This window comes from Pedobacter rhodius (genome assembly GCF_027213645.1).
Classification (GTDB): Bacteria; Bacteroidota; Bacteroidia; order Sphingobacteriales; family Sphingobacteriaceae; genus Pedobacter; species Pedobacter rhodius.
This window is the reverse complement of record NZ_JAPWGL010000002.1, coordinates 865,073-922,743: the sequence shown is the minus strand read 5'-3', so window position 1 is coordinate 922,743 and position 57,671 is coordinate 865,073. Positions and strand designations below refer to the sequence as shown.

Annotated in this window: 39 protein-coding genes and 1 pseudogene (2 of these 40 running past the window's edge); 32 read left to right on the top strand and 8 right to left on the bottom strand. The window is 40.1% G+C overall.

The features are described from left to right. From O0931_RS09195 to O0931_RS09145, 11 genes are all read left to right on the top strand, one after another. Positions 1–757, top strand: the 3' portion of a protein-coding gene (locus O0931_RS09195) for a GH39 family glycosyl hydrolase (protein WP_269415267.1). It extends 917 nt beyond the left edge of the window; 757 of the gene's 1,674 nt are visible here — the last part of the coding sequence; its start codon lies beyond the left edge, outside the window; its stop codon occupies positions 755–757. 3 nt (positions 758–760) lie between these two features. Continuing rightward, positions 761–3,595 (top strand): endo-acting ulvan lysase-like protein, encoded by a 2,835-nt coding sequence (locus O0931_RS09190; protein ID WP_269415266.1) that lies wholly within the window; start codon positions 761–763, stop codon positions 3,593–3,595. A 126-nt stretch (positions 3,596–3,721) separates the two neighbouring features. Continuing rightward, entirely contained in the window at positions 3,722–4,747 is a 1,026-nt protein-coding gene (locus O0931_RS09185) for a LacI family DNA-binding transcriptional regulator (protein WP_269415265.1), read from the top strand. A gap of 317 nt (positions 4,748–5,064) precedes the next feature. Beyond that, a complete protein-coding gene (locus O0931_RS09180) occupies positions 5,065–8,226 on the top strand; it encodes a SusC/RagA family TonB-linked outer membrane protein (RefSeq protein WP_269415264.1) in 3,162 nt (1,053 codons plus the stop codon). A 24-nt stretch (positions 8,227–8,250) separates the two neighbouring features. Further along, the gene (locus O0931_RS09175; protein WP_269415263.1) at positions 8,251–10,110 is read left to right on the top strand and encodes a RagB/SusD family nutrient uptake outer membrane protein; all 1,860 of its coding nucleotides are present in this window, start codon (positions 8,251–8,253) and stop codon (positions 10,108–10,110) included. A gap of 71 nt (positions 10,111–10,181) precedes the next feature. Next, positions 10,182–11,804, top strand: a complete 1,623-nt coding sequence (locus O0931_RS09170; RefSeq protein ID WP_269415262.1) for a glycoside hydrolase family 43 protein — start codon at positions 10,182–10,184, stop codon at positions 11,802–11,804. A gap of 729 nt (positions 11,805–12,533) precedes the next feature. Continuing rightward, the gene (locus tag O0931_RS09165) at positions 12,534–15,797 is read left to right on the top strand and encodes a SusC/RagA family TonB-linked outer membrane protein (protein ID WP_269415261.1); all 3,264 of its coding nucleotides are present in this window, start codon (positions 12,534–12,536) and stop codon (positions 15,795–15,797) included. A gap of 12 nt (positions 15,798–15,809) precedes the next feature. Further along, the gene (locus O0931_RS09160; RefSeq protein WP_269415260.1) at positions 15,810–17,822 is read left to right on the top strand and encodes a RagB/SusD family nutrient uptake outer membrane protein; all 2,013 of its coding nucleotides are present in this window, start codon (positions 15,810–15,812) and stop codon (positions 17,820–17,822) included. A gap of 24 nt (positions 17,823–17,846) precedes the next feature. Further along, positions 17,847–18,785 (top strand): DUF5017 domain-containing protein, encoded by a 939-nt coding sequence (locus tag O0931_RS09155; RefSeq protein WP_269415259.1) that lies wholly within the window; start codon positions 17,847–17,849, stop codon positions 18,783–18,785. A gap of 50 nt (positions 18,786–18,835) precedes the next feature. Further along, entirely contained in the window at positions 18,836–19,627 is a 792-nt protein-coding gene (locus O0931_RS09150) for an Ig-like domain-containing protein (RefSeq protein WP_269415258.1), read from the top strand. 79 nt (positions 19,628–19,706) lie between these two features. Then, the gene (locus O0931_RS09145; protein ID WP_269415257.1) at positions 19,707–21,983 is read left to right on the top strand and encodes a hypothetical protein; all 2,277 of its coding nucleotides are present in this window, start codon (positions 19,707–19,709) and stop codon (positions 21,981–21,983) included. A 196-nt stretch (positions 21,984–22,179) separates the two neighbouring features. Here O0931_RS09145 and O0931_RS09140 read toward each other — a convergent pair whose 3' ends face one another. Beyond that, positions 22,180–23,865 carry a glycoside hydrolase family 43 protein gene (locus O0931_RS09140; protein ID WP_269415256.1) on the bottom strand — a complete coding sequence of 562 codons (1,686 nt, stop codon included), beginning with the start codon at positions 23,863–23,865 and terminating at the stop codon, positions 22,180–22,182. 256 nt (positions 23,866–24,121) lie between these two features. Beyond that, on the bottom strand, positions 24,122–25,966 hold the full coding sequence (locus O0931_RS09135; protein ID WP_269415255.1) for a carbohydrate-binding protein: 1,845 nt from the start codon (positions 25,964–25,966) through the stop codon (positions 24,122–24,124). Between the two features lie 532 nt (positions 25,967–26,498). Between O0931_RS09135 and O0931_RS09130 the strand changes: the two are divergent. The 3 genes and pseudogenes from O0931_RS09130 to O0931_RS09120 all read left to right on the top strand — a co-directional run. Beyond that, a pseudogene (locus O0931_RS09130) lies at positions 26,499–26,687 on the top strand (RagB/SusD family nutrient uptake outer membrane protein); the annotation flags it as partial. 960 nt (positions 26,688–27,647) lie between these two features. After that, a complete protein-coding gene (locus O0931_RS09125; RefSeq protein ID WP_269415254.1) occupies positions 27,648–28,856 on the top strand; it encodes an alginate lyase family protein in 1,209 nt (402 codons plus the stop codon). Between the two features lie 67 nt (positions 28,857–28,923). Then, complete coding sequence (locus tag O0931_RS09120) at positions 28,924–29,250, top strand: family 43 glycosylhydrolase (RefSeq protein ID WP_269415253.1); 327 nt, start codon at positions 28,924–28,926, stop codon at positions 29,248–29,250. A 2-nt stretch (positions 29,251–29,252) separates the two neighbouring features. Here O0931_RS09120 and O0931_RS09115 read toward each other — a convergent pair whose 3' ends face one another. After that, a complete protein-coding gene (locus tag O0931_RS09115) occupies positions 29,253–29,489 on the bottom strand; it encodes a hypothetical protein (protein WP_269415252.1) in 237 nt (78 codons plus the stop codon). Between the two features lie 441 nt (positions 29,490–29,930). On the opposite strand from O0931_RS09115, the gene O0931_RS09110 reads away from it, so the two are divergent. The 8 genes from O0931_RS09110 (at position 29,931) to O0931_RS09075 (ending at position 40,558) form a co-directional block, all read left to right on the top strand. Beyond that, the gene (locus O0931_RS09110; RefSeq protein WP_269415251.1) at positions 29,931–30,548 is read left to right on the top strand and encodes a TetR/AcrR family transcriptional regulator; all 618 of its coding nucleotides are present in this window, start codon (positions 29,931–29,933) and stop codon (positions 30,546–30,548) included. 52 nt (positions 30,549–30,600) lie between these two features. Beyond that, a complete protein-coding gene (locus tag O0931_RS09105; protein ID WP_269415250.1) occupies positions 30,601–31,959 on the top strand; it encodes a TolC family protein in 1,359 nt (452 codons plus the stop codon). 24 nt (positions 31,960–31,983) lie between these two features. Continuing rightward, the gene (locus O0931_RS09100; RefSeq protein WP_269415249.1) at positions 31,984–33,036 is read left to right on the top strand and encodes an efflux RND transporter periplasmic adaptor subunit; all 1,053 of its coding nucleotides are present in this window, start codon (positions 31,984–31,986) and stop codon (positions 33,034–33,036) included. Positions 33,037–33,065: 29 nt separating this feature from the next. After that, on the top strand, positions 33,066–36,206 hold the full coding sequence (locus O0931_RS09095) for an efflux RND transporter permease subunit (protein WP_269415248.1): 3,141 nt from the start codon (positions 33,066–33,068) through the stop codon (positions 36,204–36,206). A gap of 215 nt (positions 36,207–36,421) precedes the next feature. After that, positions 36,422–37,423, top strand: coding sequence for a hypothetical protein (locus tag O0931_RS09090; RefSeq protein WP_269415247.1), 1,002 nt, complete (start codon positions 36,422–36,424; stop codon positions 37,421–37,423). Between the two features lie 26 nt (positions 37,424–37,449). Next, complete coding sequence (locus O0931_RS09085) at positions 37,450–37,893, top strand: hypothetical protein (RefSeq protein ID WP_269415246.1); 444 nt, start codon at positions 37,450–37,452, stop codon at positions 37,891–37,893. A 47-nt stretch (positions 37,894–37,940) separates the two neighbouring features. Then, positions 37,941–38,585, top strand: a complete 645-nt coding sequence (locus O0931_RS09080) for a TetR/AcrR family transcriptional regulator (RefSeq protein WP_269415245.1) — start codon at positions 37,941–37,943, stop codon at positions 38,583–38,585. 497 nt (positions 38,586–39,082) lie between these two features. Then, the gene (locus O0931_RS09075) at positions 39,083–40,558 is read left to right on the top strand and encodes an ArnT family glycosyltransferase (RefSeq protein ID WP_269415244.1); all 1,476 of its coding nucleotides are present in this window, start codon (positions 39,083–39,085) and stop codon (positions 40,556–40,558) included. Positions 40,559–40,655: 97 nt separating this feature from the next. Here O0931_RS09075 and O0931_RS09070 read toward each other — a convergent pair whose 3' ends face one another. Then, the gene (locus tag O0931_RS09070; RefSeq protein WP_269415243.1) at positions 40,656–40,928 is read right to left on the bottom strand and encodes a winged helix-turn-helix domain-containing protein; all 273 of its coding nucleotides are present in this window, start codon (positions 40,926–40,928) and stop codon (positions 40,656–40,658) included. Between the two features lie 131 nt (positions 40,929–41,059). Between O0931_RS09070 and O0931_RS09065 the strand changes: the two genes are divergently transcribed. Next, positions 41,060–41,404, top strand: coding sequence for a hypothetical protein (locus O0931_RS09065; protein ID WP_269415242.1), 345 nt, complete (start codon positions 41,060–41,062; stop codon positions 41,402–41,404). A gap of 311 nt (positions 41,405–41,715) precedes the next feature. Here O0931_RS09065 and O0931_RS09060 read toward each other — a convergent pair whose 3' ends face one another. Further along, positions 41,716–42,432, bottom strand: a complete 717-nt coding sequence (locus O0931_RS09060; RefSeq protein WP_269415241.1) for a DUF3891 family protein — start codon at positions 42,430–42,432, stop codon at positions 41,716–41,718. A 457-nt stretch (positions 42,433–42,889) separates the two neighbouring features. Between O0931_RS09060 and O0931_RS09055 the strand changes: the two genes are divergently transcribed. From O0931_RS09055 to O0931_RS09040, 4 genes are read left to right on the top strand one after another with little or no spacing between them, the layout of a single operon-like run. Continuing rightward, positions 42,890–43,267, top strand: coding sequence for a hypothetical protein (locus O0931_RS09055; protein WP_269415240.1), 378 nt, complete (start codon positions 42,890–42,892; stop codon positions 43,265–43,267). Between the two features lie 6 nt (positions 43,268–43,273). Next, a complete protein-coding gene (locus O0931_RS09050) occupies positions 43,274–43,993 on the top strand; it encodes an ImuA family protein (protein WP_269415239.1) in 720 nt (239 codons plus the stop codon). A 3-nt stretch (positions 43,994–43,996) separates the two neighbouring features. Further along, positions 43,997–45,493, top strand: coding sequence for a Y-family DNA polymerase (locus tag O0931_RS09045; protein ID WP_269415238.1), 1,497 nt, complete (start codon positions 43,997–43,999; stop codon positions 45,491–45,493). Between the two features lie 8 nt (positions 45,494–45,501). Next, the gene (locus O0931_RS09040) at positions 45,502–48,705 is read left to right on the top strand and encodes an error-prone DNA polymerase (RefSeq protein ID WP_269415237.1); all 3,204 of its coding nucleotides are present in this window, start codon (positions 45,502–45,504) and stop codon (positions 48,703–48,705) included. Between the two features lie 57 nt (positions 48,706–48,762). On the opposite strand, the gene O0931_RS09035 is transcribed toward O0931_RS09040, so the two are convergent. Then, positions 48,763–49,584: a transporter gene (locus tag O0931_RS09035; RefSeq protein WP_269415236.1), complete on the bottom strand. Its 822-nt coding sequence runs from the start codon at positions 49,582–49,584 to the stop codon at positions 48,763–48,765. A 501-nt stretch (positions 49,585–50,085) separates the two neighbouring features. Here O0931_RS09035 and O0931_RS09030 point away from each other — a divergent pair. The 4 genes from O0931_RS09030 (at position 50,086) to O0931_RS09015 (ending at position 54,733) form a co-directional block, all read left to right on the top strand. After that, positions 50,086–51,642 carry a PAS domain-containing sensor histidine kinase gene (locus O0931_RS09030; RefSeq protein ID WP_269415235.1) on the top strand — a complete coding sequence of 519 codons (1,557 nt, stop codon included), beginning with the start codon at positions 50,086–50,088 and terminating at the stop codon, positions 51,640–51,642. Next, complete coding sequence (locus tag O0931_RS09025) at positions 51,632–52,006, top strand: response regulator (RefSeq protein ID WP_269415234.1); 375 nt, start codon at positions 51,632–51,634, stop codon at positions 52,004–52,006. Before O0931_RS09030 ends, O0931_RS09025 begins: the two co-directional genes overlap by 11 nt. A gap of 317 nt (positions 52,007–52,323) precedes the next feature. Then, entirely contained in the window at positions 52,324–53,514 is a 1,191-nt protein-coding gene (locus tag O0931_RS09020; protein WP_269415233.1) for a GAF domain-containing sensor histidine kinase, read from the top strand. Positions 53,515–53,689: 175 nt separating this feature from the next. After that, positions 53,690–54,733 carry an NAD(P)-dependent alcohol dehydrogenase gene (locus O0931_RS09015; protein ID WP_269415232.1) on the top strand — a complete coding sequence of 348 codons (1,044 nt, stop codon included), beginning with the start codon at positions 53,690–53,692 and terminating at the stop codon, positions 54,731–54,733. A gap of 265 nt (positions 54,734–54,998) precedes the next feature. Here the strand turns inward: O0931_RS09015 and O0931_RS09010 are convergent, their stop codons facing one another. Continuing rightward, positions 54,999–56,198, bottom strand: coding sequence for a sugar transferase (locus tag O0931_RS09010; protein WP_269415231.1), 1,200 nt, complete (start codon positions 56,196–56,198; stop codon positions 54,999–55,001). A gap of 3 nt (positions 56,199–56,201) precedes the next feature. Beyond that, positions 56,202–56,606 (bottom strand): response regulator transcription factor, encoded by a 405-nt coding sequence (locus O0931_RS09005; protein WP_269415230.1) that lies wholly within the window; start codon positions 56,604–56,606, stop codon positions 56,202–56,204. 701 nt (positions 56,607–57,307) lie between these two features. Between O0931_RS09005 and O0931_RS09000 the strand changes: the two genes are divergently transcribed. Further along, positions 57,308–57,671: the 5' portion of a PAS domain S-box protein gene (locus O0931_RS09000; RefSeq protein WP_269415229.1), read on the top strand. 3,086 nt of this gene lie beyond the right edge of the window; only the first 364 of its 3,450 coding nucleotides appear in the window; it begins with the start codon at positions 57,308–57,310; the stop codon falls past the right edge of the window.

The following is a 57,671-nucleotide window of genomic DNA, read 5'->3' as shown; positions in this document are numbered from 1 at the left end:
GGGCGGAGCCGTTCGAAAAGTAAATGCAACCAAAGAAGATCTAACCTGGCTAAAAAAAACAATTAAAGAAAGTGCATATCCAAATGCAGAGATTCATTGTACAGAATGGAGCAGCAGTCCTTCATCAAGGGATACGACACATGATTCGTTACAGGCTGCAACTTTTATTATAAAAGCCAATGTAGAAAGTATTGGACTGGCAGATTCGCTTTCCTATTGGACATTTAGCGATATCTTCGAAGAAAAAGGCGGGGGAGCAAGTATTTTTCATGGTGGTTTTGGGTTGATTAATTTTCAAGGTATTGTTAAGCCAAGTTTTCATGCCTATCGAATGCTGAACCGTCTGGGTGATGAAGTGATACATCAGCAAGAGGGCATCATCATCACGCGAAATAGCAAAACCAAAAAAATCACTACCTTACTTTATCATTATCCGGCTGAACGTAAAAATGTTGTTGATGGAAATGTTGAAGCGGTATTGAATTCTGGCAGCGACCGTAAATTTGATGTGTTACTTTCTGGTTTAAAAGCTAAGTCTGAATTTGAAATCGAAATACTGGATAAAAATAATGGCTTTGCTTATCCAAAATGGAAACAAATGGGAGGTCCGGAGCCACCAACGCGGGAACAAACTAAAGCCCTTAAAAAAATAGCTATGGAAGTTAAAATTGAAAAAACCAGTGCAGATGCAAGCGGCAAACTCAATTGGGGTCGCAACCTTCATCCCTGGGATTGTGTACTACTTTCAGAAAGATAAGCCGTGAAACACATCGCAATACTTTTTTTCGTTTTTTTTAGTCTCGCTTTTTTAAAAAGCTTTGCCCAGGAGATTTCCATCCCCGAAAATATTGGTTCGGCCCATCCACGCTTGCTCACTCAAGCCAAAACAGGAAAAACGGAATTAAATATATTGATCAGCAAAGAAGAATGGGCAAAAAACAGTATCGAAACCATTAAGAAAAATATCGACGGATATGTAACCCGGCATCAATCAGATAGCAGCTGGATGGTTTCCAGACTACAAATGTATTGGAAAACACACTACACAGATGTACAGATTAAAAATGGAGCTTATGTATCCGGTAGTGGTTATGCACCCATTCCAACGGTGCGCTTTACAGGCACTCGCGATGCCGCTTCTGCCTATATGCGGCCCAAATTGGAAGATGTAAAGCCTTATATGGATGAAAAAGGGAAGATTTACCTGCAAAATAAAGGTGCAGGAAACAATTGGGAGTGGATAGATCCAAGTAAAAGCGGTCGGATTGTAGAGGCAATAAATATCGAAATCGTGACTAAAGCCAGAGATGCCGCCATGCTATACTGGTTTACCGGCGATGAAAAATATGGTAAGTTTGCTTACGATATTTTCAATACCTACTTATCCGGAATGTATTACCGTAAAGAACCTGTTGATTTGAATAAGGGACATGATCAAACCCTGGTTGGTTTTTCTTCTTTTGAAGTGATTCATGAAGATGTACTGGAGCCTTTAACCGCCTGTTACGATTTCCTTTATGGTTACATACAAAAATACCATAAACCGAAGTTGGATACTTACGCGACTGCTTTTAAAAACTGGGCCGATATTATTATAAAAAACGGTGTCCCCTTTAATAACTGGAATTTAATAGAAGCCCGCTTCGTTCTTAACATTGCAATTATCCTTGAAAATAATAAACAATATCTGGATGGAAAAGGCTGTCAATATTACCTGGATCAGGTGCTGAATAAAACCCACACCAGGCAATGGGCATTAAAAGATATTTTACAAAGGGGCTATGACGCTAAAACCGGAATATGGTTTGAATCACCGGGTTATTCAACGGGCGTATTAACTGACTTCACAGGCTTTATTAATTTTTTTGACCGCACCTTACACACCGATTTTTTGCCACAAATGCCCGTAATTCCGCTGGCTGTTTTGGCACAGGCGCAATATTTATACCCTAATGGTTCTATTGTTGGTTTTGGAGATACACATTACGGGTCAATCAGAATGGAACCCATGGAACATTTAATTCGTAATGCAAGGCTATATAAGAAATACGACCAGGAAGAAGTTTATACGAGAATGTTAAAAACGATGCGCGATTTTAGCATGAATAAAAAGCAGCAAAGCGGAGAACGAGCAGGTTTTGGTGCCCTGTTCGGTAATCCGCCTCTTGCGCTTCCGGAAAAAATTAAAGGTGGTTTGCCTGAAGATTACATCACCGCTACTTTTTGGGCACCTAATGTTGGCTGGCTGGTACAACGCAACGGCCTTGATGAAAAGAACGGACTCATGGTATCGCAGGCAGGTTCTATGGGAAACCATGCCCATTCTAATGGTATCGCTATGGAGCTTTATGGTAAAGGCATTATACTTGCACCCGAAGGTGGCATCGGAAGCAGTTATTTTCAGGCAGATTATGAAGAATACTATGCACAGTTCCCTGCCCATAATACAGTAGTTGTTGATGGAATATCTGCTTACCCAACCATGAAAAGCAATCATGCCTTACAACTTCAGCATTTATATCCAGCATCTAACCAAAAAACAGGCTATTTTAAAGCCGTTACCTTTTCTGAACTCAGCTTCTTAGAACCGGAAACCAATTCCGATCAGAACAGGATGATGAGTATTATCAGGATTAATGATTCTGCCGGCTATTATGTTGATATTTTTCGTTCAAAAAAGAAACTCGGCAAGGATAAATACCACGATTACATTTACCATAATCTGGGTCAGAACCTCAGCATCTTTAATTCTTCCAATCAAAAACTCGAACTTCAGCCAACCGAAAAATTAACTTTTGCGAATGAAGAATTAATGGGTTACGACTATTGGTATGATAAAAAAGAAGTACATACGGGGGCCGATTTCAAAGCTGTATTTAACTTAAACATTCCGGATCAAAAATCCATTCAAATGAAAATGTGGATGAAAGGTTATCCAAACCGGGAAGTTTTCAGCGTTAAAGCCCCGCCATCAAAATCGTGGCGGAAAAATGAACTTATCTCCGATGATATTGCGAATCTCCCGTTACCTACGGTTGTGGTCAGGCAAAACGGAGCGGCATGGAATAAACCTTTTGCAGCCATTTATGAACCAACCGCATCTGAAAATTCGGCACTTTCTGAAATTTCTTCTTTTAATAACGGAAAAGACAGCACTTTTGTTGGCTTAAAAGTCAGGCATAAAACCGGCGCAACAGACTATATTTTTTCTGGAACAAATGAAACCCAAATGACCACTTTTAGCAAAAGTCGGTTTAAAGGAAATTATGGTGTTATTCGCAAAAATGAAACAAAGTCAGGCTTTGAATTTATTTTTCTTGGAAGCGGCACTGCTTTGCAGTATTCAGGTTATGGATTAAATGCAAAATCCTCTTGTTCAGCTGCATTGTCGGTTAAAAATAATGAATTCAGTTTTACGTCGGAACAACCCATTCAATTGCTCGTACCTGATGTTTATCCTGCCGGTAAAAAAATATTGATAGTAATGAATGGTAAAACAATCGATGGAAAAAGGCAGCAAATAAACAGGCTGAAACAAGTTACATTTGATATGCCTAAAACTGTGTTAAGTCAGTTTACAATTAAAGAGCATTAAATTGAATAAGCCGATGCAGCTGCCTTTTTGATGAATAATCTAATATCGTATGGTGAACTATAAATCTGGTTTTTAATTTCCCTAACTTTATAGCAGACTAATATTCTTGATTTATAAACCTATCTAATGGCAAAGAAGTTATCCATACGTGATATTGCTAATGAACTCAACATATCGAAAACCACGATTTCTTTTATTCTGAATGGCAAAGCCAGGGAAAAGAGGATTAGTGATGTTCTGACCGAAAAGGTACTTAAATATGTGGCTGAAAAAGGATATAAGCCGAATCAGCTGGCAAAAAGCTTAAGTACCGGAAAAACCATGATCATTGGTTTAATGGTTGAGAAAATTTCGGATTATTTCTTCGCACAGATGGCTTACCACGTAGAGGAACTGGCCTATGACAGCGGATATAAAATTCTTTATTGCAGTACCGATAATGATTTGCTAAAAACCAGAGAACTGATCAGTCTTTTTCGCGATCGTCATGTAGACGGGTACATCATTACGCCGCCTGCAGGACTGGAAAAAGATGTTCAGGCTTTAATTGACGATGGACTGCCTGTTGTACTGTTTGACCGTTATTTTGAAGATGTTGATAGCAGTTATGTTGTATTGGATAATTATAAGGCCAGTTACGATGCTGTAAAATACCTCACACAAAAACAGTTTAAAAATATTGGTTTTATAGAACTGGATTCCGATCAAAGTCAGATGAAAGACAGGCGCAATGGCTACCTGAAAGCTCTGCAAGAATCTGACCTGGTTCCGATGGTACTTCGTGTGCCATTTTCAAATTCGCCTGATAAGACCATGAAGCATTTAATCGATTTTATTGAACAGAACAAAAATATGGATGCCCTGTTTTTCGCAACCAATTACCTTGCCTTTGAGGGTGTAAAGGCTCTGGGGAAACTCAAATTTAAAATTCCGCAGGATATGGCTGTAATCGCCTTTGATGATCACCAGGCATTTGATATTTACACACCAACCATCACCGCTGTGGCCCAGCCAATTGATGAGCTCGCTAAAAAATCAATCCACACACTTTTAAATATGCTGAATAGTCAAAGCACAGTTTATAAACAAGAAAAAGTTATTGTTCCTGCTAATCTCATTATCCGCGATTCTACGGAGAAGAATAATTTATAAGCGCCATACTCTCATCCTGATATCTATTAAAAAACGGCGGAAAATTTTTTTAAGCAATTAAGGGGGGGCATTAAGATGACTGTCGGCCTGATCCGATAGTTCGGATTTATTTCAGGGTCTTCCACTGGTACAGATGCTAAAATAATTTAGCATGACGACGAAGCCGGATGATTATCCGATTCAGGTTACAAATATATTTTTTTAGGCAATTTAGAGTATGCCCAACGTAGATTGTTGTCATTAGAAATTATCAGACAATTTAATTGCACATTAACTTGCTACAACAAAATATACAACCAAATTTAACTACAGTAATTATGAGTAAAACAATCTTTACGAAAAAACATTTAAAGACCCTATGTGCTGTCATATTGGCGTTCTTTGTGCATAAGCAGGCCTATGCACAAGCGACACTTATAACAGGCCAAGTCGTAGATGCAAAGACAAATGAAACCATTGTTGGTGCATCTGTTAAAGTAAAAGGTTCAGGGATTGGTACAATAACCGACTCCAAAGGTAATTTTAGCTTAAATGCATCGACAGGGGCAGTGCTACAGGTTAGTTATTTAGGTTATACTGCAACAGAAGTTACCATTACAACAACTAAAAATATAACCGTAAAACTGGTTTCTGGAGACCAGGATTTAAATGAAGTCATTGTAATCGGTTATGGAACGAGAAAAAAGGAAACACTAACGGGTTCAGTTTCACAGGTAGGTGCAGAAGTATTTAAAGACAGGCCGGTTACCAATACTGCACTTGCATTACAAGGGCAGGTACCAGGATTGGTTATACAAAGAACATCTGCTCGTCCAGGAAACGAAAACTTGAATATTCGCATCAGGGGAGAATCATCAATCGTTGGTGTTGGTCCGCTTATTATTATAGATGGTGTACCTGTTATTGGCGATTATGAGTTAAGTCAGATTAATCCAAATGATATAGAATCTGTTTCAGTTCTTAAGGATGCTTCAGCAGCAATTTACGGCGCCAGGGCACAAGGTGGTGTCATTTTGGTAACGACCAAAAGAGGTAAAGGAAAACTGCAAATTAACTACAACGGCCTATTAAATTACAACACGGCAGGTATTCAGGTACCTTGGGCAAACATGTCTGAATGGGCCAGTCTTTACCTTCAAACCTCAACGCAAGACAGGGTAGACGTAAATGGAAACGCCATAGAGTTTTTTCCGCAATGGAATAAAGCGAATCTGGAAAGAATGGCCAATGGAGAATCTTTTGACTTTTTACAGGCTAATGGTGTGATTCAGCATTATGCCGATAACAACTGGCAGGATGCATTGTATGGAACATCATTATCCAACCAACAAAATTTAAGTGTCAGAGGTGCTACTGAAAAAACAGCTTTCGCCTTTTCTTTAGGTTATGCCGATAATAAATCTATTCTGAAAACGGCCTATGATGGCGAAAAAAAATATACGTTACGTGCCAATTATGACTATAACATTACTAGCAAAATAAAATGGGAAACGGGTTTATCTTTTGATAACCGTACTGTTAAAAGTCCGCGTAACGGGATTGGAAGTGGTTTTTTTGATGCCCCGGTTTTCCCGGTGTATAACATACAAGGTCAGTATTATGATGATTATGGATTTAGAAATCCTGTCGCTTTTACCAGAGAAGGGGGTACAACAACGAACAATGAGGGCATAGCAAGATTTAATACGCGTATCTCCGCAGAGATTCTTCCCGGATTAAAACTCAGCGGAACAGCCGCCCTTACAAAAAGAGATGGATGGAAAACCGATTACAATAAAACTTTTAACTTGTATAGCTGGCTGGGCGACAGAATTAATTCAACCCAATACCCGCAACCGGCCATCACAGAAAGTATAGGTAATACCCTATACCAAAATTATGGTGTTTATTTGGATTACAATAAAACCATTGCAAAAAAACATAATTTCGCTGTCTTTCTGGGTAATACCGCAGAGCTACAGGATAATAAAGCTGTTTCTGCGACCAGAACAAATTTACTCTTTCCCGATCTAACCACATTAAATTCAGCCAGTACAACCACCCAAACCAATACGGGTACTGCTAACCATGCGGGTTTAACCTCGTATATTGGCCGTTTCAGCTATGATTTTGATAAAAAATATATTATAGATTTTTTAGGAAGAAGTGATGCCTCATCAAGATTTGCAGATGGTTACAAGAGGTCAAACTTTTATGGAATTTCCGGCGCCTGGATTATTAGTGAAGAAAAGTTTTTCAAAGAATCCCTGAAGTTTATTAACTTCTTGAAAATCAAAGGTGGTTACGGCGAAACCGGTGGACTGGCTAGTTTAGGCTTTTACGATTATTTAGCGGGTGTAAACATAAACGGAACAGCGCTCTTCGGAACAACTCCAATGCTTCAGGGCACTTCTGCACTTAGTGGTATTACAACCAACCAACGGACCTGGGAAAGAATGGCGAAAAGGAATATTGCATTGGAGTTCTCTACCTTAAACAGTCGTTTGAACGCAAGTTTTGAGTTGTTTGAGAACAAGAACATCGGAATGCTAATCAATATCCAGTATCCGACTGTGCTGGGCGGTAGCGCGCCGACAACTAATAGTGGCATATTCCGTACCAGAGGATGGGATGCCACATTAAACTGGAAAGATAAAGTGGGCGAATTCAGCTATAATATCGGGTTGCTGCTAAGCGATAACAAAAATAAACTCGTATCCAAACAGGGACAAGATACCTGGGCGGCTGGTAAGGTGGCTCAAAGGCAAGGTTATGCGCTGAACGGCCTGTTTGTTTATAAAACAGATGGTTATTTCACAACGCAGGCAGAAGCGGATGCCTATACAGCCAAATATACCGCTAAAGCGGCAGGTAACCTAGGTGTAATGAATGGAAACAGTAAACTTCGGGCTGGTGATCTTAAAGTGGTGGATTTAGACGGCGATGGAATTATTTCGGCAACAGGAGATGGAAAGCCAGGAAGCGGCGATGTTTATTATGCAGGAGATTCAGATCCCCACTATACATTTGGTACAAATATGGGTTTCCAATACAAAGGGTTTGACTTTTCGGCTTTCTTCCAGGGCATTTTTAAGCAGAACATATTAAGAAGCGGAAATGCCAGAGCGCCATTTTTTAGAAATTACCTTAATGTAAACACAACCTATATCGGTAAAACCTGGACACCGGAAAACCCAAATGCCGAATATCCAAGATTATCATTCGATAACAACAGAAATAACTGGAACTGGCAGTTTAATGATGTAAATATTCAAAATTTAAGTTATATACGCCTAAAATCTATGATTATTGGATATACACTGCCGGCAAGAATTTCATCAAAAGTTAAAGCAAGCCGAATCAGATTTTATGTATCGGGAAATGATCTTTTCGAATGGACTTCAGTAAAAGATGGCTTCGATCCGGAAAGAGGAGAAACCGCAGATAACAGTTATCCTTTCCTGAGAACTTATTCATTCGGACTTGATATTGGTTTTTAATCTAATAAATAATAAGAATTTTTTATGAAAAATTTAAAAAATATAATAGCAGCTGCCATTTTGTTCGTACTCATGATAACTGCCTGTAAAAAGACATTTCTTGATTTACAGCCTCTCGATACACCAACAGAGGCCATATACTTTAAAACCCCCGATCATTTTAAAGCAGCAGCGAACGATTTTTATAATAAGATGATCGGTTTTAAATCGGTTTCTGGCAGTTCCATTTATGATTTTATAGATGCAGGATCTGACTTAACAGCGAGTGTAACCGCTTACGGACAAGGTGCAATTGGCGCGTCCCAAACGGACCCTTATTGGAACAACCCTTATAGCTATATCCGTGCCACCAACATTTTGATAAAAAAAGCAGCGGAATATACAGGCGATCAGGAAGGTATTAAAAGGTATGTTGCTGCAGCTTACTTTTTTAGGGCATGGCAACATTTTTTCTTGATGAAGCGATTTGGTGGTGTTCCGGTTGTTACGACAGTTTTGGATGTTACCAGTCAAGAATTACAATCCACCAGGAATTCCCGATACCAGGTAACTGATCAGATTTTAAAAGACTTGGATGTTGCAATTGCAGGTCTGCCACTGGAAAGTGCCATTGCCACGGCAGACAAAGGCCAGGTTAGCCAGCAGGCCGCAAAAGCTTTTAAAGCCCGGGTATTATTATACGAAGCGACCTGGGAGAAATATGTAGGTCAGTCTACCGATGGTGATGGAACTAGTTTTGGAGCCGGAAGTGCCGGATTTGATGGCTCAAAAATTAATACCTATCTGACTGAAGCTGCCTCCCTGGCCTCACAGGTAATGAATGATGCCACTTATTCGTTATTTAAAGATATAGATACCTTGAGTACCTATTTTTTGTATAACCTTGATGATACAAAATCAAATCCTAAAGGTTTAGCCAAATCAGCTATCAAAGAATTTATTCTTAAAAGTACCTACGATTTCAATTTATCCACTAGCGGCACTAACCTTACCCATACTTTACCCGGATTACTTGCTCCCAACCGGAAAATGATGGACACTTATCTTTGCATAGACGGGTTACCGCCTTCAGTTTCGCCGTTATTTGCCGGTTATAACAAAATGGATGACGAATTTAAAAACAGAGACTGGCGTATGCGTAGTTTGGTTCAAATTCCTAAACGGAAATACTGGGGTTTCGGCACCGGAACCGGTGCTGATTATACAAGAGCAAATTATATTAATCTTTTCAGTTTTCCAACCACAATATTACCATATTATCCAGATCTGTATACCAATGTTAATGCAGGGTACATCAACCGTAAATTTGTTTCAGAACATCCGCAAAGGGCAGATTATCAAGAATCTTATGATTATCCTCAAATTCGATTGGCAGAAGTTTATCTAATCTACGCGGAAGCTAAATGTGAACTGAGCGGAGGAACCATCTCAGATGCAGATTTGAATCTTTCGATTAATAAAATAAGGGCCAGGGCCTACGTTGCACCATTAACCAATGCTTTGATTGCCCCATATGCAAGTTTAACTATGCTGGGTGAAATTAGAAGAGAACGGGCAATCGAACTTTTTGCAGAAAATACACGCTTTGATGACTTGAAAAGATGGGGAATTGCTGAAACAGAATTAAAAAAACAGATTGAAGGTATGGTTATAAGTTATAACGGCACACCAACCGAGGCCGCTACCATAAATAACCCGAATATTTCCAATCCAGCCAGGCCAGTGTACCGGGCAGGTGCCTATCCGTATGGTTCTGGTGCCAATGGCGCCTTAATTCTAGACCCAACTTCAAACCGGAAATTTTTAAGGATTAACTACTTGTTTCCATTACCAAATGACCAAAGGGTACTAAATCAAAATTTACGTCAAAACCCGGGTTACTAAAGTAGATTGATATATCGTTTAATGTAAAACGAAATTGTATTGATTTGGAATCGTTGAGTTTATATATTGAAATGGCTTTATTTGTCAACTTTAAACCCGTATGGGCAAAACCAAGCAAAAGAATACTTCTTATTTTTCTGCTTGGTATCGCATTAAGGCAGGTTAGTGCGCAAACCGCTGGTTATCAAAACCCTGTAGTATCGGGTATGAATCCAGATCCAAGCATTTGCAGGATTGGTGAAGATTATTACCTGGTTACCAGTTCATTTCTCTGGTACCCCGGTTTACCCATATACCACAGTAAAGATTTGATTAACTGGAAAATGATTGGTTATGGTTTAAATCGCAAATCGCAGTTAGATCTTAGTAAAGGTTCAGGTATTTATGCACCAACATTACGGTATAACAAGGGTACTTTCTATCTGATTACAACAAACCAGCGCAATGGCGGTAATTTTATTGTAACCGCTAAAAACCCATCCGGGCCATGGTCTGACCCGATTTGGGTTAAAGAATTAAATGGAATAGACCCTTCATTATATTTTGATGAAGATGGTAAAGTATATTTTATCTCCACCCATCCTGATGGAATTGTACAGGCAGAAATTGATGTCAATACAGGCAAATTAACGACAAGTCCGAAAATCATTTGGGCAGGAACCGGAGGCCGTTATCCGGAGGGTCCGCACCTGTATAAAATAAATGGCTATTATTATTTGCTGATTTCAGAAGGTGGTACTGAATATGGCCATCAGGTTGTAATTGCCAGAAGCAAAAGTCCTTGGGGCCCGTTTGAAAGTAATCCTTCAAATCCAATTCTTACGCATAAGAATAAAAATGCGCAGGGAAACCCCATACAAGGAACAGGACATGCAGATTTTGTTCAGGATACAGATGGTAACTGGTGGACAGTTTTATTGGCTTTCAGACAGCGTGGAAGCCATCATCATATCGGAAGGGAAACATTTCTTGCACCACTTACCTGGGATAAAAATAATTGGCCCATCATCAATAAGAATGGGACAGTAGATCTTAATATGGATGTGAAAACGCTGCCTCAGGTTAAAGTGTCTGATATTCCTGAACATGAAGCATTTAATCAGGAAAGGTGGTCATTGCGCTGGAATTTCATCAAAAATCCCGATAGTAATGCTTATTCACTTAGCGAAAGAAAAGGATGGCTAACTTTAAACGGAGCCTCATATTCTTTAAGTGCTGGTAATCAGCCTACTTTTTTAGGTTTTAGGCAAAAGGATTTATCTTTTACAGCCGAAACCCAAATAGATTTTAAGCCTGTTAATGTAAATGAAGAAGCCGGATTAAGTATTTATCATCGTCAAGAAGGACATTATGATCTCTTTCAGAAAACGGATGGTAAAAACTATTTTATTGTATTGAGGTATACCCTCGGATCTTTGCAACAAGAATTAGCTACAATAGAATGTGCCGGACCAAATAACCGGTTAAGGGTTCAATCAGATGGGATATTTTATACTTTTTCTTATTCGTCAACACGAAATACCAACTATCAAACAATTGGCCGTCTGGAAACCAAATTTATTTCTTCAGAAACGCTCGGTGGTTTTGTGGGTGCGTATATTGGCCTGTATGCTACCGGTAATGGTAAGAAATCTACAGCTAAGGCATATTTTAAATGGGTAGATTACAAGCGATCAAATGATACGCCTCAATAATGAATAATTTTCTGTACAACAGAGGAAATTTTACCGTAGCATTGAAACTTAAGATACACTGTTTTTTGATTCGAAAAGGGCTGATGGCTGGATTGAAGTAAGCCCTGCGTTTTCAATAATAAAGGTTTTTTAAGCATCATGTTATCCACCTTTGGAGGGGGGAGGAATTAATAATGATTAAAATTAACATTTCAAAAAAGAGTGGTTTTGGAAACTGTTATCTGGCATACGTATTAAGGTTCCCACCTTCCTGAGAAAGACGATTGAGTAGCATAGCTTAACCTACTCTTGAACCCTTCCTTTTTAAGGCGGAAGGTGCCGGCAGGCGGATGAAGGTTTTTCACCTTGCTACTTTCTATTAAGATTCCCGCTTTCGCGAGAATGACGGATTAAGCAATCCTGTATTATAGCTCCAGGAGAGCAAATTATCCTTCGACTATGCCCACATTGACGACAATCATCTTCATGATTACACATAAAAGTTCTTAATAAATTTGAGCTGTTCAAAATATTTTTCAACCATCATGGGTATCGATCAAAAATATTTTTGTCCTAATACAAATTAACTTCAGAGATTGAGAATCAATGCAAGGAATTTCTAAAGTTAAAAAAAATGCTAACCAAACTGATTTATGAAATTTCGGGCATCCAATGTATTTTGAAAATACATTTTTAACTGCAGACAGTTTTTATTAATTATTCAATAACCAGACAAATAACCAAATATAGATGAAAAAAAGTTTTACCAGCTACCTTAAGAATCTCACACGTATTCGAGGAAACTTATTAAAAAAAGTAAGTCAAATTCTGGTTTTCCTGTTGTTGATTATTTTCCATTTAAATCTTTTTGCACAGGATAAAACCGTTACGGGAATTGTGACGGAGGCATCCGGAGAAGCTATACCTGGTGTCAGCATCCGCATTCAGGGTACGCAGACTGTTGCAACAACCATTAATAACGGTAAGTTTTCTATAAAGATTCCAAAGGAAGTAGCCAAGCCGATATTGGTTGTATCTTATATAGGTTATGTAACCCAACAAATTGAACTTGGGCCAAGAACAAATTTAACGATTGTACTTAAGGAATCGAGCAGCAGCTTAACGGATGTGGTGGTTGTGGGTTATGGAACTTCAAGAAAAAAGGATTTGACAGGGGCCGTTGGTGTTGTTAAAATGGAAGACATCAACAAGGCGCCGGTTTATTCCCTCGATCAGGCACTCGCCGGGAGGGTGGCGGGGGTTCAGGTTACCTCTCCCGACGGACAGCCCGGCGCCGCATCGGAGATTTTGATTCGGGGTACCGGTTCGATAACGTCAAGTGCAGGTCCTCTTTACGTAGTAGATGGTTTTCCGCAAGAAGACAATGCATTCAACAGTATTAATCCGAGTGACGTTGAATCGATAACGATATTGAAAGATGCATCCTCTACGGCAATTTATGGTGCCCGCGGCGCCAATGGTGTTGTGGTTATTACAACAAAACGCGGTCAGGCCGGCACACCCAATATCTCTTTTAAAGGCTATGCGGGTACACAGGATATTTTAAAGAAAATGGAACTGCTGAATGCATACGATTTTGTGAGGCTTCAGCAGGATATTAGTCCCGGTTATGCCCGTGGTGTATATTTTACCGAAGGTAAAACCCTGGAATCTTACCGGAATGTGGAAACTGTAGACTGGCAGGATAAAGTATTTCAAGCTGCACCTTTTCAAAACTATAGCCTCACCATGTCGGGCAGATCTGGTGAAACCAATTACTATATTTCAGGCAACTATGTAGATCAAACCGGTTTGGTTATTGCCAGTGGCTTTAAACGGTATCAGGGAAGAATGACATTGGATCAGAATCTGGGTAAAAAGTTTAAAGTTGGTCTGGTAGCCAATTACGCTGCAACAAAAGCGTTTGGTAATCAAACCAGTACCCAATCACAGGGTATCGGTTCCGGAACACAGAATAGTCCACAGTTTAATCTTTTACAGAATGTATGGAGTTATCGGCCGATAAACAGTTCCGGTAATCTTGATGCCCTGGAAAACAGTTTTCAGGACGATGAGGCGGGAGACCGTGACCTCGATAGGTTAAATCCTTATCTATTGGCACTAAATACCGTGAACAATAATAACGTAAATAACCTTCAAACCAACGGCTATGTAGAATACCGGTTTTTAAAAGACTTAAAACTCCGCAGTACGGTAGGCATCACCTATAATACCGGTCGTACTGAATTTTTTAACAATACTTTTACCAGGGGCGGCAGTCCGTTAACGGGTCAGGGCGCAACCAACGGAATGAGCGGTGGAATAAACTCGAGTAACAGTTACAGCTTTCTGAACGAGAATACCCTTACTTATGATAAAAAAATCGGTAAAGACCATACCATAAATGCTTTGGTGGGTTTCACTAATCAGCGGAATAAATTTAAGGCGAGTTCATTTTCGGCAATACAGGTTCCAAATGAAAAACTGGGCATATCCGGACTTGATGAAGGAACGCCTTTCAGCGTAGGTTCCAGTTCGAGCGAGAATACGCTGGCTTCTTTTTTAGGAAGGGTGAATTATGTTTATAAAGACCGGTATTTGCTTACAGCTTCTATCCGGGCAGATGGTTCTTCTAAATTTTATGAAGGACATAAATGGGGCTATTTCCCCACAGGAGCAGTAGCGTGGAAGATTACGGGTGAGGATTTTATGAAAAACTTAAAGGCTATAAGTACCGCAAAATTACGGGCCTCATATGGTGTTACCGGAAATAACCGCGTAAGTGATTATGCCTATTCATCTCCTGTACAGCTATCCGGATCCAGTACGACAACACGATATTCTTTTAATGGAATCATCACTAACGGAGCCATTCCAACCAAGATGTTCAATCCGAATTTGAAATGGGAGACCTCAAGGATGCTCGACCTCGGCCTTGAAATCGGTGTTTTAAAAGATCGTTTTTACCTGGAGGTAGATTACTATAAAAAGAAAACCTACGACCTTTTGCTTACCTCGAATATTCCCTCCAGCCTGGGTTTCAATACCACGGTTGAAAATATAGGAGATATACAGAATGACGGGCTCGAGTTTTCGTTAAACACAACCAATATTAAAACAACCAACTTTATCTGGTCAACAAATCTAAATATCTCTTTCAATAAAAATAAAGTACTGTCTCTTTCACGTAACCAACAAGTCAGGGAAGAACTCTCTGCTTCTTCAACTTTCGGTACGGATTATGCCAGTCAGCCTTTATACATTGCGAAGCTGGGACAGCAAGTTGCTCAGTTTTTTGGCTATGTCTACGACGGCCTGTATCGTCTTGCAGATTTCGACGTGATTAGGAACGGCACAGAGACCACTTACCGACTGAAAAGTACGGTTCCATATCCGGGCACCAATCCCGTATCGGTAAAACCGGGTGATGTAAAATTCAGGGATCTAAACAACGATGGATTGATCAACGAAAATGATTATGCTGTTATTGGTAATCCATACGCCAAACATATAGGCGGTATTTCCAACAATTTTACCTATAAGGCATTTGACCTAAACGTATTTTTACAATGGTCGTACGGCAACCAGGTTTATAACGGAAACAGAACCGTAAATGAAGGACAATCAACTGGTGATACAAGAGGACTAGGCCTTAATATGTTTGCCAGCTATGCAGATTATTATACCCTTCAGAATGATGATGGCCAGTACCCCGGGGCCAATGCCAATGCATTCGGCATCCGATCGTTTAGTTCGAGATTTGTTGAAGATGCTTCCTTTCTTCGGTTAAAAACGGTTTCATTGGGTTATAGTTTCGACCAAAAACTTTTAAAAAAGATAAAAGTTACAAATGCCCGGTTATATATTTCCGGTCAGAATTTATACACCTGGACAAAATACACAGGGCCGGATCCAGAAGTGTCGACAAAGAACTCACCTACAACACCTGGATTTGATTTTTCGCCATATCCGAGAACAAGAGTAATTGTATTTGGCTTAAATGTAACGTTATAAAACAGAGAAATTATGAAATATTATATCATCTTATTTTCAGGCATCTGTAGTGTGTTGATGTTCGGATCCTGCAAAAAATACCTCGCTACTGAACCAACCGATTTTGCCATAACATCTAATTATTATTCCAATAAAACCGAAATTGATTTTGCCATCTCCGGAATTTATTCAAACCTGAAAAATTCGGCTTTAAGCAGAGACTGGATGCAGCTTTCCAATGCCGCAAGTGATGAGGGTTACCACAGAAGTGCGCCAAACGGACCAGCTACGTTTTCGTCTACCGGCGGAAATGGCACCATTACGGCCTATTGGGATAATTGTTATTCAGCTATCAATTATATAAACACTTTTCTGGAGAATATCGGAAGTGCTTCGGGTAAAATAGATCAGTCTGTTATTGATAAGGCGAAGGGAGAAGCTTACTTTTTAAGGGGTTATTATTATTTTTTACTTGTACAATGGTATGGAGGTGTTCCCCTGCGACTTTCTGCTTCGAAGACTGTAGAAGAAGGACAAATGGCAAAGGCATCTTTAAAAGAAATATATGATCAGATTATTGCAGATATGATCCTGGCAGAAGGACTTTTAAAAGATCAGACCTCAGCCAGCTTAGGCTATGCTGACCGCGTAACGCAGGATGCCGTTCAGGGTATACTGGCCCGGGTATGTCTGCATGCTGCAGGTGAGCCATTAAAAGATGTAGCCCGTTATAAGGATGCACTTTTCTGGTCAAATAAACTCATCAGTTCAGGACAACATACCTTACTTCCGCAGTTTAGTAAGCCCTTTGTCGACGAAGCAAAAAACCTATACAATACTGAAAACATCTGGGAAATTGGTTATTCGTACAGTGGACCGGCAGTAACCCAGAACCAGGGGGGACCGGTAGGCTGTTTTGTTGGCGTGCGTATGATATCAGAAGCAGTTAGCCCGACACGCGGCGTGGATACCGGTTTTTGCGAAGGCAATCTGATGGTACATCCCAGATTATTAAAAGCCTATCAGCCCGGAGACCTGAGAAGAGACAGGACCATTGCAAATTATAATTTCACCAGTTCAACCACAAGCGCTGTTGTTGTACGCAATTATGTTAATGAAACGGTATTGTGGGATCGTAATCCTGCCAAGTGGAGGAGAGAGGAAGAAGATTTGGTGAGCAGGGGCATACTCCGGGGTAGTGCAATTAATTTCCCGCTACTGCGCTACTCAGATGTTTTACTCATGTTTGCCGAAGCTGAAAACTATATTAACGGACCAACAACTGCCGCATTAAATGCCATTAACCTCGTACGTCAGCGGGCATTCAGCACAACAAATATCATCAATAATGTAAACGTTGTAAATGCGTCAAGCACAAACTTTACCTCTGCGCCGTTAATATCTTCTTCCGGTGGCGGAGGAACAGGGGCTTCATTTGTCGCATTTGTAACAGCCGGTAAACTGTCTGTCTCGGTAATCAATCCTGGATCAGGATATAGCTCTGCTCCGGTGTTAACCATAGGAAAAGGCAACTGGACCACCGGTACACCATATGCTTTGAACGATTATGTTGCTGTTGGAACCAGACAATACCGCATTACCACTGCAGGTACCTCAACTGCCACTGCACCAACAAATACAACAGGGGCATCTGCTGCAGCAACCACCGGAGCTGTATTTACCTATGTTGGTGAAAGACCTACATCTGTTACCGCAGTATTGAGCAATCACGCCGGCTCGGTTTTACTTTCCGGACTCAATGCTGCCCAGCTCACACAGGCCATAAAGGACGAGCGGTACAGGGAACTGGCGTTTGAGTGTTTGCGTTACCAGGACCTTAAACGGTGGGGTATTTTGTACAGTACGGTTAAGGATCTGGCAAACGATATCGCTGGAGGTGATCCAAATATTCCGGCTGCGCCGGCTGCTTCCAGCGGAAATGCAATAGCGCCCGTTAACCAAATCACCCCGAACAATATCCTTTGGCCGATTCCATTAAAAGAGGTTACACTCAATAAAAAAATCACTCAGAATCCGGGTTATTAAATGATTGCAAAAAAACATTATAAAATGAAAAAAAGAAAATACTTGTCTATATTATTGGCAATCCTTTTCCTGGGAACTGCCTGTAGAAAAGATTATAATTTAGAAGTGCCTTTATTTGAGGTAACAGCTAATAAAACCAATGTGGTGGTAAACGAGCCTGTGGAGTTTGCTTTCAGGGGTGTTCCCGATAACATCAGTTTTTATTCGGGCGAACCCGGCAAGGAATATGTGAATACGCAAAGGAGTTCGGCGCCAAATGCACGCAACATTATACATTTTACAACGCAGTTAACCGCGTTGGCAGCAGGAAATACCGGCCAAATAGATAATTTAAGGTTATTTGTATCTAATGATTTTTCGGGTAGTGTAGATTCTGCGGGCATACGGAACGCAACATGGACTGATATTACGTCAAGAGCGAAGTTTCCGGCTGCGAATAGTACCGCTGCAACAATTTCTGATTCGGTAAATGTTGCAGATTTTAGAAATTCAAGAGATACCCTCTTTCTGGCATTCCGGTACAGAAGTACCATCAATTCTGCCGCTTCACGAGCCAGGAGGTGGACAATGAGCAAGTTTATTTTTCAAAATAAGTTCCCCAACGGAACGGTTTTTACGCATGGTACAATTGATACAGACAATAAGCTTGCAGGCTTTAACAGTTTCAGTTATAAGGGAACTTCTGTAAAAGATTCATTGAAGTGGTCTTTTTCAACATCTGCTACTTTTGAAGCGGGCGTTGATGGGTTGAGTGATGAAGATTGGTTGATCTCCCGGGGTTTCAAGGCATCGGCTGTTACACCTGATAAAGCTGTAGGGATCAAGAAATTTTCGGCTGTAATAGAAAATTATTCTTATGCCTTTACCAAACCCGGAACTTACATTGTAACTTTTGTTGCCAATAATGCGACCGGAGCCGGCGTGAAAGAGGTGGTTAAACAGCTTACGATTAAAGTTAATTAATTCATACCCATTAAAAAAATTGATGATTATTTACGGTTAAAACCATTTCGATGAAAAAGATTATATACCTGCTTCTGGTCGTTTTCCTGGCCTCATGCAAAAAAGAGGATAAAATTATACCGACACTAAGCTTTATAGTGCCCACAAGGGCAGTTGGCGACCCCGAATTTACGATCAGAGCGCCACAGAGCAACAGTGATGGCAGCTTTTCTTATTCCAGCAGTAATGCCGCTGTGGCAACGGTTTCAGGAACTACAATCCGCATTGCAGGCGTGGGTACCACAACAATAAAAGCCGTGCAAAGTGCTTCCAGAAATTATGGTGCCGCTGAAATCGAAACCACCTTTACCGTTGTTCCGACAGGAACATTAGTTGCGGGACAATTTTATGCGGGCGGAATTATTGTTCATTTATTGACGGTTTCGGGTGTTCAGCGTGGCTATATCGTGTCTGAAGATGACATCTCAACGTCTGCTCCATGGACACCGGGTAGTCTGGATGCGACAACTGCTACGGGTACTGCGATTGGTACGGGTGCCGCCAACACCGCAAAAATTATTGCAACATTCGGCGATGGCAGTTATGCCGCAAAACTATGTACGGATTACAGAGGCGGAGGCTATACGGATTGGTTTCTACCATCATCACTTGAATTATCTTTGCTGGGAACAAGAAAATCTGTAATCGGAAATATTGCGGAAACTGTGTATTGGAGTTCTTCAGAAGTTTCTACAAATATCGGAAATGCCAATTACGTATTTATGGGGCCTGCCGCCGCTTCATCCGTAACCGGTTTTAGTAAAACATACAGGTATAAAGTCAGGGCTTTCAGATATTTTTAATTTAACCAGAAATCGAAAAATGTATAGAATTCAGCAATTATATAAGAAGCTTTATTTATTAGGGCTAATAAGCATACTGGTGAGCCATTCAACTGCAGTAATGGCCCAGCGCACAAATAATGATGTACTCGATTTTGGTAACACCAGTTCTGAGGAAAAACATAGTCTTAAGGCAAACGAATCAGAAATTATAGAGGGTGGGTTAAATGAGCCAGCGAGAATTTTACTTCCCCGGAAAACAGTTGCTTTTGATGGTGGTACAATGGCTTTCAAGATGAGCATAGACCCAAATGCACAAAATTATTTTAGTGTAAAGTTATGGGGTTCTGATAAAGATAGATCGATGATTATGCTTTTTGCCGAAGGAAAACAGATTGGCTACAGGCATCTAGGCGACATTGATTTTCTTTATCTTGGCAACGGACAAGCGCCGTTGCAGGGGCGTTTTTTCTATGTTACCCTTCCGCTTCCATTAAAGATGACCAAAGGTAAGAGCGAGATTAATCTTGAAATCCGTTCGTACGGAGAAATTTGGGCGTATGGAACCAATTTTGCACAGTATCAAAAAAATATGACGGCTAGTTCATTAGGATTTTATAAAGCCTATACCCATACAACAACTAAAATTCAACCTGAAAAAAAAGAAAAACAAGGTAGGGCTATCTTAAATCTTCCATTAAGAAATGAACCTGGAGAGGAGGTAATAGATGAACTTAAACAAAGAGTAAATAATGAAATTGCAACCACCTTAAAACGCGATAAACCATTAAACCAGCATGAAATCATGTTTCTTTCTGCGGCTAGTAAAATCAAATGGACCACGGCCTATCAAAACAGCCAGGTAATTGATCGGATCATATTGGGAATTGATGACCATTATCGCAAATACGTTAAAGATCCCGGCATCATCTATTCAGATCCCAATATCTATAATTATGAGTGGCTGGTTACGGGTCCGATTGGAAGAGCCATCCGCCAACTCTGGACTGAGATCAGTCCGGCTCTGGATAAAGAATTTGATGACGGCTCGGGCAGGCAGGTATCTCGTCGTAAAGCGTGGTCAACACTGATGGAAGAGGCTATAAAATATAGCACTACGCACAGACGTCAGTATACCAATCAGTCTATGATTATCGATCTTTTTTTATATGACTGTAATGAGGCACTTAGATTACTTGATAGAGATAAGGCACTCCCAAAAAAGCAGACACTCGACTACCTGTACCAGTCAGTTGGACTTAGGCCGTGGCTGGGGAAAGAAACGCCAAATGGACCCGAGCGTAACCTTGGGGATAATTACTGGCAGTTAACGAGTAAAGGTTTAACCAAAGAACTCGGATTTGTAGGGTACTATGGTGAGGTATTGGATTGGGTGGTGGATATTTTCAATGCAACCGGAAAAGAAGGTGTTGCCAATTCCGGTGATCCTGAAATTAGGAAACAGCTTTTAAAGATGATGGCGGCCAGGGGGTATTTCCGGTACCCTGCAGCAGACGAGGATGGTAAAAGGGCCATGCGGATAGAAGCCGTAATTGGCTGGAGGGATAATTCTCACTACCCGGGAGATGTGATTTATGGCGATAGGGCAATAGCCTGGGATGCCAGCCCGCTGATGACCGCTGCTTCCACTCACGATACACACGCTATTGGTATTGCACAGCAGATGATTGGTGATAACCAGTTTTTTAAGGTGGTTTCAGATAAGATGAAACTTAAAGGCCTCAGGGTTACTAAAAGCTTGCTCACCATTCCGGATGATTATGAATGGATAAAAACAAAAAAAGCAGAGAACTTCCGTTTGCCTATGTCGGCAGGAATGCCCGATTTTATATTTTCAGACGAAGAAGACGGTGTTGTAGCCATAAAAAATGGTAACGAAAGGCTTTATGCCTCACTATACTGGCGGGCTAGAAATGCAATTAATAACCTGGCTAAAGTACATTACATGACGCCTGAAAATGATTTTATATCTAATATTTACATCCATTCGGAATATCAGGCATCCGGTATGGTGTATAAACGCCCGGATTGGGTAAATATGGGCTTTGCAAATAAAGAATGGTATCCGAGTATAAAATCGGCTCACACAGGAGAAGAACTACCTATAGCAAAAATTCCTGCTGGGGTAAAATTTAAGCCTGGCGACGAAAATGTTTATGCCGGTAAAGCGGATTTCTATTGCATGGTTTATGGCAAATATCTAATCGCGATGAATACCAGGAAGAATAAAAATTATGAATTTACCATCCCTAAAGAATTTCAAAATTCAAAAGAACTGGTATCTAAAAAAGATGTAGGTACTAAATACAAAATAATAATAGAACCTGAATCTACCATTGTGCTCTATAAAAAATAATACTTAAAAGCAGGGACTAATCACCATTTACGTCATTGTGAGGCATGAAGCAATCTATTTAGCTAGGAAAGATTGCTTCTGCCCATACAAAGCTTCGTATTGACGAACGCTCTTAAAAACGTTCACAGCCATCCTGAAACGTATTTTAAATAATCTAACTCAGGTTATTAAGGTATAATCTATGAATTATAAACCATTATTTGTTTTTAAACTGATAGTGAAACCAGTCAATATCAACATATCCGCTTTCCTGGTCATTGTTAAAGGTGTAAATGCCTAAGCGAGTTCCCCGGTAAGATGCCCAGGTGAATTGAGAAAAACCACCTGCTTTTGTGAATTTCTTATTATCTAAGCTATATTCAAAATAGGCCAATCCCTCAAAATTAACCGTATTTCTAATGTAAATTAGCTTTGCCTCAGAAGGTAAGGTTGGTCCATCGGTAATTTTAGCTGGTTGTTTATCTTTCTTCAATTTATAAACAATCTTTTTAGTTCCGTTAACAACAATAACGCCCAACGAGGCGTAAGCATTTCCACCATCATAATGTACCGATCCGGCTTCCTGTCCTTCAGCCATCCCTGTAATATCCATTTTAAATGTCGAAATACCTTTTTCGCTCCGGTAATACCGTTGCCCTATCGTATTTCCTGCCTTAAAAAAAATACCTTTTTCCAAGGGTTTAAATGCATGTAAGCGCAAATAACCCGGATGTTCAGCAAGTGACCATTTATCTGCTTTTGGCTGGTGGTTCCACTGCCATTGGAGACCCAGTTTTGGTGAAGAAAACTCATCATCAGTTTGCATCCTGATGTTTGTATTGTCTTTAACAACTTTTGGCAAAGGCCCCCAAACCATTTCGCCTATTCCATCATCGTCTAGATCTTCGCTCACTTCCGGCCAGTCATTTTGCCATTTTACCGGCAATAAACTTAAAAAACGGCCAGAAAAATCGCCTGTACCATGGTGCGTCAGGAAAAACCAAACCTTACCGTCAGGAGAATCAATTATACTGCCTTGATTTGGCTCTTTATCAACAGCATGGCCATGCGAATACATTAATTCCTTCAATTCGTAAGGGCCATAAATATTTTTTGAACGCAACAATATGGGTATTCGTGGCGTTGAATTGTAAGCTTTACGCACCTCACTAAAATAAAAATAATAGTATCCGTTTCGTTTAAATAGTTTACTTGCTTCTGTTGTGCGGTAGGGGTGTGTAATGTAGCCGCCAATAACATCAAGGTATTTTGCATTTTCAAGTTCATTTATTACGCGACCATCCAGTAATTGCGTTCCATCTTCACTCATTTTAAATATCCTGGGGCACCATTCAGGCTTACCAAAATTAGATGCAATAATATATGCTTTACCGTCATCATCCCAAAGCGGACAAGTATCGTCCCATCCATAACCTGCAAGTTTTTTACCCTCCATATCTTTCATTTGCGAGAGGGTCCATGGACCTTCAGGTTTATCGGCAGTTGCCAACCACCAGCCAGTTTTCCTTGTTGTAAAATGCACATAATATTTATTTTTATGAAACCTGATGCTTCCTGCGTATATACCTTGATTGTATCCCTGCATTTTATTCCAGTTCATCTCTTCACCCAAAGTGGAAATATCACTTACAACATGGCCGATTATTTTCCAATTTATCAAATCTTTGGAGTGAATCACAACCATTCCGGGTGATTCTTGTAAGGTAGATGAAATGCCATAATAATCTTTACCTACACGAATAACATCAGGGTCGGAGTAATCTGCAGGAAGTATCGGGTTGCGGTAGGTTTCATTTCCCTGATCGCCCCATTTTTCGGTTTGCTGGGCCTTGGAAAACTTCACAATTCCAAAATAAAAAACTAAAATTATAAATGCTTTCATCAAGTTATTGCATTATTACAAAGATTTAACAAATTTAAAATTTAGGACAAAATATACTCCAGAACAGCGATTTGCATTAGTGATTTTTATTGTATTGAAAACCATATCAATTGAAAGCTTTAAGCATATTTACTCAATCGCAGTCAATTTTTGGCCAACTTGTACGGCCAAGCTAGATCAATATTTCATATTAAAAAATCCATGCCATGTATTTTTGATTCATTGGCATGGATTTCTTAGGGAATGGAAAGTAAACCTATTTGGTAAATCTAAACCAGTGTACGCTACATAAATTACTCGAGCCACCCTTAAATACAAGGTATATCGTCTGATTTCCACTTGCAGCTGTAGGAAACGTTCCGGTGGTTGTAATCCAGGTCTGGCTTCCTCCAGATGCCGCAACCGGCAAACTTGTTAGTAATGTGCCTCCTATACCACCGATTCTAACCTCTACTGTTCCTGCATTTCCTGCGGTTCTTATTTTAAACCCTGTGGCGCCATTAATGTCGACATTATTAAAGGATGCATAGGAGTTATTACGGGTTTTAACCAAATTTCGTCTTCCATCGGCATCGCCGCAAAGTTCTGTAGTAAGATCATTTTTAGAGTTGAAACCCTCAGCAAAAATTTGTTTGAATGTATTTCCTCCCGTATTAAACACTTTCATGGATGATACCTTATCATTAAGTGAAAATTCACCCAGAAAGCTCGAGCTTTCTTTAAGAATCACAGGGGTTCCGGTAAAATTATCATTGTCATAAAGTTCTACATACCAGCCTGCAGGTATGCGAATGGATGAGGCAGAATTGTTTACTATTCCTGCACCAGATAAAGCTGATGTTGTATAATTCCCTGCTGCTAAGTGCCTGATTAAACCTCCACCAAAGCTACCATCATTGTATACCTGCACATCTGTAGGCTCTGAAGCTCTTGGAACTACAAAAGAAGGAATTGTAGCAGAATTATCTATCCTAAAAAGAAAATCATCACCAAATTGCGTTGGATAGTTCACATTAGCAAGCATTTTTGAATAGGGTAAATTTAACCCTTTCTTTTCGTAGTACATTATTGCAGTATTGAAAGATACGTTTTGGTTTGGTCTTCGGCCGATCGTAGAAAGCTTATTGTGAACGGCGCCAGCGCAATCAACAAATGTAACAGGGTCTTCATCATACCATAAATTGAATTTTGCCAGGTGTTCAACTCCAGCAAGCAACCTATTGTTCTCAAAACCAAATAAATCGAGATTTTGATTATAAGCAATCATCGCACTATTTACCAGTCCTCCAACGCCTCCCGAAGCGTGCGGCTGATCACGGGCGCTCTCATTATTTTGTCCACTCGCATGGATATAGGTATTTGCACTATAGCAACCATTACCATCCACGCCGGGTTCATTTTTAAATGCCCTGACTGCATAATCAAACTTTTCGTGATCATTACAAAAAACGGCCATAGCGATGATGCCGTTTATGCAGGTAGTTCCATGATTCGCATCATGTATGTGTGCCAGTGCTGGATAGATAATATTTTCGAGCATCGACACTAGTTTAGCGTTTGATGTACTATCCCATACCGAACTGTTGGTTTTGAGAATCTCTCCGGCATTAGAAAAATTAATAGCCGCAGGACCTGCTGACAGGTGGTCGGTTTGATCAAATGTTTGCAACGTATTAGTCCAGGCGTTTATAATTTCTTTTGATTTGTTAAAATAAGCAACATTACCTGTAATGTGTCCTAACAAAGCTTGATAATAAGCAGCCTGAGAATCATTTCTGACCTGGAATTGGCCAACACCATAGGTTTCGTTTACCACCGGGTTTGGCGTATAGGTTAGCTGACATAAGTTAAGGCCTTTAAAAGCCAAGTAGGCAGTGTAATACGGTTCGGTTTGCTGGGTTGCCACATTTTTTATGCGGTCAAGATCTGTTTGGGTATGATAGATTCCGGGATGCGTAAAGGGCGAATCAATCTCATTAGTGAGGTTAGCTGCTATGGCATTCTTGTTTTTCGAACTAAATGTATTAGCAGGTTCCTGAACTTTCCTACATGCAATTATAATGCTATTAAAAGCTAGTAAAATAATAATAATTTTTTTCATAATGGTTAAATTAAATGAATTCTGAAGATTTAGTAATAATGAAGTTAACAGTAGCACTTGTATCTATTAACCGGAAGTTTAACGAAATATCCAATTAATAGACACTTAAGTAGTTAATATATACTCATTATTATTAAAAAAAACTACAAAAAGTAATATAGTTCTTTAAAAAAAATTAATTAAGCCATACTTATTCATATGCAATATTTGAATACCCATTCTGATTTTTGTCTTATAATACCTTTCAGAAACGAGCGATAAATAGTGAACAAATCTTTTTTATAATCGGGGAAATAATACATTTCTGGAGGTTTCATCTGCTTGAAATCCGCCGAGCCGTGGAGGAGAAGTATATTTTCAGCAACACAGAAGTTGTTAATGCCTTTGGAATGGCAAATGGAAAAGGCAATAACAGATCTCGCTTCGGCTTATCTTGGTGTTGGGACAAACATGTATCTGAAACGCGCCCCGAGATTTTATCAAACGGTATCTTATAATGGTTCTTCAAAGCATATGACCAAATACTCAGGCATATATTTGGTTAAAAGACATAAGGAACAGAGCAGGTATAACTGCAGGAGCAGATGGTATGTACATGCTTAAAACAGGAATGACTAAAGAGGAGATGCGAAAAATTATTCAAAACGAGCGTCAGGTTGAACTCGCTTTTGAAGAACACCGCTACTGGGATATTCGCAGGTGGAAATTGCTCTGGATGTAATGAATAAGGAGATGCATGGTATGCAGGTTGTGAGAAATTCAGACGGTTCTTTTAACTTTAATGTAGTTACATTAGATAAGCTTAATTTCTTGTCGCCTAGAAACTATCACCGGCCAATTCCTCAAAACGAAATAATGAGGTCTCTATCAATTATCCAGAACCAAGGCTATTAATCCATTAATTGTGAAGAATCCAATCAATATATAAATACTTATAATTATGAATAAGATTGAGATAATAAAAGATGAAACATCAAAAAATATTTTTTTTGTCTTTTAATTGCCTTGTTTTTATGTGGATGTTAAAAAGAAGATGGCAAATTGGTAAGTACAAATGGCAATGTTTACATCATTAACAATTAGCTATTTTCTGCTATGGTTGTTCCTCAAATAAACGGAAATTTTTCTGCCAGTGTTAGCAGCTGGTATGAAGAAGAACTTAATAATTACAGCTGTAAGTTTTCTTGGGCCAATCTTTGGACTACTGCCGCACTAGATACCTTAGTTTCAATAAATTTTTATGGAGGTGCCAGCGCAACCAATATTGGTATAATAAAAAGAAACATTCCTTTTCTAAGTACAAATCCTATACTGAACTATAATATTTCTCTATCTGGCAATCAGGTCATAAATCCTGCTGATCGAAGCGATTCTATACAGACAATTAGTACTGTATATGGTGACAAAGAGAAGTCCAAACCGTCTTGTAAAAGGTAAGCTGAATATGAGTAAATGATAATAATTGTTGTTATTGTGCATAACATTTAACAGCTAAAATAAATATGTAACACCCGGAAAAAGGCTTAATAAATATCCTTGGAAGAGTATGCATTTCAATATTTACTGTCTACCTAATAACCAGCTTAAACTGTAGTTAAAAAATAGCAATGATGAAGTTGTTAGCACAAGTTGAACGCTGAATTGGATACAAATAAAAAAAATTAATAAAATTCTTATCATTATGAAAATCAAAATTTTAGTTAAAGCAATACTATTACTAAATGTATTATTTGCTTATTCGTGTCAAAAACCAGAAGAAACAAATGAATCTGTTAATAAAATAGATTCATCAGCAATGCGTAAGGCAAATACAGGAACAAATACAACCCAGTCCGTATTAGCGGTCCATCCCGGTGCGTTGCATACGCAATCGGCACTTAGTTTAACAAGGGCAAATGTTGCCTCCAATACCGAGCCATGGATTTCTGCCTGGAACGCCATTAAAAATACCGATGCTGGCGTTAACTATCAGCCAACAGGGCTTTCAAGCACAGTTACCAACGCATACCTATTGCAGAACCATGGACACGCCGCCTATGTGCTGGCCATAAAATGGGTGGCTTCGAATGATATCAGCTATGCAAATACAGCAAAAAACATTATTAATACCTGGGTAAATACGGTTGATTCAATGACTACAGACCCACTGAGAACAGGCTTGGGCGCAACCCAAATGGCCAATGCAGCCGAAATTTTGGCAACAGCTTTTAATGGTTCGGCAGGCTGGTCAGCTACCGATGTGGCTAATGCTAAAGATTGGTTTAAATCAGTGGTATGGCCACGTATCGGAACTGGAGGATCACGCTCTTCTAATTGGGGTACTGCTGCATTATCTGGCTGTATGTCGGTTGCGATCTTCTGTGATGATTCTACATTATTTGATTATGCTGTTGATGCTTATAAAAATGGTTTCAGCAACGCTTTTAAAGCTAATGGAACACCTGATGGCTGTGCCGGGGTTAACCAGTACATTGCAGAAACCTCTGGCCAAGCAGTTGAGGCCGGCAGGGATCAGGGGCATCCTCAGGGTGGTGTTGCACACTTAGTTGAAACTGCTTTTATGGCCTATAATCAAAGTACTAACCTGGTCACTTTTTCTAATAACAGGCTTGTAGCGGGTATGGAGTATTTAGCTAATTATAATTTGGGAAATACGGTTCCCTACAATGCAAATTTCGCTGACCCATGTAATGTGCATCCGGCATGGGCAACAATTTCGCCAACCGGGCGCGGGGTATTTTCACCCGTTTATGAAATGTGCAATAAGTTATTTACCTTAACAGGGATAACTCATCCATTTACGGCACAAGTAGTTAGTTCTGCTGGTTATACTCCGGAAAAAACCAATTCTGATCATACGGGTTTGGGCACGCTCTTGTATCGCTACTAGTGTTTAACTGATGTAACAATATATAAAATTTTCTAGCCGTACAATTAATTAAACCAATGCTATTCCATTGAAATATAGCCTGTTATTGCTGTTCAGTTCACTTTGCATTACAACTGTATCCTACGGTCAAACAGATACTTTGAATGCCCCCGGCAGCGGTTTGCCGGGTTTGTATGCAGATTCACATCTAGTTGTTTTTGGTAAAAAATTCTATATATATCCAACAACTAATGGTTTCAAGGGATGGAAAGCTACAATTTTTACCTGTTGGTCATCAAAAGACCTAGTCAGATGGAAAAACGAGAAGGTGATATTGAATTTGCCAAAAGACCTAACCTGGGGGAAGGAAAAGGCATGGGCTCCCGCAATTGCTTCTAAAAACAACAAGTATTAATTCTACTTTGTTGCTGAGGGCAATATTGGTGTAGGCGTTTCAACCAAACCAACAGTTCCATTTAAAGATGCGCTTGGAAGCCATTGGTGAAAAAAGGAATGTTTCCCAATCAAACAATAGACCTTATGGTGTTTGTGGATGATGATGGCTCCGCTTATCTGTATTTTGGACAGGGTAGCTGCAACATGGTGAAGTTGAATGATGACATGATCTCTTACGTTATAATGTTTCAATGCCATAGGGACAACAATTCTGCATGCACAAATCAGCTACCTAAACTATTGTATTGATATTGAATTAATTATACATAAATCTTCTATAAACTGGTTCGACTTTAGTATGTCCGGGGGTACCAAGCCGGAGTTAGTTCTAATTTTAGTTCTAACGCCGGTTTTTTTATGCGCTAACAGGCTGTAATTTTATGTATAAGATGTTCCGCAAGATTAACTTCACCGGTTCAACCTTTATTTTCTAAAACAGTCCTTTTTCCGGAAAGATCGAACCGATGATTTTCCTTTTTTCAATTGTTTTACGCTTCCAGGTATAACCAATCACTTTTTTTAGGCGAAAGCAAGCATTTAAAGTTTCCTTCCATTTCGGTAGCTTATCTTGTTTTAAAAAATATTTGCATGTATCAAATATTTATTTACCTTTGTGTTCGACATTAATGTAAAACAATTATGTTATCAAAAGCAATAGTCAATACAGACACTGAAACGCTAATTAAATCAGCCGCAAAAAATGTTTTTTTGAAGAAGGGTTTAGCAGGCACACGGATGCAGGAGATAGCCAATTTAGCAGGCATCGGGCGTACGGCGCTTCATTATTATTTTCGCCGCAAAGAGAAATTATTTCAGGTGGTGTTGAAAGAGGCTTTCCGGGATTTAGCAAAACGTACCGAGATGCTTCGTAACAGCAGTTATACTACGCTTGAAAAAATGGAAGCATTTGTAGACGGGTATTTTGACAAAGCCTTAGCCGAACCGGAGATAGATATATTCATGCTTAATGAGTTTAACAATAATCCGGGTGTAATGAGGGCTATCTTAATAAGTGAAGCGAATGGTAGCCCTTTCGATATGCTTTTAAATGGCATCGAAACATCTGTTAAAAAAGGCGAAATGAAAGGTGCGCCCAAACAAATATTAATTACCCTGATATCTATGTGTGTCTTTTCATTCGCAGGCAGGGGTATTATACAGAATGTACTTTTTCTGTCTGACGAACAGTATATGGTTCTGATGAAAGAACGGAAAATCTACATGAAGGATTTTTTGAAAATCGCGTTTAAACCGTAGTTTTTTTTGGCGTATAATCGACAAAATAGTCAAATATTAAAATCAAACTAAAATGAAAATTAGAAATATAAAGTCAGCCATTGGATTGGTCATTATAGGTGTCTTTAATTTAAATGTCCATGCACAGGCGCAGGAAACACTTACCCTTAAGCAATGTATTGATAAAGGCCTGCAACAAAGCCTTCAGTTAACAGCAGACGGTTATAGCCTGGAGAAAAGTAAAGCAGGTGTTAAGCAACAATATAGTGCTTTATTGCCAACCATTAGCGGTGAAGGCGCCTATCAGTACGCCTTCCAGGTATCTACTTCTGTAATTCCTGCAGGTGCTTTTGGCGGCCCCCCAGGCACCTATTCGGCCGTTGAGTTCGGGGTGCCCCAAACCAAATCTGCCACCGTATCCCTGAAACAAAATATTTATAATCCTGCTTCCATGATCGCATTAAAAGCGGCAAAAGTATCGGTAAAGCTCAGCCAGTTACAGATTACTGCAAGTAAGGAAGACCTGGTTTACAACATATCAGCTACTTATTATAACATTCAGTCGGTTATCAAGCAAACAGAGTTGAGCAGGCAAACACTCGCCAATACTGAAGCTTTACTGGCCAGTACGCAGGACCAGCTCAAAGCCGGTTTGGCTACCCAAACTGACGTAGACAGGCTTATCGTAACCAGGGATAATGATAAAGCAAATATCCAAAGTCAGGAAAACAGCAAAGAGAAGTATTATAATATGCTCAAAACCTTGATGAACCTCCCGCTCAGTGCTGACATCGCTGTACTGCCTTTTATAGACAATGAGGCTGATGCAACAATTTTACAAATACCATCACTTGACGGAACGTCAAAAACCAATTATTTACAGGCTATTGAAAATATAAAAACGGCCAAACTTGAAGAGCGAAAAATAAAGACTGGCTATTTGCCAACTTTATCCCTAAATGGTGCATATGGCTTATACGGTTACTCTACAAGCGCTAATCCCTTTAATACCATTAACAATAAATTTTACCCCAATTCTTACGTCGGGGTAAAATTGAGTATCCCGATTTTTGATGGCTTTAATGTTAAATACCAGGCCAAACAAAAATATTACGAGGTTAAAAGATACGAAGTACAGGCCCGGCAAACCATGCAGCAAAACAATAAGGAAATGGCAGATGCCTATGCCGACTTGAAAAGCAACTTTATTACCTATCAAAACCAGCAACGAAATCTTTTACTGGCGCAAAAGGTAATGAAAGACATAAATGCCCAGTATAAGAGCGGGTTGGTAAAAGTCAGCGATTTCATCAATACCAACAGCGATCTGCAAACCGCACAAACCAATTTTGTAAATGCCCTGATCAATATTAAACAGGCCGAACTCGACCTTAGGAAAGCGCAGGGAACCTTATTAAACAATCAAAACTAAAGCCCTATTCATAATCTCATAAAAATGAAAAAATTATCTAAGATCATTGTCATTACCGTCCTTGTAGGCCTTGTGGTATTCACGGTATTCAAACTACTATCAAATAAAAAAGAAGTGGAGGCACGGGTTTATCGCCCGGCTGTAAATACGAAAGCCATTGTACAGGCGGATACAATTAAATACGCTGAATTTAAAATTGCAACACCTTTTTTAGGTTCTTTTTCGCCAAGCAGAGAGGTTACTATCGCTTCGGAAACGTCAGGCAAAGTAATATCTGTTGGCATAAAGGAGGGCAGTGTGGTACAAGCCGGTAGCCTGGTTGCCCACCTGGACGATGGGGTGCTGCGTGCCCAACTCAGTTCTGCAATGGTAAGCCTTCATAACAATCAGAACACCCTGAAACGTTATGAGGCAGCAGCTACAGGTGTTACGCAGTTACAAATGGATAACGCACGTACGCAGGTGCTCACCAGCCAGGCCCAGATAGAACAGCTAACCAGGCAAATTAAACAATACACTATTAAAGCACCGTTTACCGGAGTTATCACTTCCAGGAATTTCGACCTGGGCGCAATTGTATCACCTGGTAACCCGATGGCTACTCTGATAGATATTTCCATGTTAAAACTGGAAGTTAGCGTGCCGGAAAAGTATATCCCGCAATTTAAAGAGGGTATGGAAATGGACGTTAAAACAGATGTTTACACGGATGCGGTATTTAAAGGAAAGGTGAATTATATATCCAGCGATGCCGATGAATCTCATAATTACACGGTGAAATTTTTAGTTGTTAATAAAGCGGAAACCCCGCTGCGATCGGGCATGTACGGTAATGTAACCATGGGCAGTTCACCTTTACTGAATGCCATCAGCATTCCGCGTTCGGCCTTGTTAGGGTCTACGCAAAAGCCGCAGGTGTACATAGCTCAAAATGGTATAGCCCGGTTGCGCAGCATTGAAATTGGTGCAAGTAATGATACCCGGATACAGGTAACCAAAGGTTTGGAGATAAATGATATCGTGATTATCGGCGGACTGGTTAACCTTGCAGACGGTACTAGAGTTGAAATAAAATAAACCGACGAAACAAAATTAAAACTACTAAAATGACATTAACCGAAATAGCTATCAAAAGGCCTTCGCTCATTATCGTGATATTTTCGGTATTGATAGGCGGCGGATTATTTTGTTACAAACAATTAAGTTACGAACTGCTTCCCGATATATCCAACCCTATTCTGGTGGTAACTACCAGTTACCCCGGCGCGGCGCCTGCTAATATTGAACAAACCGTAACCAAAAAAATTGAAGACCAGCTAAGCGCTGTAGACGGATTAAAAAGCATTACCTCACAATCTTTAGAGGGTGTTTCAATCATTACCGCCGAATTTGTCAGCGGTACCAATATCGATCAGAAACAGCAGGATGTACAACGCAAAATAAATAACATAAAGAGCGATATGCCGACCGATGTAAAAGAATCGAGCATCAGTAAGGTAACGCCAAGCGACCAGCCGATCATTCAACTCATGGCCACTTCCTCGCTGGATAATGCTGCTTTTTATGATATCGTTAAAAACCAGGTGAATCCGCTTTTTCAGCAGATAACCGGCGTGGGTGAGATAACCCTTATTGGCGGGCAGGAGCGCGAAATACAGGTAAATATTAATAAGGAAAGGCTGGATTATTATGGCCTCTCTATTTTAAATGTGACGACAGCGGTTGCCAACGGTAACCAGGAGCTCCCTGCGGGAAAAATAAAATCCGAGCGCATGGGCCAAATGACCGTGCGTTTATCCGGTAATTACAGTTCGGTGTCGCAACTGAACAACCTGGTGGTAAGCCTGCCCGTTTCAGGCAGCCCGATAAAATTGAGCGATATAGCCAGTGTGGCCGACGTAACCAAAGACCCATCCAGCGTATTCCGCTATAACGGCCAAAACGGGATAGGCCTGCTTATTAAAAAGCAAGGCGATGCCAATGCCGTCGACATTAGCGAGAAGGTTAAAGAAAAAATCAAGCTTATCGAAAAAAGGTATGCTGCAAACGGTGTAAAATTCATTGTCGCCGACGATACAGCTGATTATACCCTTGAGGCAGCCAATGGCGTGGTCGACGATTTGATCCTCGCTGTGATCCTGGTTGCTATCATTATGCTATTATTTCTACACAGTATCCGCGATTCGCTAATCGTATTGGTGGCCATACCCACATCGCTTATCTCTACTTTTATCGCGCTGTACCTGTTTGGCTATACCTTGAATTTAATGACATTGCTTGGCTTGTCACTAGTGATTGGAATCCTTGTCGATGATAGCATCGTGGTATTGGAAAATATACACCGGCACCTGTCAATGGGTAAGGATAAAGTTACCGCAGCACTTGACGGACGGAGCGAGATAGGCTTTTCAGCCATTGCCATTACCATGGTTGACGTGGTTGTTTTTGGTCCGCTGTGTCTTATTCAAAACAGTATCGGCTCTATCCTGCGCTCTTATTCGGCGACCATTGTAGTAGCGACCTTAATGAGTCTTTTTGTTTGCTTTACACTTACGCCATGGCTGGCCTCGCGCTTTGGCAAAGTATCCATATTAGATAACCGTAAACTGCTGGATAAACCGCTTATCCTGTTTGAAAAACTAATTACAGGATTAACAAATTGGTATATGAATGCCCTGAAATGGGTTCTTGCTCATAAACTCATTATGAGCGGCGTGGTGATATGCCTTTTTGCTGCAGTGGTATGGGTTATGAAATTAGGGGTTATCGGCAGCGAATTTGTTGCCCCGACGGATAAGGGCCAGTTCAGGATGGCCTTAGAGTTTGATAAAAATTCTACAGTGAAACAAAACAACCTGCGCAGCAACGCTATTGAAACTTATCTGCGCAAACAGCCTGATGTGGTTACGGTTGCGAGCAACGTTGCCGGATCAAGCACTACCTCCCTGGTAGCAGGTGTTGGTTCTGATTATAAGTCGGAACTAACCGTAACGCTGGTTGATAAAAAAGACCGCGACCTTCCTACTGAAAAATTAATGCTGAAGAAAAGCCTTGATATTGCGCAGCACTTCGCTGGGGTAAAGATTAGCCCGACTATGGTTAGTATGATCAATAGCGGTGCACCAATACAACTGGTATTAAACGGAGAAAACCCGCAGCAATTAATGGCTGCTGCCAATGAATTAAAACAGCGCATTAAGCTTATGCCCGGCGCAATTAACGTAGCGTTAAGTGTTGAAGATGGTAATCCGGAGGTAGAAGTAAATATCGACCGTGAAAAAATGAGCCAGTTAGGCTTAAATATTAACATGGTTGGTGCGGTGCTTCAAAATTCATTCGCCGGCAATGATGATGCTAAATATCGTGTGGGTAATAACGAATACGATATTAAAGTAAAGTTTGACGAATTTGATAAGCATAGCGTAGAGGATGTAAAAAATATGAATTTCAGCAATACATCTGGTAAGTTAATCAAACTATCACAATTTGCTGATGTATCGCAGGGCAGCGGCCCTAGTGTATTGGAACGAAAGGACCGTCGTACTTCTGTTACTGTAAAAAGCGATGTTTTAGGGATTACATCGGGTGTACTTGCTGATAACATCAAGCAATCGCTATTGAAAAAACCACTGCCTGAAGGTATTGACCTGCGCTGGGGCGGCGATGTGGAACGCCAGGGCGATTCCTTTGGTGCGATGGGGGTAGCGATAGTGGCAGCAGTGATATTGATGTACCTGGTTATGGTGGCGTTGTATGATAACTTTGTCTACCCGTTTGTGGTGCTGTTCTCGCTCCCGGTTGCCTTTATCGGTGTGTTTTTAGCTTTGGCATTAACCAAGTCTTCGATGAGTATTTTTACCATTCTGGGGATGATCATGCTGCTCGGTCTGGTCGCTAAAAACGCCATCCTGATTGTGGATTTTGCCAATCACCGTAAAGAACATGGTGATACAACCTGGCAGGCCCTGATAGAAGCAGGTAAAGAGCGGTTAAGGCCTATTCTGATGACCACAACTGCAATGGTTATTGGTATGATACCTATAGCCATATCAAGTGCACCCGGAAGCGAATGGAAAAACGGATTGGCCTGGGTAATCATTGGCGGACTGACATCAAGCCTTTGTTTGACTGTTTTTATCGTACCAATGGTCTATTATTGCGTTGATCGCATTGGCGAAAAATTCAGGCTACGGTTTCCTAAAAAGGAAGTATCGCAACCGGCCATAGCCACCAAAGGCGTACATTAATTCTTATAAGATCCATCCTTGCCGGCAAGCTTTGCATTGCCGGCAAGTTACCATCAGCTATGAAAAATCACACTCCAGTGTCGAAGATTCCGCTAACCTGCTTTTACAGCAGATACCTGTCTGCAGCATAAATCATAGACTTTTTTACTGTACACACATTTATAAAATTTCCATACTGAGCCTCAGTAAAAAACTTCAACATACATAAATTTAACATGAAAACAATAACTATTATCGGCAGTATCCTGCTATTTTATATCCATGCACATGCTCAAACTACAGATTCCATTAAAAGGGAAGCAAAAGAATTTATCACAGATAAGTTCCCCACAACCAGGGTATTTGATGTTCAGTTTGAACAATTCGGATCAAGAAATTTCGATTCGAAACTTTTTGGAGAAAGTTTCCAGCGCGGCAAAATAGATAATGAATCCCGTTTAAGGGTAGCCCTAAACATTCCTGTATTTAAAACTCGAAACTATGTGATCACCACATCCTTGAGGTATAAATACAACCACTACGATTTTAACGATGTAACACCCCAGGTTGCATATGGTTTGGTAAACGAGCGAAGCGAAATGAGTTTTCATTACCTCTCCGCTGCGGGTAGTTTTACCTATTTCTCCAAGCTGTTTGGAAAACCTGTAATCTATAATGCAACATTGAACGTAGACGGAGATGAAGATGGCATACAAAGGGTGAAAGGACTGTTTGCTGCAGCTCTTGTATTGAAGCGCAATCAAAATACCCTAATTACTGTAGGCCTTCTTGGACTGATTGACCGCACGGCAATCTCACCCGTCTTACCATCGTTTTCATGGAAACAAAGTTTCAGTAATTCCCGGTGGAGCCTGGATTTAATTCTACCGAGGCATTTGAAGGTTCAACGGCCACTTTTTAAAAATGGCAGACTGTCATTAGGCAGCGAACTGTTGGGTGAAGGTTTTTATGTTAAGCCTGGACAATTCTTTTTGCCGGGAACCTACGAATATACGCAATTGGAGATAAAATCGGGTGCAATGTATGAACAGGCACTTGGCAGCAAGCTGATACTTACGTTAAAGGGAGGGATAGCGAATACGTTGGTAGCCAGGCTTTACCAGAAGAATGCAGCCTTCTCTGATTATGTTTATGAAAATACACAGGATGGGGTGGGGTATTTCAATATAGGATTATCATTTAATCCATTTAAAGCCAATATGGGAGGCCGTAAATAATTTATATCGTATTTAATTTACCTGATATGAGCGCAAATTTAAAAACAACTGATGTATTCGAGGCAGAATACATCAATCTTTCCGAACAGTTACGCGAGGAACTGGAATTGAAAATTGAAAACCTGTATGCCAAAAACCATTTTGTCAAGTATACGGGTACTCGAAATTTCAATTATAAGAATACAACGAAAGCAGATTTTTTATGCGTATACCTCATCGGTAAACCTATTCCTGGCTACGTGTTATCTGGCAAGTTATTACATGGAATTAAAACCTGGCTTAATATGTACTATAATGACCGTATATCGGTAATCCACAAATTCAGGATATACTATCAAATCGCTACCCCATACCTGAAACCAGTTGAAAAACCGGTTTTAAGCATTGTATTCTGCAAGTTTTTAATAAACGAGTTGCTTATTATATTGTCGGAAAGCCGTTGGAAAACCTTAACCAATCATTCCAGTTAATTATTAAAATAGTAGAACCTCTTGAACGGGGACAGATAGAATCAGGTATGGAAACACTAACCAGGATTGCCGAAAAGGCGGCCGAACTTTTCCTTAAAAACGGTATCAAATCAGTCACTATAGACGATTTAGCTGCTCATTTGAGCATGGCAAAAGAAACGATCTATAAATTATTCAAGAATAAAAATGCACTGGTCGAGGATTTTATCGTTAAGGAAGCTGCTGGCAATATTAATAACTTTACGATACTGTCAAAAACAACAAACGACCCTATCATTGAATTATTTTTAATAATGGTATTTACACAAAGATTATTTTTCAGACTAAATCCGGCTATTATTCATACACTGGAAAAAGATCATTATCAATCCTATCTGATATTAATGCAGCATAAAGAAAGATTTATTTTCGATGCTTTAAAATCCAGTATTGAAAAGGGGATTGGGCTTCGTTTATATAAGGATGATTTTAATGTAAATGTCATGTCCAGGTTTTTTCTGGAGAGTACGGTCGTTATTTCTGGTCACGAATCTTTGAAAGGTCTCGACATAACCGAGCACGAAAATCTATTGGGGCATGTAATATGTGGAATAGCTACCCCAACCGGGTTAGAAAAAATCCATTTGTACAAAAGCCAGCATAAGTTCACCTCATATCTGCAAACCCTAAATCAGCCTTACTGGGAAGATTAGATTGATGGGCAGACCATTTATATGAGCATTAATAAGTTGGGGATTTTAATGTTGTTTTCCTGCAGGTGCAGACCGAAGGGATGATATAGGGCAACCTTAACACATAGATGTTTATTATAGCATGGCAGATAGTCGTAGGGGTGGCGACTCTTCTTATACCTAATGAATTGTATTACAGTTGAATTTATTCAATATTTTCTTTGCTATGAATATTGAAAAGCAGCAGTTGGATATTTGCCCGTTTATAAAGTTAGCTGGCTTTGTTTTTCCATAACTGTAAACTCATAGGCGGGCTTAGTCCTTTTAGTTTAGAATTATATTATTCTTTTTTCTCATATTTGATTAATTCAAAAGGGTTTTTAATAACAATCCCCCATCATTCATGAGTAGTTTCTATGTATATTTACCCCCACTTCTAAATTCCTACAGAATGTTGTGTTAGATTCGTTTATGGAGCGGTCTGCTGTAATAAACTTAATCGCACAAATGATATGAAAATGCAAAAAAGGTCTTTACCTGAAAGCTTGCTGCGATATGCGATAGCGGCTATTGTTTTCATTCGCATTTTATCAATATTTACATTTGGGCCAATGCCCCAGGATGCCTATTATTATCTTTACAGTCAGCACCCATCACTTTCTTATTTTGATCATCCTCCTGCAATTGCAGTGCTTTTAGGGTTTTTTACCTGGGTTTTTGGTTCTAATGTGGTTGCTATAAAACTCGCGGATTCAATCCTGACAATAGGAACTGTTCTGCTTTTCTATAGACTTGCCCTTTCGTTTTATCCCGGCAGGCAGGCGATACGTTCTACAATGCTGCTGCTCTCTACGCTGATGGTCAGCGTACTCTCGCTGGTTTCTACGCCCGATACACCGCTGATTTTTTTCTGGACATTATCGCTGCTTACCCTTTACAGGGCGCTGCAGCTGGATGAAAAGGCCTACTGGATATTCAGTGGTATTGCCATGGGGCTCGCCTTTGACAGCAAGTATACGGCCGTTTTTTTGCCATTTGGTTTGCTATTGTTTCTGCTGCTGTCTGGTTCGCATCGGAGACTGCTGACTACGATTTGGCCTTGGCTTTCCTGTATAGTGATGATGCTGGTTTCTGCGCCGGTAATCATCTGGAACTTTCAGCACCACTTTGCCTCCTTTGCCTTTCAGGGATCCCAGCGCATGGGAGAAATATCTGCATTTTCAATAAAGCCCAAATTCACATTGGGCCTGCTGGGCCACCAGCTTGCGCTATTAATGCCCGTACTTTTTATTACCCTTTTTTATGGCCTCTATGCCCTGGTGAGAAAGTACCGTAAAAAATCTGCTGAAATGCACCCGAATAATCTGTTTCTTCTAAGTTTTTTTCTACCGGTTTTCCTTTTGTTTCTTTTAATCTCCCCAGTATACTGGATCAAGATTAACTGGATGATGCCGGCTTATATTTCCGGAATACTATGGGCAAGTAGCTATCTAAATGAAAAATGGTTCAAATGGCAGATGCTGCTTTCTTTGATCGTTCACCTCGGGCTGATTGTTGAGATTCTGTTTTATCCTTTTTCCATAAGATCAGATGATACCTGGCTGGGGTGGAGGGAACTATCGGTGAAAGTATCGCTAATCAAAACGCAGCAGCATGCAGATTTTGTGTTTTCTGCTGATGGGTACAAGACTTCCGCTGAGCTGAACTTATACAGCAAAAATTTTATATATGGGCAGAATGTTCTGGGTGAGCCTGGTCTGGAATTCGATTTTTTGGGTACCGACCTGAGCAAATTAAGCGGTCGGGATGCAATCTTCATCGATTCGGATCCCCTTTTTAAGGATATTGGAATGGAAACCCTGATTCCCGAAAAACTTAAGGGATATTTTAGCTCGGTCAGGCAGTTGCCACCAATTATTATTGAAAGAAACAATAAGCCGGTGAGAAAATTTTTCGTTTATCTCTGCAAAGGTTATCATTACAAATACCCGTAATTCCGGAAATGTAAATCAAGTAAATAAAATCCTGAAGGTAAAAGTGAAAGGTTTGTTAGGGAATCTTTTAACAATAAGCTTTCCGTTAGAGTGTATTTCAAATAACCTCAAGCTTATATCCTTTTCCGCGTACCACAACTATTTTAATATTCGGATCAGCTTCCAGTTTTTTTCTAAGTTTTGATATGAACATATCCAGACTGCGCCCTACAATAACACCTTCATCTTCCCATACCTCTTTTTGCAAACGGCTTCGCGCTATGGTTTCATTTGGAGACAACGCGAAAATAAGCAATATACGGGTTTCCGTTCCGGTGAGGTCTGTTGTGTTTCCGTTTTGGATGAGCTTCCGGTTGTTCGCATCAAACAAAACGGAGCCCAAAGTAATTATGTTGGTATGCTGACTGAAACGACTTTGGTATTCTTAACTTTTTTTAAGCCTGAAGTATTAAAAACATACGAGGATTTAATCTGTTCTATTATATAAAGCACCTGAATTATATGAATGACGAGAAAAAACAAAAAGCCCTTGAATTAATAAAACAAGGATTAGAAACGGTTAGAGACAGGGAATATACGGAAATTGCTGAAATTCCTACTGTAAATCTGGATACGATACAAGTAAAATATAGTTTTGTGCACGACGGAATTGAAGGCATATTTACCTTGATAGGCCAGATTCATGAAGAAGAATCGGCTTCAGGCGAAGTTTTATTGAAGTTTTCCCTATTTAGCCAGTTTGATGAAGATTCCAGCCATTATCAATCTATGACTGCTAAGGAGCAGGTGGATAATGATTTGCTTAATGTTGAAGAATATCTCCATCGCCATATCAATGAGGGCTAATTTTTATTACAATTGGCTTGTACGTGTTTATTAACCAAAATACTGTTTAAATATTCAAAGCGACTTCGGTCGCTTTTTTTGTGCTTTGAATAAGGATTGGATATATTATGGTGTGTTCGAAACCTAAAAGGGTTCTAAATTTTTTAAGCTTCCATAATAATACCAGTTTTCCTTTTAAAAGAAGGTTATTAAATCCGATCAGCAAGTTGATGGAAAAGGTGTTTTTAACCGTAATTTGAGCTTTATTGCCGGTATGCTAATGGCTTAATAAGCCGTTTTGAGGCACATTCACGATTTCAATATCCGTACAATTAAAATGAACTTGAAATTTTAATTTCCTGAAGTGTTATTGCTGATTCCAGAAGTGCTTTACGGAAGGACTGCGCATTTGAGAATTTCAAATTTTTAATGGTCCTGGTCTCATACACAACAACGAATTCATTTAGTTCAAAAGGCCAGGGTTCAACAACAAGTTGCTCCCCATATTGGCATAAGGTATAACTGGTTCCGTCCGGGCCCTTACTGATTTCTATTTTCCGTTGTTCAGGAGGAACAATTTTCTGGCATATTAATAAAGAAAAAGCGTCACAAAATTGGAGAAGGCGATAAGCTTGTTCTATTTCTTTTGTCGTCAGCTGAGCTTCACTTATCCATTTTTTTTCCTCTTTTTCAAGTCTTTTAAGGAATGTTTTTGCTTTTGGTTCATGCCCGTGGGTAAAGGAAATATGGCGGGCAATAAGCAAAGCAATAAAACGGCTGCGGGTTAGGGCCATGTTTAGCAGTGCTTCAGTGGCTTGTTCATTAAAGATCGAATCCTTAAAGTTCAGTGGTGCCCCGTTATCATCAAGAAGAGGAGAACTTTCAAATTCATTTATCAGATCATCATGTTCTGTTGTTGCAATAAGTGTCTCTACCCAGCGCAAAGGCTGATCAGAGACTTTCCATCTTGCACAAATTTGGCCTGCCAATAGTCCATGGCCCCGTTGGGTTACAACTTCCCAGCCTTTTTCGTTATAAGATACAATCATCTGTTATAGTACTTTAAAACACCAATCATCTGCACAGAAAGGATAATTATCCTTGAACATTCAGGCTGTTTTCTTTATGCGCCCGAAGAAAGAAATAATTTGTTTTGAAATTAAATTCATTAAGGTTAATTATTTGATACAACATTGCCTGAAGCCATAATGTTTGTTAATGGTTATGGCTGTTTCTATAATTTTTCCATATATCAGCCTGAGCGAATGACGTACAGCCATTTACTTATTTCTATTTTATTGATTCCAAATATTTAGCTAAATTATTTAGTAATTTAATTTAATAAGATTTTGAATTTCTATCTAAAACGTATAACTTTTGGTTTTTTATTTTGTGTTAAAAATTTGTAAATCAATTAATTAATATAATAATTGATAAATTTTGTTTAAAACATTTGCCTTTAATATTTGTAATACTAATAATTTTAGTATTATTTTGTAATCTAAAATGTTGGAATTTTATATCGATGTGAAACTAAGCCGGGGATTATCCCGGATACAGGTAGACGAAGTACTGCCTGAGCAATGGGGTATGCCTTATATCCCGCAGTTCGCGGATAGATATCCTACCCCCGGCAACTTTTTGGTTTCAAAACAGTTTGAGAACGGCATCTGGTATGCTCGTAACAGCAGGATTTCAAATGATGATCTCCATATTTCTTATTTTGCACCAGACCTTGATGCCCTCCGCCCGGATTATCAAAGTCTGCTGGCCTGCATAAAATTAAAAAGCACGGGCATCGCAATCAGCAACCCTGATGGTCATCTACCTGAATGCCTGTACGCGGCTTTTGTGCCGCAATTCCGTAAACCAAGCTTAAACTAACGGCTGATGGAAAACAAGAAAGACATTATACATAAACTGCGGCAAAATATTTTACAAATGGAGGGTTATCGCCCGCCGCTTGCCGGTATGCATGCGTTGATTGGACTGGGCCCGCTGGAGACCGCTTTTCCGAACGGCATTTTCCCAATAGCCGCGGTACACGAGTTTGTTTGCAGCTCTGCAGAACAGGCTGCTGCAGGCGGGGGATTGGTTACCGGTATTTTATCATTGCTGATGCAACAGGATAGAATCTGTGTCTGGATAGGGAAAACAAAGCCTTTATTTGCCCCGGCAATGACGGTATTCGGTGTAGCGCCGCACCGGGTGGTTTTTATCAGCCTCACTAAAGATGAAGAAGCCCTTTGGGTGATGGAGGAAGCCTTGAAATGCAGCGGTTTAGCTGCAGTGGTTTGCGAAGTACAGGCGCTTAATTTTAAGCAATCACAACGTTTACAGCTCACAGTAGAGCAAAGCCGGGTAACCTGTTTTGTACTGCGGAATGCGACAGCAAAGTTGCGATCTACCGCCTGCACAGCGCGCTGGCAGGTGAAGCCGGTACCAAGTGCCGATTTAGACGGCTTGCCTGGTTTGGGCTTTTTCCGCTGGCAGGTAGATTTGTTAAAAGTACGTAACGGAAAGCCGGGCAGCTGGCTGTTGGAATGGAATAATGGCCGGTTCATGCCTGTTGAACAGCTGGTTTTAGCAGAAGAAAGAAAGGCGGGGTAAGCAATGCAGAAAAGATACATGGCTATATGGTTCAGGCATTTGCTGACAGACGGGCTGGCGCTTCGCCAACCCGAATTGAAGGGCTTACCCTTCGTACTCGCTGCACCGGTCAAAAACAAAATGATTATCACAGCTTCCAGCGCAGCAGCCGAACAGCAAGGTGCTTTTACCGGTATGGCAGCAGCAGATGCGCGTGCAGCGGTAGCGGGGCTGCTGGTAATCAATGATATACCTGGGAAAGCCGCGAAATTATTAAGGCTTTTAGGATTATGGTGCATCCGTTATACACCTGTTGTTGCAATCGACCTGCCGGATGGCCTCCTGCTCAACTTATCAGGCTGCGCCCACCTTTGGGTAAATGAGCGGGAGTACCTTAAAGAAATTATTTTAAAATTAAGAAATGCAGGCTTCGATGCAAGGGCGGCAATAGCCGATACACCCGGTACAGCCTGGGCCGTATCGCGTTTTGCAAAGGCCGGGCCCATTGTTGCTGGCGGCACGCAGGCACAGGCATTAACAGGATTACCTCCGGCAGCTTTAAGGCTGGAACCGGATGTGCTGGAAAGGCTGCAGAAGCTGGGTTTCCGGTCGGTTGGCCCTTTACTTTCCATACCTGCTTCGGTGTTGCGCCGAAGGTTTGGCAATATGCTCTTACTTCGTATTGACCAGGCTTTAGGCCGGAAAGAGGAAGAATTGGTGCCGCTGGTGCCGCCGGTTCCCTATGTAGAGCGCCTGCCATGTCTTGAACCGATATGTACAGTCGTTGGAATCGAAATCGCCATCGAAAAATTATTATCTGCCTTATGCGTTCGCCTGAAGGCAGAAGGAAAAGGACTGCGAAAAGCGGTACTCAAATGCCATCGTATAGATGGGCGCAGGGTGCAGGCGGGCATTACAACAAACCGGGGTTCATACAACCTTTCACATCTGCGCAAATTATTTAACTTGCAGATTGCTAAAATTGAACCTGCCCTGGGTATCGACCTCTTTACATTAGAAGCACTTAAAGTAGAGGACATAGATACGGTGCAGGAGCAATTATGGATTGAAGCTAAAGGCCTGGCAGATACTGCACTGGCAGAATTGCTTGATCGCGTGGCAGGGAAAGTTGGGCCGGCTGCAATCGGACGTTATTTGCCTGCAGAACATTACTGGCCCGAACAGTCGGTTAAAATAGCCGCTTCGCTAAAGGAGGAACCGGGAACAGCCTGGCCCGTACAAATGCGGCCAATCCGATTGCTGGCCATACCCGAACGCATACAGGTAATGGCATTGATACCTGATAATCCTCCAAAAACATTTACCTATAAGAACAAACGGCATACGGTTATCAAAGCCGATGGGCCGGAACGCATCGGAAGGGAATGGTGGCGTGACAGCGGGAAGCACCGGGATTATTATGCCGTAGAGGATAGCGAGGGACAACGTTACTGGGTATTCCGCTCCGGCCCATATGATGGCGATAGTCCGGCCTGGTATTTACATGGTTACTTTTCTTAACAGATTACATGACAGCATACGCAGAATTACAGGTAACTTCAAACTTCAGCTTCCTGCGCGGGGGCTCGCATCCCCATGAACTTGTGGAGCATGCGGAAGCTTTAGGCTATACAGCAATTGCCATTACCGATCGGAATTCACTGGCCGGGATTGTGCGGGCACACATGGAAGCCAGGGGAAAAAACATTCATTTCATTCCGGCCTGCCGGTTGGATTTAGTTGATGGAGCCAGTTTATTAGCCTATCCAACAAACCATAAAGCTTATGCAAGCTTATCTGCTTTGCTAACCAAAGGTAACCTGCGGACTGAAAAAGGCAAGTGTGAATTGTACAAAACAGATGTTTATGCACATCAGGAAGGCATCCTATTTATAGCGGTACCGCCTGAACAGCTCAACAGCCGCTTTGAACTGGATGCAGGCTTTCTTAGCGACCTGGCCGAATACCGAAAACAATTTGGCCACTCGCTTTACCTTTCAGCCTCCTTCAACTACCAGGGGCAGGATGCCAAGCGGTTATTCCGGCTGAAAGCAACAGGTGTACCTTTGGTTGCTACAGGTGATGTGCACTATCACAGTGCCGGGCGCCGTGAACTGCAGGATGTACTCACCTGTATCCGCGAAAAATGTACGATTTATAACGCCGGTTTTAAACTCCATCCAAATGCGGAGCGTTACCTTAAGCCTTCAGCAGAAGTTTATCGATTGTTTCGGGCTTATCCTGAAGCAATTAGCAATGCACTTTCCATTGCCGCTGCCTGTAACTTTTCACTTAATGAACTCAAATACCTCGAACCCGAGGAAAAGCTGGTAAATGGTATGACTGCACAGCAGCGGCTGACTAAACTTACCTGGGATGGTGCTAAGGAGTATTTTGGCGACCCGGTGCCTGAAAAGCATGTACAGCAAATTGAATTTGAGCTTGACTTTATTGAAAAGCGAAAACTTGCCTGGTATTTTCTGCGTGTATACCGCTATACACAACAGGCAGAAGACTTAGGTATTCTGCACCAGGGCCGTGGCTCGGCAGCCAACTCTACCGTTTGTTATTGCCTGGGCATTACAGCGGTAAACCCTGCCAAATCCCGTTTGTTGTTCTCCCGCTTTATGTCTGATGCCCGTGATGAATGGCCTGATATTGATGTCGACTTTGAGCATGAGCGCCGGGAAGAAATCATCCAGTTCATTTACAATGATTACGGCCGCGACCGGGCGGCTATCGTAGCAACCGTTACGCAGGAACGGCACAAAGGCGCAATCCGTGATGTTGGCAGAGCCATGGGTTTATCAGAAGATACCATTAAACGCATCGGGGCCACAATCTGGGATTTTTATAAGGAAGGTTTTGATGAGAAACGACTTCGGGATAACGGATTAAATCCCAAAGATCCGCTTATCCTCAAAGTTTTGGAGCTCACCTGCCAGCTCATCGGCTTTCCAAGGCAATTGGGTCAGCATACCGGTGGATTCGTCATCACCGAGGGTAAATTATCCGATCTCTGCCCGGTATTGAATGCCCGTATGGAAAACCGTACGCAGGTAGAATGGAATAAAGACGATTTGGAAGACCTCCAAATTCTAAAGGTAGACGTATTGGGTTTGGGCATGCTAACCATGATACGTAAAGCTTTTGATTTCATATTGAAGCATTACGGAAAGAAACTTACCCTGGCCAATGTACCGCAGGACGACGTGGCTGTTTATGACATGATATGTAAGGCGGATACCATTGGCGTTTTCCAGATCGAGAGCCGGGCGCAGATGTCTATGCTGCCACGGCTTAAACCGCGTGAATTCTATGACCTGGTGATAGAGGTCGCCATTGTTCGGCCCGGCCCGATTCAGGGGGATATGGTTCATCCTTACCTGCGGCGGCGTAATAAGGAAGAACTGCCCGAATACCCCAAACCGGAACTCGAAGAAATATTAAGCCGCACCATGGGGGTACCGCTTTTCCAGGAACAGGCAATGGAAATCGCCATTGTTGCGGCTGGTTTTACACCCGCAGAAGCTGATCAGTTACGCCGAAGTATGGCTTCCTTTAAAGCCAACGGTAAACTGCATATTTATGAAAAGAAGCTGGTCGACGGCATGACAGCCCGTGGTTACAAAGAAGATTTTGCACGACGTATATTTAAGCAACTCCAGGGTTTTGAAGGCTATGGCTTCCCCGAAAGCCATGCGGCCTCTTTTGCCTTGCTGGTTTACATTTCTTCCTGGCTCAAATGCCATTATCCGGATGTATTCTGTGCAGCATTGCTGAACAGCCAGCCCATGGGTTTTTATCAGCCTGCTCAAATCGTTCAGGATGCCCGGAACCACCAGGTGCAGGTATTACCGGTGGATGTAAATTATTCAGAATGGGATAACATACTGGAGGCTAAAAACGAAAAATATTATGCGGTGCGCATGGGATTCCGGCAGGTAAAAGGGCTGAAAGAAGATGATATGCTGCAACTTGTGGTTATGCGTAACCAAGGCTACCGGCACATCGACCAATTACGGGCGGCAGGTGTTCCGGAGGCAGCATTGGAAAAACTGGCAGATGCAGATGCCTTCCGCTCGCTGGGCGCTGACCGGCGGATGGCGCTCTGGGAAGTCTCTGCTTTGGCCGACCGGCCAATAGGATTGTTCGACGGGCAGGTATCGGAAACGGTTTTAGAGCCGGAAATACCCTTACCGGAGATGACAAGGGGCGAGCATGTGGTACAAGATTACATTTCGACCGGATTATCCCTCAAAGATCACCCGGTTGGTTTAGTCCGGACGCAACTGCGGCAGCTGGGTAATCTACGGATAAGCGACTTGGCAATGAAGAATGATGGAGATATAGTTAGCATAGCCGGGCTCATCACAGTTAGGCAACGGCCTGGCACGGCTAAAGGCGTATTATTTATTACGCTCGAAGATGAAACAGGTTCAGCAAACCTGGTTGTATGGCAGTCGCTGTTTGATAAATACCGTAAAGAAATCGTTCAGTCTAAACTGCTTATGGTAAAGGGAAAATTACAGGTCGCTAACGGGGTAACGCACCTGGTTGTTTCACACTGTTTTAATTTGAGCGCATTATTACGCAGCTTAACGGAAACAAACCTGCCGCAAACATTGGTTCAGGCAAATGAAGCCACTAATCCCGTCAATTATAAAGGGCATGCTACGCCGTTAGTCACTTCTGCTGAAAGTGCCTTTCATAAAGGGCGAAATTTTCACTAAAACGGCAGCAACCCGACAGATTCTTCGCCCTTGGAACGGTGACAGATGGTCTGTGTATTACAACCTGAAAGAAAGTCCGAAAAAATAACTTCTCATCGCATCATGCTGTATGCCATAATTCAGTCCCCCATCTATTTTAACATCTTTCATGATTTCCAACTGCAAGGCTGCATTTAGAAAATTGTTCCAGTGATGCGATTGTATGTCAAAAGTATAATGAGTTTCCGCAACGGCGTCGAGTTTTTTAAATATCGGATGACTTGCCGTTAGAGATTCCAGCAGCTGCGTATGGTAGCCTTCAGCCTCCTCATTTTGTAGCCTGTCCAATTCAATCTGCATGCCCAACTTCCATTTGCCACCCAGTTTAAGCGACATTGGAACTATCATACCGCCCTCATAGCTGTTTTCTTCCCGGCCGGAAGCAGTCGGGAATTTTATGTATGGAAGAAGCGAAATTGCGAAGTTCCCTTTATCGTTTCCGATAAGGTTCTGTTTAATACGCAAAGTCAGGTCGCCAAAACCATGATCCCGCTCTGGCGCTCCATCAGTTAGTACTTTTTCTTTTGTATAGCTTTGAACAACCAACTGTATGGCTGTTGAACGGGTAAGTCCAAGCTTCAGATTGGCCTGGTTAAATAACTGCGTTGTTTTAAACGATGTTTCTCCATTTGTCCTTTCCAGGCGGTAAAGGTCGGTTTCTACCTGCAAATGCCCTGCATCAGTTGTGATGGGAGATTCCGTGACATCAGGTCTGTCTGTTTCCATTTCACGAAGTTTTTCCTTTGGTACCGCGTGGAAAAGTGTGTAGCGCTCTTTAACCTGTGCCTTTAAACCAGACATTGTAATAATAAATGCGAATAATAGTAAATTTTTTTTCATCTGCTAAGCTATGCCAGGAAAACACTATTTTTTGCTTATTGTTTAGTCGGGTTACGGCAATGTCATTAACTTAAGCACCATCATGGTTAGTCATTCGCTTGTGAATGTTTGTATAATTAACCTCTCCATCAGGTGGCCTTCAAAATGAGCATGTGCTTGCCTGTAAAATTAAAATCATCCATAGAATAAATATATTCCACTATCTTCAATGCTGTGGTAGCAGCTTATAGTAATTATCAAGTTATCATTAAATTTATCAAACTGTAGAGATGAGAAGATCGTATTTTATTAATGTATTGTGCCAGGGCTGAATGCAACTGCTTGGATCAATTCTTTTAAAATTGATGAGATACTTAGGAAATAAGATTAATTTGTAAGACCTTTAATTTTCAAATTCTTTAATTAATGCTGACTTTATTGGTTGTAGGTGTTTTAAAACAAATTGACTGACTTCCTGTTTAGCTTAATAATATTTTGTAAAATTTAAATATCTATATTGATTTGAACACATTTAAGAACGGTAAATTTAATCTCTCGGGAGAATCTTTAACAGATAACTTTGAATTATTAACCAAAGCGCTCGATGCTTCTATTTCCGGTATTATTATAACTGATAATAACCAACCTGATAACCCTATTGTTTATTGTAATAAGGCTTTTGAATTAATTAGCGGTTATCAGCGTTCTGAAATCATCGGACATAATTGTCGTTTTCTTCAAAAAGATGATCGTGCTCAGGCAGCGCGACAGGAAATATCTGATTGTGTTAAAAATGGGATGGAGTGCAGGGTAGAAATCAGGAATTACAGAAAGAATGGCGATTTATTCTGGAATGAACTTTACATGTCGCCTGTAAAAGATAAATCAGGCCAGATAACACACTTTATTGGTGTTCAAAACGATATTACTACGCGGAAAAAAGCCGAACAGGATCTTCGCCAGCAGAAAGATTTGATGGAGAAAAAGATAGACGAGCGTACAGCTGAACTTCGGGATAGTGAAGCTTTTCTCAGTAGTATTATTCAAACGGTAAGAGAAAGTCTTCTGGTTCTGGACCCACAATTTAATGTACTCAGCGCAAATGATCATTTCCTGAAGACTTTTAAAGTAACTGCCGAAGAAACAGTAGGTAAGCACCTTTATGAACTCGGAAACCATCAGTGGGACATCCCGCAACTGAAAGAATTGCTTATGAAAATTCTTCCAACGAACAATCCGGTAGTCGATTTTGAAGTGGAACATGATTTTCCGCATATTGGAAGAAAGCTGATGTTATTGAACGCCTACCGTGTAGAGCTGGAAGGGCAGTACAAAGACCAGATATTGCTTGCAATTGAAGATATTACCGACAGGCGGGAAATCGAACGCAGAAAGGATGATTTTCTATCTATAGCAAGTCATGAATTAAAAACACCGTTAACCACAATTAAAGGCTATATTCAGGCTTTACAACGTATGGTAAGTACAGAAGCCGGTGACCGTTTCCGCACTACTCTGGATAAGGTTGCTGTTTATGTAGAGCGGTTAAATAACCTCATCGCAGAACTTCTGGATGTATCGCGTATACAAAGCGGCAATATTGAACTTCATAAAACCTTTTTTAACTTCGATGCAATGGTTGGTGAAACTATTGATGCCATGCAAATATCAACACCGTCGCATCATTTTGCGCTTAAAGGTTCTACCAAAGCGTTGATTGAAGGAGATGAATCGCATTTGATACAGGTCATTAATAATTTATTGTCAAATGCTGTGAAGTATTCACCCGAATCGAAGGAAATTTTTATTCACTTATCGCGGGTAAGCGAATATGTAAAGGTATCGGTAACAGACTATGGCTTAGGCATCAGCCCGGAAGACCAGAAAAAGGTTTTTGAACGATTTTTTCGGGTAGGTGATGTACAGGAACGTTTTCCGGGAATGGGTATTGGACTATACATTTGTGATCAGATTATAAAGAATCATAAAGGAACCTTATGGGTTGAAAGCAATAAAGGTGAAGGCTCTACATTCAGTTTTACTTTACCAATAGGGGGTGGTAATACAAATGGAAATTAAGAAAATACTTGTTTGCGACGATGATGAAGGCATATTGGATATGTTAGCCTTAATTCTGGAGGAAACCGGACATGAAATTTTGGTAGAAAGGAATAGCCTGAATGTTTTATCTATTATAGAAGCACAATCGCCCGATCTGATTTTATTGGATTTGTGGATGCCGGTCATTTCAGGCGATCAATTACTAAAAAGTATTCGTTCAAATCCTCGCATGCATAACTTGCCGGTAATTGTGATTTCAGCAAGCAGGGATGGAAGAAAAATAGCTGAGCATGCCGGCGCATCAGCCTACATTGCAAAGCCATTTGATTATCAGGAGCTTATTGATACAGTAGAAACATGCTTGGGAAGCTATGCTAAGTAACCGCATGGCTTTTAATTTACAATGTTGCTGGCTTCAGTAACCAAATAATGCAGTCATAAAAGGAAAAAGTAAGCTTGTAAAGAAATCCCTGATCTTCTTATATAGAGATTACAGAATTTCATTCTATAACGAAATAATGTCGTTCCATTTTACGGAATGCTAATAAATTGCTTTATCCGGCAAAAAGTGATTTTTGAACTGGTTGTTACATGGCAAGAAAGTTCAGGCTTGGTTTTACTTTTATTACAATAAATTTTCGCAATTATTTTTTATATTTGAAAACCTGGGGCATTGCGCTCAGGATAAATAAAACTTGCATGGAACCCCTTAGCAAAGTGGATATTCAACGCGATATTGAAGCCGTTGCGAAAATCCCGATAATATCTAATATTCTTGAGGTCGTTTGTAAAACAACCGGAATGGGCTTTTCAGCTATTGCCAGGGTTACTGCAGATCGTTGGATAGCCTGCGCAACAAATGACCAGATTGGTTTTGGCCTTACCGTTGGCGGGGAATTAAAACTGGATACCACCATTTGCAACGAAATCCGTCAGCATTATAAAAGTGTAGCGATTGATAATGTAAGCGAAGATGAGGAATGGAAGCATCATCATACCCCTCAGATTTATGGTTTACAGAGCTATATTTCTGTTCCCATTATCCTTAAGAATGGTGAGTTTTTTGGTACCCTGTGTGCCATTGACCCAAACCCTGCACAGGTAAATAATAAACATACACTCGATACCTTTCACCTTTTCGCCGATTTGATCTCCTTTCACCTGAGTGTGCTGAATGATCTTTCGGATGCGGAGGATAAAAACCAGAAACAGCAGGAAGAAGGAGAAATACGGGAACAGTTTATTGCCATGTTAGGACATGATCTCCGGAATCCGGTAAACGCGATATCCAATGCGGTACAACTCCAGCTCAGGAGTAATATGGACGATCGAAATCTTAAATTAGCGAAGATCATACAAGATGCGACCATGCGAACCAGAGGATTGATTGATAATATTCTCGACTTTGCCAGAGGCCGGCTCGGCGGTGGTATTAACCTTAATTTCGATAATACCGATGATCTGGAGACAACCTTAAAGGAAGTGGTTACGGAATTTAACATTATCGTTCCCGAAACGAAAATAAACCTCGAACTGGATTTGATAAAGCCTGTCAAGGCCGATAACAAGCGGATTGCACAACTATTTTCAAATTTATTGGGCAACGCCATTTCGCATGGCGATCAGGGAAAACCTGTACAGGTGTCGGCAAAATCGGGTGATGACGGGTTGGAACTCAGCATCATAAATTTAGGTAAACCCATAGATGAAGCCACAAAGGCACATCTTTTTAAACCCTTTTCAAGGGGAAAGGTGAAGCATGGGCAGGAAGGGCTTGGCCTCGGGCTTTATATAGCTAGTGAAATTACCAAAGCACATGGCGGTGAAATAATTGTTAACTCTTCAGCCCTGAAAACCTGTTTTACCGTAAAGTTACCGGTTGGGAAATAAATCAGTTAAATAGCTTTTCTACTCTATAAGCTATATATCTGTCGTGAATAATGGTGAAATGATTCTTGAGGAAGGCCTTATTGTTTGCCTATCGTAATCAATTAAAATGTATACGATTTGCTTAACAATTGCGCCTTATCTTTGTTAAATAAAATAAATAAAAAATAATTAATTTATGATAGCAGCAAAAGGATATGCAGCACAGAGTGCTGAAACAGATCTTGCACCCTGGAATTTTGAACGCAGGGAAGTAGGACCACACGACGTACAATTCGAAATACTTTTTTGTGGCGTATGCCATTCAGATCTTCATCAAATAAAAAACGACTGGTTTCCGGGTATTTTTCCGATGGTTCCCGGACATGAAATTGTCGGACGTGTGGTTAAAGTAGGCGATCATGTTAAAAAATTCAAAGTTGGTGATCTTGCAGGCACAGGCTGTATGGTAGACTCCTGCCAGGTATGCGAAAACTGTAAGCAGGATTTAGAGCAATATTGCCTTGAAGGCAACACGCAAACCTATAATGGGTTGGAGCGCGATGGAAAAACACCTACCTATGGTGGTTATTCTGATAGTATAGTGGTTAGAGAAGAATTTGTACTTAATATTTCTGATAAATTAGATTTAGCCGCTGTTGCACCGCTTTTATGTGCCGGTATCACAACCTATTCTCCGCTTCGCCACTGGAAAGTTGGGAAAGGCCATAAACTGGCTGTTTTAGGCTTAGGTGGACTCGGACACATGGCCGTTAAGTTTGGCGTTGCGTTTGGTGCAGAGGTTACTGTTTTGAGTACATCGCCTAAAAAGGAAGAAGATGCAAAAAAATTAGGTGCTCATCATTTTGTGGTTACAACAGACCCTGAACAAATTAAAGCAGCAAAAGGAACCTTCGATTTTATTTTAGATACGGTATCTGCTGAACATGATTTTAACATGTACCTGTCTTTATTAAGAACAAATGGTACCCATATTTGTGTAGGCGTGCCACCAAAACCAGCAGAAATTGCTGCTTTCAGCTTATTGGGCGGCAGAAAAAGCCTTGCCGGTTCCGGTATCGGCGGTATCAAGGAAACCCAGGAAATGCTTGATTTCTGCGCGGAAAATAACATCGTTTCAGATATTGAAATGATAGATATCAAAGACATTCATAATGCTTACGACAGAATGCAAAAGGGCGATGTTCGTTACCGTTTTGTAATTGATATGGCAACATTGTAATCCGAATTAAATAAATTTAGATTAGAAGGTCACCAGCGTTTTTATGTTGGTGGCCTTTTTATTTAAGCTGCCATTTCAAAACTATTTATTAAATATCGATAGCTTATTGAACAGCTAATCTGAATTCATCATTATTTCCCGTAATATTTATTTTATAAAATCTATTTGAATGATGATTTCAAAAAATATATAATACAATGGCGGCCTGGCCGAAAAGAATTACGACCGGAAAAGTTAAATAGGTTACAAAATGTTGGTTTATTACCTAAACATTTTCCTTCTGCAACAATGCAGGTATGGTTTTAAGGATAAGTTTAATGTCGTTAAGAAAACTTTGGTTTTTAGCATAAGTATTATCAAGCATCAGCCTTTCTTCTTCGCTCATTTCGCCTTTTCCTCGTTTTTCTACCTGCCATAGCCCGGTAATTCCTGCAGGTGCAGCAAAGCGGAGTACATATTTATCCGTTGTTAACTTTTCAGCTTCGTATAAAGGAAGTGGTCTGTTTCCGACAATACTCATATCGCCGATAATTACATTCCACAATTGCGGAAGTTCATCAATACTGGTATTTCTGATAAAGTTGCCCACCTTCGTAATTCTGGGATCATTCTTTATTTTGAAAAAAGCAGAACCGGAATTTGCCATTTTAGAATATTTGAAATCCTTTTCACACCATTGAATATTATCGGCGTAAAGCGGGTATTGGCATTTACCCTCTGCTGCACATTGATTACATAAAATTTCTTTTATCCCTGTTTCAGCTTCCTTTTTACCTGAATCTATATCGTACTGGTTTAGGTGTTTTAAATCCTTAATGCGCTGATCGGCATTAACAAACATTGAACGGAATTTGTAAAATTTAAATACTTTAAAACCTGTTCCTGCTCTTAAGGAATAATAAAATACAGGCCCTTTCGATTCTAATTTTATAAGTATATATATTATTAAAAATAAAGGGGAAAGAAAAAATAATGCCAGTCCTGCAAAAAAGATATCAAATACCCGCTTTGCGAAACCGATATTTTTTATTTGGGGAACCTCCGACTTTATATTATCTTTTAGTAGTATCCAGTTATTTATTAAAAAGTTTATTCGTTTTTCTACTCTTGCAGCTTTTAACGGAAGCCGGAATACATCTGAAATACCTGCTGAAAGTGCAAGCTTTCTCAGATTCGGGTTAAAATAATTTACAACAAGAAAAAAAGGTACCAGCGGAAGATCTTTCTTTTTTAACGCTTCAATTAAAGCCAGCCCTGAAGGGGCCATAATTTCACTATAAGAAATGATGGCAACGATATTCAGATTTTGTTCAGACCATGCAGATGCCATTTTCATTCCATTATCAAAATGAAAGATCTGGTTGTCTCCAAAATTGCAATTTGCAAATATTTCTTCAAAAGCATCTTCAAAGCCAACCAAGGCAATTATTGGCGTACCGGGAGGAGCGTATAATTTTTCAATCATAGTTTAAGTACTCAATTTACCCATTCTTCTTAAAACAACTCTAATCCTTGCTTCAAGTTCTGCAGGGTTAAAGGGTTTTACAATAAAATCATCAGCCCCGGTATCTAAACATTGGATTCTTTTGTCAGAACTCTCTTCTCCTGAAAGGATTATTATAGGAACTGAATTAAAAAAATCGCTTACCTTAACCTGTTCAACTAACTGCAGGCCGTTAAGTTTAGGCGTATTTAAATCAGCAATAATTAAATCAGGAATGTTTCCGTTTTGCAAGAAAGACAACGCGTCCATTCCATTCGATCTTGTTTCAATATCATATGTTGAACTCAAAATTTCCTCAAGGATGGCTTGCATAAAAACATCATCTTCAACGATTAAAATTTTGATCTTTCGTATGCCGGATAAATTCATTTTACGGAACGTGTTTTAAATAATAGCTATAAATAACGTGAAAAATAGTCGTTAAATTTTAAAAAAACTATTAAATGTGTTAAATTTGAATTGATTGGCTGATTTCTTAATCCAATATTTTGTTTATAAACAAATTTTGAATCCATAATTATATCTTGAAAGTAATTTTGAAAGGATAAAATTCATTAGATTGGTAAAAACTTTTGATTGTTTTTTTTTGAAATCGGAGCAAAGTAAAATTCATTTTATTTGTAAGGGTTAATAACCATAATTCTTTAAAGTTATAACCGCATATACCTTAATGATTAATATTATATTTCAGTACTATTTAATCGCATATAGTCCTATTAAAGAAACAGGTTATATTTTGTACAATAATATAAAAAAGCATTCTAAATGCCAACCTATTTTACAGGTGAAATTAAATAAATAATATTTTTTTTTGACGAAACAATTTTCCAAATCATTTAAAAACAGGTGAATTGATATTTAATTTCCTTTTTTTTTGACGAAATGGTAATATTTTTTAATAAACAGGTAAAATAAAACTCACAATATATATTTTTAAATTTTAAACATATATCTTTAATTTCTTTTACTTCATTTTGGTATTATAATATCTGATGAAGCAAAGTATTAATCTACTAAACTTAAACGCTCTTCAAAGCTGAAACTTTGAATGTTAATTATCATTGAAAAATATGAGTATACCCTTATTTTCATTTAGTCAAAATCAATTAAACCGCCTGTTCCCATTTTATATAGTTATTAATAAGGATTTAATAATAGAATCTTGCGGAAGCAATTTCGAAAAATTAAACCTTAATTTAATTAATAAACCATTTTTTGAATGCTTTATAATTGACGAATCGAACAATAATTTAACAGACTTTACTTCACTTAAATCATACAATGGCCAATTATTAGATATTAAATCGATTGACAATACAAATCTATTATTCGATGGAGACTTTGAATTTCTGGATTCAACATCAACTTTTATTTTCGCGGGTATAGGTTCAAAAGATTTAGAAATCATAAATGCCGAAAAACAAATCTTAAGAA

What these genes read in the sequence shown, in the direction of transcription:
- O0931_RS09185 (WP_269415265.1), top strand. Translation starts at nt 3,722, where the DNA reads ATGGCAAAGAAGTTATCCATACGTGATATTGCTAATGAACTCAACATA.
- O0931_RS09180 (WP_269415264.1), top strand. Translation starts at nt 5,065, where the DNA reads ATGAGTAAAACAATCTTTACGAAAAAACATTTAAAGACCCTATGTGCT.
- O0931_RS09175 (WP_269415263.1), top strand. Translation starts at nt 8,251, where the DNA reads ATGAAAAATTTAAAAAATATAATAGCAGCTGCCATTTTGTTCGTACTC.
- O0931_RS09170 (WP_269415262.1), top strand. Translation starts at nt 10,182, where the DNA reads ATGGCTTTATTTGTCAACTTTAAACCCGTATGGGCAAAACCAAGCAAA.
- O0931_RS09165 (WP_269415261.1), top strand. Translation starts at nt 12,534, where the DNA reads ATGAAAAAAAGTTTTACCAGCTACCTTAAGAATCTCACACGTATTCGA.
- O0931_RS09160 (WP_269415260.1), top strand. Translation starts at nt 15,810, where the DNA reads ATGAAATATTATATCATCTTATTTTCAGGCATCTGTAGTGTGTTGATG.
- O0931_RS09155 (WP_269415259.1), top strand. Translation starts at nt 17,847, where the DNA reads ATGAAAAAAAGAAAATACTTGTCTATATTATTGGCAATCCTTTTCCTG.
- O0931_RS09150 (WP_269415258.1), top strand. Translation starts at nt 18,836, where the DNA reads ATGAAAAAGATTATATACCTGCTTCTGGTCGTTTTCCTGGCCTCATGC.
- O0931_RS09140 (WP_269415256.1), bottom strand. Translation starts at nt 23,865, where the DNA reads ATGAAAGCATTTATAATTTTAGTTTTTTATTTTGGAATTGTGAAGTTT.
- O0931_RS09135 (WP_269415255.1), bottom strand. Translation starts at nt 25,966, where the DNA reads ATGAAAAAAATTATTATTATTTTACTAGCTTTTAATAGCATTATAATT.
- O0931_RS09125 (WP_269415254.1), top strand. Translation starts at nt 27,648, where the DNA reads ATGAAAATCAAAATTTTAGTTAAAGCAATACTATTACTAAATGTATTA.
- O0931_RS09115 (WP_269415252.1), bottom strand. Translation starts at nt 29,489, where the DNA reads ATGGCATTGAAACATTATAACGTAAGAGATCATGTCATCATTCAACTT.
- O0931_RS09110 (WP_269415251.1), top strand. Translation starts at nt 29,931, where the DNA reads ATGTTATCAAAAGCAATAGTCAATACAGACACTGAAACGCTAATTAAA.
- O0931_RS09105 (WP_269415250.1), top strand. Translation starts at nt 30,601, where the DNA reads ATGAAAATTAGAAATATAAAGTCAGCCATTGGATTGGTCATTATAGGT.
- O0931_RS09100 (WP_269415249.1), top strand. Translation starts at nt 31,984, where the DNA reads ATGAAAAAATTATCTAAGATCATTGTCATTACCGTCCTTGTAGGCCTT.
- O0931_RS09095 (WP_269415248.1), top strand. Translation starts at nt 33,066, where the DNA reads ATGACATTAACCGAAATAGCTATCAAAAGGCCTTCGCTCATTATCGTG.
- O0931_RS09090 (WP_269415247.1), top strand. Translation starts at nt 36,422, where the DNA reads ATGAAAACAATAACTATTATCGGCAGTATCCTGCTATTTTATATCCAT.
- O0931_RS09085 (WP_269415246.1), top strand. Translation starts at nt 37,450, where the DNA reads ATGAGCGCAAATTTAAAAACAACTGATGTATTCGAGGCAGAATACATC.
- O0931_RS09080 (WP_269415245.1), top strand. Translation starts at nt 37,941, where the DNA reads ATGGAAACACTAACCAGGATTGCCGAAAAGGCGGCCGAACTTTTCCTT.
- O0931_RS09075 (WP_269415244.1), top strand. Translation starts at nt 39,083, where the DNA reads ATGCAAAAAAGGTCTTTACCTGAAAGCTTGCTGCGATATGCGATAGCG.
- O0931_RS09065 (WP_269415242.1), top strand. Translation starts at nt 41,060, where the DNA reads ATGAATGACGAGAAAAAACAAAAAGCCCTTGAATTAATAAAACAAGGA.
- O0931_RS09060 (WP_269415241.1), bottom strand. Translation starts at nt 42,432, where the DNA reads ATGATTGTATCTTATAACGAAAAAGGCTGGGAAGTTGTAACCCAACGG.
- O0931_RS09055 (WP_269415240.1), top strand. Translation starts at nt 42,890, where the DNA reads ATGTTGGAATTTTATATCGATGTGAAACTAAGCCGGGGATTATCCCGG.
- O0931_RS09050 (WP_269415239.1), top strand. Translation starts at nt 43,274, where the DNA reads ATGGAAAACAAGAAAGACATTATACATAAACTGCGGCAAAATATTTTA.
- O0931_RS09045 (WP_269415238.1), top strand. Translation starts at nt 43,997, where the DNA reads ATGCAGAAAAGATACATGGCTATATGGTTCAGGCATTTGCTGACAGAC.
- O0931_RS09040 (WP_269415237.1), top strand. Translation starts at nt 45,502, where the DNA reads ATGACAGCATACGCAGAATTACAGGTAACTTCAAACTTCAGCTTCCTG.
- O0931_RS09035 (WP_269415236.1), bottom strand. Translation starts at nt 49,584, where the DNA reads ATGAAAAAAAATTTACTATTATTCGCATTTATTATTACAATGTCTGGT.
- O0931_RS09025 (WP_269415234.1), top strand. Translation starts at nt 51,632, where the DNA reads ATGGAAATTAAGAAAATACTTGTTTGCGACGATGATGAAGGCATATTG.
- O0931_RS09020 (WP_269415233.1), top strand. Translation starts at nt 52,324, where the DNA reads ATGGAACCCCTTAGCAAAGTGGATATTCAACGCGATATTGAAGCCGTT.
- O0931_RS09015 (WP_269415232.1), top strand. Translation starts at nt 53,690, where the DNA reads ATGATAGCAGCAAAAGGATATGCAGCACAGAGTGCTGAAACAGATCTT.
- O0931_RS09010 (WP_269415231.1), bottom strand. Translation starts at nt 56,198, where the DNA reads ATGATTGAAAAATTATACGCTCCTCCCGGTACGCCAATAATTGCCTTG.
- O0931_RS09005 (WP_269415230.1), bottom strand. Translation starts at nt 56,606, where the DNA reads ATGAATTTATCCGGCATACGAAAGATCAAAATTTTAATCGTTGAAGAT.